The sequence below is a fragment of the Flavobacterium sp. CS20 genome, assembly GCF_018080005.1.
Classification (GTDB): Bacteria; Bacteroidota; Bacteroidia; order Flavobacteriales; family Flavobacteriaceae; genus Psychroflexus.
The window spans coordinates 1,441,789-1,499,459 of the sequence record NZ_CP073015.1; the positions used below are offsets into that span (position 1 = coordinate 1,441,789).

Below are 57,671 nucleotides of genomic sequence, written 5' to 3' on the forward strand. Positions count from 1 at the left end.
AGTACAATAAATTTTTTTCTCAAGACTGAAAAAATCCTAATTTTATCGTTGTATTTTTGAAACCTAAAATCGTATTTCGGAAAATTAAGATTTTGCATTCTTATATATTGTTTAAATTGCAAATTATTATAACTGGCTTTTATGGAAAACGCTGAAGCTTTACTCAAACGTCTTCAACAAAAAAAATACAAACCCATTTATGTGCTTGTAGGTGTTGATGAAACCTATTTTGTAGATTTAATATCTAATTATATCGAGCAAAATGTACTCCCTCAAGAACAAAAAGCCTTTAATCAAACCATTTTGTACGGCAAAGATACGGATATTGAAGAATTAATCAATGTCGCCAAGCGTTATCCTATGATGGCTGACCACCAAGTCATAATAGTCAGAGAAGCTCAACAACTGAAAAATATTGAAAAACTAGAAGCTTATGTCAACAATCCTCAACTCTCAACTATATTAGTTTTGTGTTTTAAGCATAAAAAAGTTGATGGTAGAAAGAAAGTATTCAAAGACATTAAGAAAAAATATGAATTTTACCAAACAGGTAAGATCTATGAAAAACACATCATCAAATGGATGAATAGTAGTCTGAAAAAATCAGATTACAGCATTGAACCCAAAGCTTCTAAAATGTTGTTAGAATTTCTCGGTAACAATATTTCAAATATCAATAAAGAATTAGAAAAACTCAAACAGATACTTCCAAAATCAACAACAATAAAACCCGAGCATATTGAAGATAACGTTGGTATTAGCAAAGATTACAACAACTTTGAATTGATAAATGCTATAGGTATAAAAGATGAGTTTAAGGCTCAAAAAATCGCAAAATACTTTGCCCAAAATCCTAAAAATCATCCGCTCTTGCTAAGCTTAGGTTTGATGTTTAATTACTTTAATAAAATATTGACTTATCATGCTCTGAATAATAAAAGTGAATCAAATGCAACTAGAGCATTAGGAGTTCCACCATATTTTGTGAAAGATTATATCTATGCATCTAAAAATTATAATATGAAAGACACAACGCGAGCCATAGAACTAATAAGAGAAACCGATGCACAAAGCAAAGGAATCAATTCTGCACAAATTAAAGAAGAAGATTTGTTAAGAACTTTGCTCGTCAAAATAATGAGAGCTTAAGCCTCTTTTTGTCTTAGCTTTTAAAGGTCTAATTTCTTTCTTTTTTACCGTTTTTGATCAGCGAGTTGACTGTTAGCTTTTTGACCAGAGATAAATTATAAAACTTTAAATTGACCAAAATTTCAAGAGAAAAAGATTTAAAGCAAGGCAAAAGGTATAAGTGATAATGACGATTTAGAAAACCAAATCAACCAATTGGTTTACCAGCTTTATGATTTAACAAAAGACAAAATTGAAATCATAGAAAATGGATAAATCCACTCACAATCAAATATTCGCAAACCATAACCCACGGTTTAAACCGCGGGCTATGGAAAAGAAAGCAGGTTTTTGGCTTCAAAAACCTATATCATCTTTTTCGCTTTCGGTTGGTACGATATTCCTCAATAGCTTCTTTGGTGGTGAGCCAATTTCTGCCTTCTTTGTAGGCATCAATTTTGCCCTGTCGTGCCAAAAGACTGATGTATTCTTGACCATAAGGCAGGCTTTCTTCCTGAACCAGATTAGAAATTTCGGTGAAGCCCAAATCATTGTCAGGAAGTGAGCCGATATAGATATTCATGGTACGCTCTAAAGCCTGCAACATCAGTAAGCTAAGCTTGTAATACTTGCCCTGATTGGCAGCGTTGAGTGCGGCGTAGTATTTTTGACGATCGTTACTCAAAATAATAGCTGGTGTGAACCCAACTTTGAGCAGGAGCAAATTCATAACCAAACGCACCGTGCGACCATTGCCATCAAAAAAAGGGTGAATCCAAACAAACTTGTGATGAAAAACGGTTGCCAACTCAATATCGTTGAGCTGAAGCGGATTTTCTGTAACGAAGCTAATCAACTCATCGAGCAAATCTGGCACTTTACGTGCATTGGGTGGCACAAAATTGGCTCCAGAAATACGCACACCAGCATTGCGAAGTCTGCCAGCATAATCATCTTCTATACTTCTTAAAACATAGCGATGAATATCTAAGATGTCAGTAGCCTTGAGCTGATAATCTTTACGGACAAGCTTATATAGATACTGAAGTGCTGACTCATGATTTTTGGCTTCAAAATGCTCCCTGAGTGATTTGCCCTTGATGGTAATGCCTTCTTGCAAAATCATTTGGGTTTCACGCAAGGTAAGCGTATTGCCTTCGATATGATTGGAATTGTAAGTCCATTCTATAGCTAAAGCTTCTTTAATTTTTTGCAAAGCAATCTGCGGAAGCGGTCTTGCGTTGTGCAAAAGCGCTTTTTTCTCATAAAGCCTGTCATAGGTGGCTTGTAGCTTGTCTCTATATGATAAATCTATCTTCCACATACCACAAATATACATTTTTATTATCGGTTAATAAAATTTTTAACACTATCCGATATTAAAAAATTGATTTTTGATTTAAAATCCCTTAAACTTCTGCTATACTAATAACTTACAGGGAAGAAATTGAAATCATAGAAAATGGATAAATCCATTCACAATCGAATATTTGCAAACCATAGCCCAAGATTTAAACCGTGGGTTATGGAGAAAATGCACAATCCTAAGCGTTTCAACGGTTTTAAAAAGTTGGATTGGAGCCATTCTATTTATAACAAATCCGAAATCTATAACTTTAAATTCTGACTTTCTGAGGAAACCCTAAGTCAATTCGTTTTTTTACTAAAATTTATTATATCTCTATTTTTTTTAAGTCGAACTCACGTTATTTAACAATTTTGCCATATAAAATCCATCTTGACCTGTTTTATGGGTTAGAATTGATTGATCTTTAATAAGTTTAAAATTCTGACCTGATTCAGAATTCAAAAACGTTTGAATCTGTTGTGTGTTTTCAGACGGCAAAATAGAACAAGTAGCGTAAACTAATATTCCATTAGATTTTAACATCTTGGAATAAGCTTGGAGTAATTCTTGTTGTGTCTTTTGAACCTTGTCGAGAAATTCTGGTTTCAATTTCCATTTTGCATCAGGATTTCTACGCAAAACCCCAAGACCACTACAAGGTGCATCGATTAGAACAGCATCAGCAGAATTGTGCAATTTTTTAATGACCTTATTATTTTCTATATGTCGTGTTTCAATATTAAATGCTTTAGCACGTCTGGCACGTCTTTTCAGTTCAACCAATTTTTTCTTATAAATGTCTAAGGAGATGATTTGACCTTTATTTTGCATAAGAGATGCAATGTGAAGACTTTTGCCACCAGCTCCAGCACAAGCATCGATGACACGCATACCAGGATTTGGATCCAGAAGTTCTGTAACCATTTGAGACGAACTATCTTGCACTTCAAACCAACCTTTTTTGAAAGTATCTGTTTTAAAAACATCAGCTCTTTCTGTAAGTTTAACGGCATCTTTTAAAGCTTTGACAGGTTGAGCATAAATATTTTCGTCTGATAGGCTTTTGATGAGTTGATCTCGGTTTGTAAGCAAACGATTAGCTCTTAAAACAACAGGAGCTGTTTCATTTTGAGCATAAATTTCTTCTTCCCAAAGATTGCCCAGTTCTTTTAAACCTAATTCATCTAACCAATCTGGTATGGAAGCTTTAAATTTTCTAATTTTAGACAGTTCATCAAATCGACCTTTGATGCGTCGCGTTGGCGTATTATGAAACTGTGACCATTGTGGTAATTTAATACCTTTTAGCGTTGCCCAAACAGCAAACATTCTGAATAAATCTTCTTGCTTATATGGTTGATGTGCATCACCTATTTCGGCATAAAGTCTTTGCCATCTTACAATATCATAAACGGTTTCTGCTATAAAACCGCGGTCTCGTGAACCCCAGCGTTTATCGAGTTTTAAGGTCTTGTGTAGTTGTTTATCGGCATATTCACCTTTGTTAAATATCAATTGTAAACAATCTACAACGGCAAACACTAAATTTCTGTGTAATCGCATTCATTTGTTTTAAGCGACAAAAATAGGCAAAAAAGATTTGGCAAATTACTTAGAATGGTATTGTTTAAGCAACTTACGATTAAAGTCATAATTTGCTTTTTTGAGTCGCATTATTTTTTTAGCAGAAATTACAGTCAACAATTCTTTGATATAATCTTCTCTATATTCGAAGCGTTTTAGATTATAATTCCTATAATTTTCTAATAGTGCTTCAGCTTCTTTTTTTGATAAATTATCTATATTTTTTAAATCTTTTTTGATGGGTTGCCATATCTGTTTCTTAAGATTTTCATAGCGTTCGTTGTGCTTGTTGTAAATATAGTAAAAGAGTTTTGCTTCTTTTGAGCTTAAGTCTAAACGCTCAGTAATTAAGGCAATTTTATATGATTTAACATCATCATTTTCATCTGTTTGTGCGGACAAATTGATAGATAGCAATAAGCTTAAAAGTAAAATTAAAGTTCTCATCCTATTGATTTTATCATAAATTAAACACTTAGTAATCCATAAGTTGCTCAATGGAACTATCATCCATATTGTTAATTATTTTTGTGTTTTCTAGGTTTACCTCTGATAAATTAATCTCTAAATTTTCATCTTCAAGATATAAATCATAGTCCATCATTATTTCATCTTCAAGATAATTCATGGCTTCATCGCGATTAATTTTACTAAAATCAAGCTGTTGCTGAGGTTGGGATTTAACGATCAAACCTGTCAATAAAGTGCCTAATAAAACAAGTAATACTGCAGCAACTGCAAGGGTTTTTTGAAATTCGTTTAGGCGAATAAGTTTAAATGATTTTGGTAGCTTGACTTCAAAGCTATCAAAATAACCTTCAGGAACTAAAAAACCAGTTTTGGATTGTTGATTTTCAGCCTTTAAAAAATCGATTTCAAAATCTTCAAAATAAGATTTGGGAACTTCAAATCCACTTTTTTTTGATATGTATTTGCTTGACTTCATCTGTATGTTAGACGACTGATTCTCAAAAAGGTTTAATTTGATTTTAGGTATTGCTCTACTTTTTTTGAAGCATGGTGATAATTAGATTTTAAAGCACTTTCTGAAGTTTGTAATAACTCAGCCATGTCTTGATATTTCATTTCTTCAAAGTATCTGAGTTGAAAAACCTCTTTTTGTTTTTCTGGTAAAGTGCTTATGGCTTTGTGTAGTTTTAACTGAATTTGATCCCCTTCAAAATACACATCGCTTTTTAAATTATCAACAATGTGAGTTTGCAATTCTTCATCGCTAATTTTCAACATCTTAGATCGTTTTTTTAAAAATGTAAGCGATTCATTTTTGGCGATGCGATACATCCAAGAATACAATCGGCTATCGCCTTTAAATTTTTTGATGTTTTTATAAATCTTAATAAAAACGTTTTGTAAAACATCATCGGTATCTTCGTGATTTTTGAGCAAGTAACGGATATGCCAATACAGTTGTTCTTTATACAATTCTACCAATTCTGTAAAAGCAGAATCAGACTGATTTTCAGAACACAATCTTGAAATTAATTCTTTTTCTTCTTCAATATCCATATGTCATTAATCTTGAAAAGATTGCATATCTACCAGTTTTTTATACATTCCTTTTTGAGATAGCAGTTCGGCGTGTTTGCCTTGCTCAACAATTTCTCCATCTTGCATCACAATAATTTGATCTGCACTTTGAATGGTTGATAGTCGGTGGGCAATAACTACAGAAGTGCGGTTTTTCATCATATTTTCAAGAGCTTCTTGCACCAATTGTTCACTTTCAGTATCTAAAGCCGATGTAGCTTCGTCAAGAATCATTATTGGCGGATTTTTGAGCACTGCTCTTGCAATAGACAAACGCTGTTTTTGTCCGCCGCTCAACTTGTTACCACTATCGCCAATATTGGTTTGCAAACCTTTGGGTAATTTTATGACAAAATCAAAAGCATTGGCTACTTTTAAGGCATTTTCAATTTCGGCTTCTGTAGCATCGGGTTTTCCGATTTTTAAGTTTTCTTCAACAGTATCGTTAAACAAAATGGAGTCTTGAGTAACTAAGCCCATTAGGTTTCTCAGAGAATTTTGGCTGATATCTTTGATGTTAATGCCATCAATTTTAATCGCACCTTTTTCGATATCATAAAAACGTGTTATCAAGTTGGCAATGGTCGATTTACCACTACCCGACTGACCAACAAGTGCTAAGGTTTGACCTTTAGGCAACTTGGCTGAAAAGTTTTTGACAACATATTCATCTTCATATTTAAAATATAGATTTTCTATAGAAATTTGGTCATTAAAGTCTGATTTTTGAATGGCATCAGGTTTATCTTTGATATTATTTTCAGTTTCTAAAATTTGTAAAACGCGTTCAGCTACAGCTGTTGCCTTTTTTGACGTTATAAGAAGCTTTTGAAATGCCTTTGGCTGGGGTTAAAATATTGTATGCCAAACCCATAAACGTGATGAAAGTTGAGCCGTCAAGACTTTCGTCCAGCAAAACCATTTTTCCGCCATACCACAACAATACAGCAATCACAGAAATACCTAAAAATTCAGAAGTAGGTGAAGCTAAATTTTGACGATTGAGTAGCCTATTTGAAAAATCATAAAACTTTTGGGTTGAGTCTGAAAATTTTTTAAAAAATATATGTTCGGCGTTAAAGCCTTTTATGATTTTGAGTCCGCCGAGGGTTTCTTCTAAAATGGACAAAAAGTAACCTTGTTCGGTTTGAACCAAGTCTGACTTCCGTTTTAAAGATTTACCAATTAACGAAATTATAATTCCTGATATTGGTATAAAAATAAACACAAAAACGGTCAACTTAACACTCAAAAAAAGCATCGTGATGATAGTGAATATAATAGTTAAAGGCTCACGTACAAGCAATTCTAAAATAGATAAAAACGAGTGTTGAATTTCTAAAACATCACTGGTAATTCTCGCAATAGTATCGCCTTTACGTTTTTCAGAATAGTGAGACAATGGTAATTCTACTGTCTTTTTGTAAAGTGCATTGCGCAAATCTTTGAGCACGCCATTTCTCAAAAATGTGATGAAGTATAAAGCCAAATAGTTGGATATGTTTTTTAAAAAGAATAACACCACCACTAAGGCAATAACCACAAACAAAGACATTGAGGCATCGTCTTGAGCAACGTCTTGAATGTAGTAAGCCATACTGTCTTTAAAATAGTCTTTTAAATTGCTAAGCCCTGTATATTCAGGTTTTTGAGTTAATGCTTTTTGAGTTTCGCCAAACAACACATCCAGCATTGGAATTAAAGCCACAAAAGACAAGGCACTAAAAAGAGCGTAAAAAATATTGGCGATGATATTTCCTACAGCATAAGCCTTGTAAGGTTTAGCAAAGCGAATGATTTTTTTAAAATAATTCATATAATAAAATCAATAAACCTGAGTAGTTTAATTTTCGGCAAAGATACATTTTATTAGGGGATTGAGGTGATAGCTAAATATTGAGACCCTAACCTATGTAAATATCAAGACGTAAATAATTTCAAACTCTGAATAATAAATTCAATAAATTTTTATGATCGTTTTCAATGAAGCCTTATTCCTCCGTAAATTTTTTAATCACCTCTTCACTGACACCCATATTTGAAAATCCACCATCGTTGAATAGGTTTTGTAAAGTTACTCTTTTGGTTAAATCAGAAAATAAAGTGACGGTATAATCTGCACAATCTTGTGCTGTGGCGTTACCGAGTGGTGACATTTTATCAGCATATGCCATAAAACCATCAAAACCTTTTACGCCTTTTCCTGCAGTAGTTGGCGTTGGAGATTGCGAAATAGTGTTGACTCTTACGTTTTTCTTTTTTCCAAAATGATAGCCAAAACTTCTAGCAACAGATTCTAAATAGGCTTTGTTTTCTGCCATATCATTGTAATCTGGAAATACACGATGCGATGCCATATAGGTCAGAGCAACAATGCTTCCCCATTCATTCATCGCATCTTTTTTATATAAAGTTTGCATCACTTTATGAAAAGACATCGCAGACACATCAATTCCTTTGTGTGTCCAATCATAATTTTGGTCGGTGTAATGTTTACCTTTTCTGACGTTGATAGACATGCCAATAGAGTGTAAAACAAAATCAATTTTACCTCCTAAAATCTCTTGAGCTTTGTCTATAAGATGTTCTAAATCTTCTACTTTTGTCGCATCGGCTGGAATAATTTCTGAACCTGTTTTTTCTGCTAAGATGTTAATGCTACCCATTCTCATAGCTATTGGTGCATTAGTCAACACAAATTGACCGCCTTCTTGGTGAACGCGTTCGGCGGTTTTCCAAGCGATAGAATGTTCGTCTAAAGCTCCAAATATGATTCCCTTTTTTCCTTTTAATAAATTATATGACATGATATTGATTTTTGATTTATGATTTATGATTTTAAGAAAATGCTCCTTCTTTTAAATTTATAAAAATCAAATATAAATAAATTATCAATTGAGTAAGCTTTTGGCATGAGCAATTGCTGATGCTGAATTTTCGTCACCACCGAGCATTTGTGATAATTCCTTTATTCTTTCATCTTGATTTAAATTTTTAATATTGGTTTGTGTTTCTGATTTGTCGGTAGTTTTAATTACCTTAAGATGTTGTTTCCCTTTTGAAGCAATTTGAGGTAAATGTGTGATGGATATCACTTGCATATGGCGACTCATATTCAACATAATTTCACCCATTTTAAGGGCTATTTCACCTGACACACCTGTGTCTATTTCATCAAAAATAATACTTGGTAGGTTTTCATAAGTTGCTAAGGTGCTTTTTATAGCGAGCATCATTCGTGACATTTCGCCGCCTGAAGCCACTTTATGCAAAGCTCTGAGCGGCATGCCTTTGTTGGCTGAAAACAACCATTCTATTTCATCTTTTCCGTATTTATGAAACTCTTCTTTTTCTGTTAGCTGTATATTGATTGAAGCATTTTGCATACCGAGTTGAGCTAAAATTTTGAGTAGTTTTTTTTCTAAAATTTGTGCGGATTTTTTTCGGTTTGAAAGCAAGTTTTGAGATAAACTATTCAGCTTTTCTTCTGTTGCTTTTAATCGAGTTTCGGTAGAAGAAATCTCTTGATCAATATTTGAAAACTCTTGTAATTGTTGTTCAAGTTGATTTTTAATTTCTATGAGTTCTTCGTCTGTTTTGACTTGGTGTTTGTGCAAAAGATGATTGATGCTTTGAAGTTGTTTATCAATGCTTTCTAATTTTTCAGGATTGACTTCAACATTTTCTAAGCTTTGCTCTAACTCAGCGACTATATCTTCGGTTTCTATCAATATTGATTGTATTCTCTCTTTTAAGTCTTTATAACTTGAAACCGATTGAGTCAAGGTCTGCAAACGTTGATTAACCTTAGTGAGTTGATCAAATACACCATATTCTTCCTGTTGAATAATAGCTATAGATTCTGATAAATAGTTTTGTATATCTTCAGCGTTTTGTAGCTGATGAAATTCATTTTCTAATTCTTCTAAAAGTCCTTCTCGCAAGCTTGATTTTTCCAATTCATCAAACAAAAACTGATTGTAATCTTGTTTTTTTGTAGCGTCTTGTTTTTCTGTTTTTAATTGTTCTAATTTATTTTTTAAAGCATTAAAAGTGTTTAAAGTGTTTTGATATTGGGCTAAGACATTTTCATTTTTTGCGATTTTATCTAAAACCAAGTATTGATAAGACGTATTAGACAAAGATTGCGATTCGTTTTGACTGTGAATATCAATCAAATATGGTTTTAAATCTTGTAAGATTTTTAAATTTACTGGAGTGTCATTAATAAAAGCTCTGGTTTTGTTTTTGGTTATTTCTCTTCTGATGAGACATAATTCGTCATAATCTAAATCAAATTGATGAAACACTGATTTTAGATTAAATTTTGACAAATCAAATTCGGCTTCTATGATGCATTTTTCATTCGTGTCTCTCAAGCTTTCTTTGTCTGCTCTACTACCAAGCAACAAAGACAATGCTCCCAAAAGTATAGACTTACCTGCACCAGTTTCGCCTGTTATGGTTGTAAAAGAGCCTTCAAAGTTGAGTTGAATATCTTTGATTAAGGCGTAATTTTTTATGTAAAGAGACTTGAGCACTTTTTAAAATTATAAAAATTTAGAAACGTAAAGATAAATATTCAATGTAATTTAGACGAAATAAGTTGAATATTATCAACTTCGTTTTTTAATATTTAATTCGTCTCCATTTATTGTTATGCACTGGTGCTATGCGGTAAAGGTATTCTTTGGTTTGAGCAATATCCATTTTGGGACTACCATTTAAAATTTGCTGAATTTCGCCTGCTTTGGTATCAAAAAATAGTCTTAACAAAACCGAATTTGGTCTGGCATCATTGACAGATTTGAGTAAGGCAATGCTTTCTAAAATATTTTCTTTAGCCTTTCTGGTGTCTTTATGCATTAAATCCAGACCATTTATATGATAATCGTAAAAAGCTTGTCTGAAATCTGCAAAGTTTTGAGATAGAATATCATTATTAAGATTAAACCTTGAAAAACCAACACCTGTAGCTTGCCAGCCAGCTCCAGCATTAGATTGTCTGCATTGACAATTTGTCTTGCAGTTTCGTGATAGCCATTACCACCATTCAATGCAAATGAATCTGCTTCTAAGCCCAATATAGTATAAAGGTAAAAGCTTACCACAGAAGTCAAATTAGACTGAAAATTGTTGACATCGTAAATCAAGGGTTGACTTTCAGTATAGGTGAAATTAAAATCTTCGTCTTTAACGTTGAGTATTGAGGTTTTTATATTTGAGCCAAATACGGGTCTTGAAGCTTGAACTTGAATATTGGCTTGAAAACGGTCAGAGTCGTAATTGTTTACTGTTATAAAAAAGCTACAATCTATTTTTTGCAAGTCTGAATAATTCTCATTAGTAAATGCCGTTTGGTTGATAAATTCTTGAAGTGATTCTTCTAAAATATTAAAGATTCTAAGTCTGGTTTGTCCTGTTTGTCTGGCATCTATAGTAACCGTAGCATTAAATTCTTGAGCATAAGAAATATTTAAGGTTAAAAAAGCAAAAAGTAAAATGAACAGATTACGCATCGGCTTTGTTATTAAATCTTGTATTTAAGATCTCATTAAAAATATCTTTAGCCACTTCAGATTTAGGTTTAACATCAAAACGCTTGATATCGTCTTTTGTTATGATACTTATTTTATTTGTATCATTTTTAAAACCTGCACCTTTATCTTGAAGAGAGTTTAAAACGATAAAATCTAAGTTTTTCTTTTCTAATTTTTGTTTGGCATTTTCAACTTCATCGTTGGTTTCTAAAGCAAAACCAACTAAAAATTGATGCTTTTTTTGTTGACCAAAAGTTTTTAGAATATCAGGATTTTTAACCAAATCAATCCTAAAAGTATCTTCTGTTGTTTTGACTTTTTGATTGTGAAAAGTCTTTGGTTTATAATCTGAAACGGCGGCAGAAGCAATGGCAATATCTACATTATCATAAAACGTCATAGCATTATCAAACATTTCTTGGGCTGTACTAATTTTGATCAACTCTAAGTTTGGATGTGTTAATGTTAAATGTGTTGGTCCCGAAATCAAAATCACTTTTGCACCGAGGTTTAGTGCTGTTTTTGCCATTTCATAACCCATTTTTCCGCTGGAATGGTTTCCTATAAATCTTACAGGATCGATGGGTTCGTAGGTTGGTCCAGCAGTTATCAAAACCTTTTTATTGAAAAGTGGCATTTGTTTTAATAAATGTTGTGAGATAAATTCAACAATGTTTTCAGGTTCAGCCATTCGTACTTTTCCTTCTAAACCACTTGCCAGTTCGCCTGACTCTGGCTCAATAATAATGTGACCAGAATTTGTGAGTTGACTGAGATTTGTTTTGGTTGTATCGTGTTGATACATCTCCAAATCCATTGCAGGTGCAATATAGACTGGACAATTTGCAGATAAATAGGTTGTCATCAAAAGGTTATCAGATTTGCCTATAATCATTTTGGACAACGTATTGGCTGTGGCTGGTGCAATAAGCATAAAATCTGCCCATTCGGCAAGTTTTACGTGGTTGTTCCAGTTTTTTTCGGTATCGGTAAAACTTGATACAACAGGGTTTTTAGATAAGGTTGAAAGCGTTAATGGTGTTACAAATTCTTCAGCTTCAGGTGTCATTATGCATTTAACTTGAGCACCAGCTTTAATAAATAACCTGATCAGGAAAGCTGTTTTGTAAGTCGCTATTCCACCAGTAATGCCTAATAATATATGCTTACCGATTAATGCAGACATCTATAATTCTGTATCGTCTTGTTGAGTATGTCTGAAGTAAATTTTGCCTTTCAACCATTCATCCATAGCGATGGCGTGAGGCTTAGGTAGTCTTTCATAAAATTTAGATACTTCAATCTGTTCTTTATTTTCAAAAACTTCCTCTAGGCTTTCGTTGTGTGTTGCAAATTCTTCTAACTTTTCAACCAACTCTTTTTTTAAATCCATATTGATTTGATTAGAGCGTTTTGCAATAATTGAAATAGCTTCGTAAATATTATTTGTTTTGGCATCGACTTTATTTTTGTCGATTGTGGTTGTGCTGATTTCAGCATCTTGATAATTGAGTTTAGTATTCATAACAAGTTTATTGTTGTTGTGTGTTTTTGGCTTTCAATTCTGTAAGTCTCACTTCGGCATCGTCTGCATATTCTTGAGCTTGTTTGATAAATTCGCCTTCAGGAAAACGAACTTTGTAATCGTCAAAATAGCTTAAAGCTGTTTCTAATCTTTCTTCCATCAAATACTCAAAACTTTTAATAGCCAATAAATAAGCAGATTCAAATTTGTAATAATAGGTTTGTTCTTTAAAAGCAGAGCCAGGATAATTGACTAAATAATTGTCAAAGTCATTTATAGTCGCTTTATATTGGTATGTATGATGATATTGTTTGGCGATTTCGTAAAATTTCTTTTCGAGTTTATATCTAAGTTCTTGTAATTTAGCGTTGGCTTCTACAAAATATTGACCATCAGGATATTCGTTGATATAAATTTGTAATTTATCTATCGCCTTATGGGTATCGGATTGATCTAAGCTATAACGTGGCGACTCGTTGTAATAGCTTTCTGCACTTTTAAACATAGCTTCTTCAACTTTTTGACTTGTTGGAAAAGCTTTTGCAAAACGCTCAAATTTATAGCCAGAAATCAAATAATCACCTACGGAATAATAAGCGTTTGCCGTATTAAATTGAACGATTTCAGCTTGTGGTTTACCTTGCAAACTTGGCAAAACTTGCTCGTATAGTTTAATAGCTTTGGTGAGTTTACTCTTTTTACCATCTTTTAAACCTTGTTCATACAAACGATTTGCTAAATCAAATTTAGGTTTGATTTCTTTTTTCTTTAATACCTTTTGATATTCACTACAAGAGGTCAGTAAAACAAAAGCTGTTAATATGTATATAAATTGTTTCATAAATAATTTGCAAAGCTAAGAATTAAAGCTATAACTAAAAAATAATTAATTTATTACCTCTGTTAAAGTTAACTTACAATTAGTCAAGTTTTTTGATAAAATCTTTCAAACGATTATCCAAATTTTTATCAATATTGACTAAAGGTAATCTTAAATAGTCTTCAGACAAGTTTAGATGCTTCAATACAGATTTAATTCCTGCTGGATTACCTTGTTCAAAAATCATTTCTATAGCAGGTGCAATTTTGTGGTGCAATTTAAACGCCTCTTGACTTTTGCCTTCAAGACCAAGTTTTACCATATCTGAAAACAATTTAGGAAATCCTTGTGCAATGACGGATATCACGCCACTTCCACCACCCAAAACCATAGGCAAGGTTATCATATCATCACCAGAAATCACCAAAAAGTCCTTAGGGGTTTGCTGAATAAACTCATAAGCTTGAACAATATCTCCTGCGGCTTCTTTAATCCCGATAATGTTTTTAAAATTTTTAGCCAATTCAACCACCGTTTCAGGTGCTATGTTAGATGCTGTTCTGCCAGGTACATTATATAAAATGATGGGTTTGGGACTCGCTTTAGCTATGGCTTCAAAATGTGCATAAATACCGTTTTGAGTAGGTTTGTTGTAATATGGCGAAACGGATAATATTGCGTCAAAGTCGGTCAAATCTGTGTTTTTAATTTCATCAACCAAAGCCTGTGTATTATTTGAACCCAAGCCTAACACTAAAGGCAATTGACCTTTGTTAGTCTCTATGATGGTTTTTTTTACAAGTTCTTTTTCTTCTTGATTTAATGTGGCACTTTCTGCCGTGGTTCCCAGAACAACGAAATAATTTATGCCATTTTCAATCTGAAACTGAACCACATCCTCAAGTGCTGATGTATCAACTTTTCCTTGTTCATCAAAAGGCGTAATTAATGCTACTCCTGTTCCTATAAATTTATTGATTTCCATTTACGAGTATTTTGTGATATTTAATAATTTCATCTGCAAACAAATTATAATCTAAAGACTTCAAATTTATACTTAAATTGTAAATATTATCATCATAACATCCAAAAGAAATTTTATAAGCTTGACTTGCTAAGCTAATGGCGTAATGCTTGATTTGAGAAACTGTCTGAGTTGTGTCAATCAATATATCTAAATCACACAAATCTTTATGAAGTGCAGGGTTTTTAATTTTACCAAACAAATCAAAAGTCTTATTGTTTAATGCATAACCATTATCAATCTCAATTTTGTTTCCCAAACTAAAAATAGTAAATTGAGTCTGTTCACCAAATGTGTTTTTGAGTTTTTTAATAAAATTAACCTCTGGAAAATTTGAATTTAAACAAAAAAAACCAACACTACTAACAGTATTGGGATAATGTTTTAAGCCAATAGACTTTTTATTGACCGACACATTGTGTTTTATAAAAAAAGTTTTAATATAATTTGTCATCTGTGCCAAAATTAAAAAAGTATATTCATTAACATTCAATTTTTAAAAAATATATTTTAAAGCCTTGAGACGTTTTTTAAATTATTAAATTCGCAATCAAAATAATCAATTTTAAAAAAAAAACAAAAAAATGACAACACATATTTCCGATAAATACGGAATTGATAAAGCCTTAAAAGAATTAGATATTCAATTAGAAAATCACGGCACGTCGTTTAACCAAGATTTTTATGGTCATGGAGAAATGATAGCATCGTATTCACCTGTTGACGGTCAGCTTATTGGCAAAGTAAGTCAAACTACTGCAGAAGATTATGAAAAGGTCATTCAACAAGCCGAAAAAGGATTTAAAGCCTGGCGACAATGGACAGCACCTCAGCGTGGCGATGTGGTGAGACAATTTAACGACGAACTCAGACGGCTTAAAGCATCGCTTGGAAAATTGGTCTCTTATGAAATGGGAAAATCTTATCAAGAAGGTCTTGGCGAAGTTCAAGAAATGATTGATATCTGTGATTTTGCTGTTGGCTTATCAAGACAACTATACGGGTTTACTATGCATAGCGAAAGACCAGGTCATCGTATGTATGAACAATGGCATCCGCTTGGTGTTGTAGGTATTATTTCTGCGTTCAATTTTCCCGTTGCTGTTTGGTCTTGGAACACCGCTTTAGCTTGGGTTTGTGGAGACGCCAGTATCTGGAAAGGTTCTGAAAAAACACCATTAACTTCTGTAGCTTGCCAAAAAATAGCGACTCGGATTTTTAAAGAAAACAATGTTCCTGATGGGATTTCATCTTTAATTACTGGCGATTATAAAGTCGGTAAACTGATGACAAACGATAAGCGTATTCCGCTTATTTCGGCTACAGGCTCTATAAGAATGGGTAAAATTGTAGCCCAAGATGTAGCTAAACGTCTGGGGAAATCACTTCTGGAACTTGGCGGTAACAATGCCATCATCATCACACCCGATGCTGATATCAAAAATACAGTTATAGGTGCGGTATTTGGTGCTGTTGGTACTTGTGGACAACGCTGCACTTCTACCAGACGACTTATCATTCACGAATCGGTGTACGATGAAGTGAAAAATGCCATTACAGATGCATACAAACAAATCAAAATCGGAAATCCTTTAGATGAAAATAACCATATGGGACCTTTGATTGATAAAGATTCAGTCAATAACTATCTCAATGCACTTAAAACGGTTAAAAAAGAAGGTGGTAATGTTTTGGTAGAAGGCGGTGTTTTAGAAGGTGAAGGTTACGAAAGTGGTTGCTACGTGAAACCAGCAATTGCCGAAGCTGAAAATCATTTTAAAATTGTTCAAGAAGAAACTTTTGCCCCAATCCTCTACCTCATTAAATACAAAGGTGATTTAAGTGAAGCCATTCAAATCCAAAACGACGTTGTTCAAGGCTTATCTTCAGCAATTATGACAAATAACCTTAGAGAAGCCGAACAGTTTTTATCGGCTCAAGGCTCAGATTGTGGTATAGCCAATGTCAATATTGGAACTTCTGGTGCTGAAATTGGCGGTGCATTTGGTGGCGAAAAAGAAACTGGTGGTGGAAGAGAATCTGGCTCAGATGCTTGGAAAGTTTATATGAGAAGACAAACCAACACCATAAACTATACCTCTGAATTACCATTAGCACAAGGCATAAAATTTGACTTATAATTATTTGATATTTAATATTTTAAACATAAATTTAAAATATTTTGTAATGTTAAATTTAAATAGATGTTAATTAAATGTTGTATAAGATTTTTGATATACCCCAAAAATGATTTTACTTTGCATCATATTAAATTTGGTTTTAGCCTCATTTTATTTCAGCCTAGCTGTTATCAAATGACTTAAAAATAACTTATGCAAAAAGTTACCGTCGCCATAACAGCTACGGGTTTTTATGTTCCAGAAGACATTCTTAGCAATAAGGATCTTGAACAAATGGTGGATACTACTGATGAGTGGATAACGACGAGAACTGGCATTAAAGAACGCCGAATTTTAAAAGAAAAAGGTAAAGGCACTTCTTTTCTCGCCATAAAAGCATGTAAAAACCTTATAGATAAAAGTGGCTTAGACCCTAAAGAAATTGACCTACTCATTGTAGCAACCGCCACACCCGATATGCCTGTAGCAACAACCTCTGCTTATGTTGCAAGCAAAATAGGTGCTACAAATGCATTCTCTTACGACTTGCAAGCCGCTTGTTCAAGTTTTTTATTTGGCATGTCAACTGTCGCAAGTTATATTGAATCGGGTCGTTACAAAAAAATTCTTTTAGTTGGAGCTGATAAAATGTCATCAATAATAGATTATGAAGACAGATCAACTTGTATTATATTTGGCGATGGAGCAGGTTGTGTGCTTTTTGAACCTAACTTTGAAGGCTTAGGTTTGCAAGATGAATATCTGAGAACTGATGGTATCGGCAGAAACTATCTCAAAATAGAAGCTGGCGGATCTATACTACCAGCTGATGAAAATACAGTTGCAAACCGTCAGCACTATGTTTTTCAAGATGGACGAACCGTTTTTAAATTTGCAGTTTCAAACATGGCTGATGTCAGTGCAAAAATTATGGAACGCAATAGCTTATCTTCAGATGATATTGATTGGTTAGTTGCTCATCAAGCCAACAAAAGGATCATCGATGCCACTTCAAAGCGGATGAATATAGTTGAAGACAAAGTATTGATGAATATACACCGTTATGGCAATACAACCTCAGCAACACTACCACTGTTATTAACAGATTATGAACATCGACTCAAAAAAGGAGATAATATTATATTTGCCGCTTTTGGCGGTGGATTTTCATGGGGTGCCATCTATTTAAAATGGGTATATAATTCCTAAACCTAAATCTAAACACTATGAATTTAAAGCAAATTCAAAATCTTATCAAGTTTGTCGCTAATTCTGGAGCCAGTGAAGTAAAACTGGAAATGGATGATGTAAAAATTACCATTAGAACTGGATCAAGCGACGATAATAAAGAAACTATTGTTCAGCAAATTCCTGTCGGTGCCGTTCAACATCAAACCGTCGCACCTCAACCCGTGCAACAACAAAGCACTCAACAATCAGAAGAAAGTGCAGAATCTAAGGACACCAAAGAAGATGACAACTTGGTTACTATAAAATCGCCAATCATAGGAACCTTTTATAGAAAACCTTCACCAGACAAACCTGTATTTGTAGAAGTTGGAGATACCATCAAAGAAGGCGATGTGCTCTGTACCATAGAAGCTATGAAGCTTTTCAACGAAATTGAAAGTGAAGTTTCAGGTAAAATTGTAAAAGTGTTGGTTGACGATGCCACACCGGTTGAATTTGATCAACCTTTATTCCTCGTTGATCCATCATAAAAGAATTTTCAGCGACTTGTGATTAATGATTTAAATCTATAAAAAGGTATGTTCAAAAAAATACTAATTGCCAATAGAGGTGAAATCGCCTTGCGTATTATCAGAACTTGTAAGGAAATGGGCATCAAAACCGTTGCAGTATATTCTACTGCAGACAAAGAAAGCTTACACGTAAGATTTGCCGATGAAGCCGTTTGCATTGGTCCAGCCGCAAGTAATGAATCTTATTTAAAGATCCCAAATATTATTTCAGCGACCGAAATCACTAATGCAGATGCAATCCATCCTGGCTACGGATTCTTGTCAGAAAATGCCAACTTTTCTAAAATTTGTAAAGAACACGATATCAAATTCATAGGTGCTTCACCTGAAATGATTTCTAAAATGGGAGACAAAGCCACGGCAAAAGCTACTATGAAAGTCGCTGGCGTGCCTTGTGTTCCTGGATCTGATGGCATTATCAAAGATTTTAAAGATTGCCAAAAAGTTGCTGAAAAAACAGGCTATCCCGTGATGCTTAAAGCTACGGCTGGTGGTGGCGGAAAAGGTATGCGTGCCGTTTGGAAAGAAGATGATTTAGAAAAAGCATGGGAGTCTGCACGCCAAGAATCAAAAGTCGCTTTTGGCAATGACGATATGTATATGGAAAAACTCATCGAAGAACCAAGACATATCGAAATACAAATCGTTGGTGATCAAACAGGCAAAGCTTGTCATCTTTCAGAAAGAGATTGCTCTATACAACGACGACACCAAAAATTGACCGAAGAAACGCCTTCACCTTTTATGACTAAAGCCCTACGTGAAAAAATGGGTAATGCCGCTATTAAAGCTGCTGAATATATTAAATATGAAGGTGCAGGAACCATTGAATTTCTTGTAGATAAACACAAGAATTTCTATTTCATGGAAATGAATACCAGAATTCAAGTTGAACATCCTATTACTGAAGAAGTTGTTGAACATGACTTGATTAAAGAACAAATTAAAGTCGTCGCTGGTATTCCTATCTCGGGTAAAAATTATTTTCCAAGATTACATTCAATAGAATGCAGAATCAACGCCGAAGATCCATATAATAATTTTAGACCTTCACCTGGTAAAATTAATAATCTTCATGCTCCTGGCGGACATGGCGTGAGGCTTGACACACATGTTTATAGTGGTTATGTGATACCGCCAAACTACGACTCTATGGTCGCCAAGCTAATTACTACCGCACAAACTCGTGAAGAAGCTATCAACAAAATGAAAAGAGCACTTGATGAATTTATCGTTGAAGGCGTTAAAACCACTATCCCTTTTCACAGACAATTGATGGATCATCCAGATTATTTAGCAGGAAATTATACCACCAAATTTATGGAAGACTTTGTAATGTCTAAAGAATACGATGACGAAGATGATTGAAAACAAAAACTTTTAGAAAACATTAAACTTTAGACTGCAAATACTTCTTTGGTGTTGTTCCAAATTTTTTCTTAAACGCCGTTATAAAATGACTGGCTGTGCTGTAACCTAAAGTCAAACCTATTTCGTTGACGTTCTTATTTCCTTTTTCTAAAAGCTTTCTGGCATATTCCATTTTATGATCGAGTATGTAGGCATAAACCGTATTTCCGTATATTTCTTTAAAACCTTCCTTGAGCTTTTTAAGACCCAAATCTACTTCAGCTGACAACTCTTGCAAACTCGGTGGGTTGGCCATGTGCTGAATGACAATTTCTTTAGCCATTTTGATCTTTCTCACATTATCTTCATCAATCAAAAAAGGACATTGTTCGATATCAGCGACTTCTGGTTTATTAAAAAACAAGCCTAAAAGTTCGTAAACCTTTGCCTTGAGATAAATATGCTCTACCGATGGGTGCAAATTAAAATTGAGAATCTGACTCAAAACTACCGCCATAGATGCTGAAATTTGGTCTTCAGTATAATATTTTTTATCGCGATTGTCTTCGGTCAAAAAATCAATATAATGCGTTGAAGCACTAAATAGTTCGTGTAGTTTTTTTAGAGAAATAAATGCCGAAACTCCTGACGATTTGGGATAAAGTTTAAGATTTACAGGAAGCTTTTGATTGGGGTTATACAACAGCAAACTCTTATCTTCTTTGACATTTAAATTGTATTGACCATCGTTGAAACCAAACGAAATATTCCCTTTCAAACAAAAATGAAATTGAATAAAACTTTCATCTATGGGATATTCAAATTCAGCATGATCATCAGATGGGTTTTGCAACCTGACTATAATTATATTCGGCTCAATCTCAAAAACAGCTTCTGAACCGATAGCGTTATTTTTTAAATTCATTATGATTAGTTTTATTTATTTTTATTTAGAATTAATCTAAACAAATGCTTGATAAAAGCTTTTAACACTGTAAAAATACAATTTTGAATTGATATTGATCAGTTTTTACAAAAATTAGCATAAAACGATAAAAATAGAACTTATAGCGTTATTTTTAAAAAAACTAATGACTTAATTTTGTGGAGCATTTTATGTTTGATAAATGATAGAATACAAAGTTTCAAAATTTCCACACTTCTGTGTAATTGGGCTCAGCTATGAAAAGGCAGATGCAAAAACCAGAGGATTATTTAGTCTGAACCAAAGTCAAAAATCGGCTTTACTTCAGGAGGCTAAATCTCAAGGCTTAGACAGTATAATGGTGGTATCGACTTGTAACCGAACAGAAATATATGGCTTTGCAGAAAATTTAGAAACTTTTATCAATTTACTTTGCAAATATTCAAATGGAGATAAACCTACATTTCAAAAAGTCGGTTACACATATACTAATGACAAGGCTATAAACCATCTTTATAAAGTTGTCGCAGGTTTAGATAGTCAAATTTTAGGGGATTTTGAAATTATCAGTCAAATCAAATCTTCATTCAATCTTTCAAAAAAGAAACAAATCAGCAATGCTTTTTTAGAACGATTGGTCAACTCACTCGTTCAAACCAGTCGAAAAATAAAAAATCAAACCCAAATTTCTTCTGGCATCACATCTGTTTCTTTTGCTTCCGTGCAATACATTTTAGATACTGTTGATCACATTTCTTCTAAAAACATATTGCTTTTCGGAACTGGCAAAATTGGTAGAAACACCTGCGAAAACTTGGTTAAACATACCCAAAACAAAAACATTACTCTGGTTAACCGAACCAAAAATAAAGCAGAAAAAATCGCAGGAAAATTCAACATCAACGTTAAAGATTTCTCTGAACTTCAAGCTGAAATCAGACAAACCGATGTGCTTATTGTTGCTACAGGTGCACAACAACCTACCATCACTAAGGAATTGATTTATCCTAAAAAAGAATTGCTTATTTTAGATTTGTCTATTCCAAAAAACGTTGCCGATGATGTTGCTGATTTACACAATGTTAGTCTTTTGCATTTAGATTATCTCTCACGAATGACCGACGAAACTTTAGAGCGAAGAAAACAATGCATCCCAAAGGCTAAAGCTATTATTGAAGAGCAGAAAAAAGATTTTTACGAGTGGTTGCACACCAGAAAATTTGCACCAACCCTTCAAGCTATCAAATCTAAATTACAAACCTTAGCCGAAAACGAAATCGACTATCAATCTAAAAAAATTGAAGGTTTTGACACCAAACAAGCCGAAATCTTGCAAGAACGTATGATTCATAAAATTACGCGACAATTTGCCAGCCATCTCCGCTATGCTAACGGCACTACCGAAGAAGGTATCTCTTGGTTAGAAAAAATGTTTGATTTAGAAAAAGAATCTGCTGACTAATACTTCAAAACCACTACTCTATTTCAAATACAAAGCTTTCTGCTTATAGTCAATTACAGCTTTGCCAAGTTTTAAAATATCAGCTCCAATAATGCCATCAACTTCAGTTGCTTTATGATTGAGAAGTGCTTCATTGACGTGACTCAAATCAAAAACCACAATATCGGCATCTGGTTCCTGCCATTCGCCAAGGCGTAATTCATTATTTTCAGACACTTTGGTCAACATGTTGATCGCTCCTGCTCCAGTCGCTTTGACTTCGCTTTCCCGTGCAAAAAGCTTAAAATGTTTAATCCGACTAAAATCTACACAAGAGCTTGACGCTCCAGTATCTAAGATAAATCGACCTTCAACACCATTTATAAAAGCTTTCACTTCAAAATGATCCGTTTCTGTATATCGTAACTTCACACGTCGAAACCCCTTTTTCAGCATAAATTCTCGTAATGATGCCATTTGTTTTTTGTGCAAATATACGTTACAATAAAAATATAAAACCTTAGACTATTGTTTAAATCTCTCTAATTTGGGCGTTCCAATTCCTCTACTGACGCTGTCGGTCAGTATGCGGGATTTCCACTGCAATCCCTAACGCAAAAACACACGTGAGCTGATTGTGGTTGACCATTAATATAACGCCCCTACGGGGTTAGTTTTTTAGTTTTCTGTCAAATAACATATTACTCTTCATAATCTACCTCATTTGTTTTTAAAAACTCTATATACTCTTCCTTAAAGCTCTTTTTTTTGATGATGTTTCTCTTGATTTTTGATATAATTCCTATGATGTATTTATATGATTCATCTTTCCATTCTTTGTGTATGAGATTTTGTCTGTATTTCACCGTAAACACCACGTGAAAATATAATTGTGAATAGGTGTTAGCTATAAACATTAATTTAAATATGTCAATCCTAAAGGAGCTCAACTGTTATTTCGATTTATTCTGTATTATTGGCCTGGAAAATTAGGCTTGCGTTTATTTAAAAAAGCTTGTGTGCCTTCTTTAAAATCTTCAGTGCCAAAAGCTTCACCAAAGGCTTTTATTTCTGCCGCATAACCGTCTTGATTATAAGAAAAACCAGCATTTACAGCCTGAATAGCGACTTTGATAGCTACCATAGAATTTTTACAGATTTTACTTGCTAATTTTTGAGTTTCTTCTAATAAATCTTCGGGTTCAAACACGTGATTGACTAACCCAAGACGATAGGCTTCATCAGCATTTATCATCCCAGCCGTCATAATCATTTCCATAGCTTTGCCTTTGCCGACGAGTTGTGGCAAACGCTGTGTGCCACCGTAACCTGGAATAACACCAAGCGATGTTTCTGGCAAGCCCATTTTAGCATTAGTCGAAGCCGTTCTGAAATGAGAGGCCATCGCTAATTCTAATCCACCACCTAAGGCAAATCCATTGACTGCGACTATAATTGGTTTAGAAAAATTTTCTATAAAATTAAATAACGTGTCTTGTCCATTAGCCGCTAATTCTTGACCTTCTTCAACCGAATAATCAGCAAATTCAGCGATATCAGCACCAGCCACAAAAGCTTTTTCTCCAGTTCCGGTGAGTATCACTACGGCAATTTCATCATCATCTTTAATTTCAGTCAAAGCTTCGTGGAGCTCTTGTATAGTTTCACGGTTTAATGCATTGAGTTTTTTTGGTCGGTTAATCCTTAAAATTGCTATTTTATCTTCGTGATTCAATGTGATGTTTTGGTAACTCATATCTATTTAGTTTTAGGTAATGTAATTATAAATGTTGTAAAGGTATTTAATTTAGATTCAACTTCTATCTTACCCTTATGGGTATTGATGATTTTTTTCACCATACTTAAGCCTAAGCCCATTCCAGCGTTTTTGGTTGTAAACTGTGGTTCAAAAATACGATTGATAATGTCTTGTGAAATACCTACGCCATTATCACTCACTTTGATAATGGCATTGTTTGTTGTTTCTTTGACTTCTATTTTAATTTCTGCATCATAAATATCTTCTGTAGCTTGCATCGCATTTTTTATCAAATTAGTCATAATCCTAATGAGCTGTGTTTTATCGATTTGAACAAAAATGGGGTTTGAAGATGGATTAAAACTGATGTTTTCACCTTTAAAAATATCTAAAGACAATTTTAAAACTTCATTGATTTCGATGATTTGATTTTCATTGGCTGGCATTTTAGCAAAATCTGAAAAGGCTGTTGCAATAGTGCTTAAAGTATCAATTTGATGAATCATAGTATTGGCAAACTCATCAACTTCAGCTTTTGAAATGTTCTTGTTTCTAAACTGATGTTGAAAACTTTGCACGGACAAACGCATAGGTGTGAGCGGATTTTTGATTTCGTGTGCCACTTGTCTGGCCATGAGTTGCCAAGCTTCTTCGCGTTCTGTTTGAGCCAGTTTTTGTGCACTCACTTCCAATTCATCTATCATTTCATTGTATGCCGTGATTAAAGGTCTAAGCTCGCTACCTGCTTTTTTTAAACTTATTTTAGGATTAGGTTTATCAAAACTTGTGGATTTTATTTTTTGACTGATTTGCCTTAAAGACTTAATGATATATTTAGACAAAAACAAAGCCAGCAAAACGGTCGCTATTAAAATTATGAAATTTACGGTGTATAATAAGTTTAAAAATTCTCCAAGCTCTCGTTGTAAAAACTCATCATCTTCAACATAAGCTAAATTTAAAATTCCAATGGGTTTAAAATAATTATCCAACAAATACGAATAAGACGATTTGTAGTTTTGATTGTTTTCTGTAAAATTTTTGACATATTTTTTGCTTGAAGAATTGGCTAAGCTGTCAAGGATTTCATCTTTTATTTTTGTTTCAGTGCTGTCTTTATAAAAACTGGCTTTAGACGATTTGAGAAGGTTGCCTTTTAAATCATAAATGTTAACTGTGGTTTGATGAATATCTTGAATTTCATAAATTTTGTCTTTAAAAATTAAAGGGAGTTTATCCGTTTTGACAGGATATGTAGTGGTTCGTTTTATGTATTCTATATGAGAACGAATGGCATTTTCTTTTCGCTCAAGTTTATCTTGATGTAGTTTTTCGGCTTCATTTTTATAGTGATATGACGTTACAATTACAAGTAAGCTCGCACCAAAATCACCAGAGCAATCATAGACAAAAATATCCGAAGTTGAAGTGAATGCCGAAGTGAAAATTTCATGTTGAGTTTAATCTTTGCCCTTTTTAAGGCGATAGTTTTTATAGGCTTTGATGCCAATCATCAACAGTAAGCCAAGGGCGATTAACCCAAATATACCAAAAACCCAGCCAATACTTGTTTTGAGCACAGCCAAAAATACTACGGCAAACAAAACCACAGTGGCAACTTCATTCCAAATACGCATTTTTGAAGATGACCAGGTTAGTTTGTTTTGTTTCATTTGTATATATAACTGATGGTTTTTTAAATGATAAAGCCATAAAATAATGATAAAAAGCAGTTTGATGTGCATCCAACCCAAAGCTAAAAGTGACGGGTTTAAAACCAATAACCAAACGCCAAAAATCAGTGTAATAACTGCTGATGGTATGTGATCATGTACCACAGACGTTTAGCCATAGATTGTAATTGAGAGCTCAAAATATCTCGCTCTACTTTTGGTTTGTTTTGAGCTTCGATATAGTAAATAAATAACCGCGGAATGTAAAACAAGCCAGCAAACCATGTTACTACAAATATGATATGCAAAGCTTTTATATAAAGATAGGTCATGGTTTATAGTTTCATTTCAGGAATATCACCTTCAATAATTAAATCTCCTTCGGTAGCTGATTTAATTTCCTCTACAGAGACGCCTGGTGCACGTTCCAATAACCTGAAGCTACCATCTACAATATCTAAAACGGCAAGATTTGTTACAATTTTGGTCACACATTTCACACCTGTTATTGGTAATGAACAAGATTTTAGTAATTTAGATTTTCCTGCCTTGTTGGTATGCATCATTGCTACAATAATGTTTTTAGCCGAACCGACTAAATCCATAGCTCCGCCCATGCCTTTGACCATTTTACCTGGAATTTTCCAATTAGCAATATCACCATTTTGAGCCACTTCCATTGCACCAAGAATGGTTAAATCGACATGCTGTCCACGTATCATTCCAAAACTCATCGCCGAATCAAAAAAACAGGCTCCTGGTAGAGCTGTTATGGTTTGTTTACCTGCATTGATCAAATCAGCATCTTCTTGACCTGCGTGTGGAAAAGGTCCCATACCGAGAATACCGTTTTCACTTTGAAATTCTACTTCTATATCGTCTCTTACAAAATTGGCGACTAAAGTCGGGATACCTATACCGAGATTGACGTAGTAACCATTTTGAACTTCCTGTGCGATGCGTTTTGCGATTCCGTTTTTATCTAACATAATTTTCTAATATAATAATTTAAAAATGTATCATTTAAACAATGGATAAACTTTAATAGTTCTGAATAGCTATTTATTTTTGATTGAGTTTTTATTCGTACTAAGTATTTTATATATAATCAACCCCAACTCGTTTACTTTTTCAGTCAGGTTTAATTTGTCATTAGGATATGATTTTGATTTGTTACAAAGTATAAGCCAATATTTGGTTTCTTCTAATTCATTTGTAGCAATTTTTATTTGATGCATAAAATCTATTTTACTTTCAGCATTTTGAGCTTCGCGAACACTAGTACCTATACTTGTGCCTACTTTCAATAATTGTTTAGATATAACATACTTCCTTTTTTCTTCAAGTATTTCGCAATATTCTATGATTAATAAAGCAAATTCAATTGATTTTTCTTTAGCTGTATTTTTCATAGCATAGAGTTTAAAAATTATCAAGTTTTAGAATTGATATATTGTTACATTAAACAAATATTACATTGATTAATTACCTCACCGTTCGTTGTTCAATCCGTTTTTCATAATTTTTCCCTTCAAAAATACGTTGCACAAAAATGCCTGGAATGTGGATAAAGTTGGGGTCGAGTTCGCCTGGTTTAACGAGTTCTTCAACTTCAACGACTGTGATTTTGGCGACTCCACACATATTGGCATTGAAATTTCTAGCTGTGCCTTTAAAAATTAAATTTCCAGCTTCATCGCCTTTCCAAGCTTTAATAAAAGCAAAATCTGCTTTAAAAGCTTTTTCGAGAATGTGAGGTTTGCCATCAAAATCTCTTACTTCTTTACCTTCAGCAACTTCGGTGCCATAGCCTGCTGGCGTATAAAAAGCTGGAATACCGTGTTGTGCAAAGCACGGCAACGCTCTGCTAAAGTGCCTTGAGGAATGAGTTCGACATCTAAATCGCCATTGAGCATTTGGCGTTCAAATTCTGCATTTTCACCTACATAAGAGGAAATCATTTTTTTGATTTGCTTATTTTTTAATAATAAACCTAAACCAAAATCATCAACACCCGCATTATTAGAGATGCAAGTCACCCCTTTTACTTTTCGGTTGACGAGTTCTGAGATGCTATTTTCAGGAATACCACACAAACCAAAGCCACCGAGCATAAAGGTCATATCATCGGAAACACCTTCTAAAGCCTGTTTGACATTTTGAACAACTTTATTAATCATAAGTTTAGTTTTTGGTTGACTAAAATACAAATTTTAAAAGTTGAAAGTTACTAATAGTTCTTCTTTTTTGAAATAAAGTAAACAAAAAAGTGATGTATTGTTTGGTAAATGTTTAAAGTCAATTTATATTTGCACCCGCTTAAGAAAAAACGTTCTAAAAACATTGGAGAGGTGGCAGAGTGGTAATGCAGAGATTGCTAATCTGTCGACGGTCAAACGTCGCCAGGGTTCGAGTCCCTGTCTCTCCGCAAGGCATTTTAATTTGACTTAGCGATATCAATCAAATAAAACCACTCGGGGTGTAGTCTTTCTTCCGAAGCTTCGGAATCAGGATAAACTCCGCTCGGTCATCGCGTCCCGCCCATGCGGGAAGGTCGCAAGAGTTCAGAACAACTCTTTAAAATGTTCAAAAAAAAACACCATTCGGGGTGTAGTCTTTCTTCCGAAGCTTCGGAATCAGGATAAACTCCGCTCGGTCATCGCGTCCCGCCCATGCGGGAAGGTCGCAAGAGTTCAGAACAACTCTTTAAAATGTTCAAAAAAAAACACCATTCGGGGTGTAGCGTAGCCCGGTCATCGCGCCTGCTTTGGGAGCAGGAGGTCGCAGGTTCGAATCCTGCCACCCCGACAGATAGGGTGTCAAAGGGAAATCTTTTGATACATAAACTAATAAAAACCAGTAAAATACATTTTTACTGGTTTTTTTGTGCCCGTTTGGGAGCATATTCAGTACTGCAAGCACTTAAACAATGGGAATATAAAAAGGCATGCAGGCGATACATTACAAAAGGTTGCTATGGTTTTAGGCAACCTATTGAATTTTAATGCATAATGTGAAATCCGGGTTATCAATTACATTTTTAAACGGTTTTCCTATTCAAGCTCATCAATTTGAACAGAGGTTATTTTAAAATCCTCTGGATTTATGGCACCGTTACGTTCATACGGACTTAACGCAATGACATGCTGGCCATTTGAAACAGAACTAAACACATAATTGATAGTGCGATTAGAATTGCTAACGCTTGATACCTGATTGTCAATAGTAATCTTACCTGAACCTCTAACGTCTTTAAGCTCTATTTTAACTCTGTATTGTTTGCCTGCTCTTGCATTGAACACAATAAACCCGCTGTAGGTATAATATTGATTTCGTGAATAAGCATTGCTGGTTTGACCACTAAGTCTTGGGCCAACGGTAAAGGCTTCGGGCGAATAATTGCCGAAAAAACTAAAGCTCAATCCGTTATCGTATGGATTTTTTGGTGTTATATGGTATTTTTTCCTGCTCGGAAGCGTTAAAAGTGCTTTGTCAACCTTTAAAGGTGAGGTACTTTTTGATAAATCCACCTTGGATGATTGCAGTGTTTTCAGGTCGGCTTTCTTAAGCGTTGGTATGTTGTTTTTTATGCTGACCTTAGTTGAAATGTTCGATGGTTTTTCAACCTTAGTTTTCTTGGGTACAAACTGTGCTTGTCCCAAAAACGGGCTTAGAAATAATGCCAATACTAGTATTTTACTCAGTGTTTTCATGATGTTATAGTTTTATGATTGAGAAGGAAAATTTTCCGTGTTTGCTTATATATATTTATTGTGAATATGATGTCAGCACCGTTGTGCCTTGCAATTTACCATTGCCGTTGTAATCTTCACTTTTTACCATGCCTACGCCTTCGGCCAGCCATGTTTTTTGGGTGCTATTGAATTTGACCATCATCATTTTGCCACTGCTCGATTGGGATACAACCACACAATCAAAGGTGCCAGCGGGCGTGGTTATGGTTTCGGTGCCATCCACTTTGCGGTTAGTGATATCCGTAGTCATAGTCATATTTATGCCACCCATGTTCATTTTAATATGAATGTTGGCATCGGGCAGGGTTTGACCTGCCGTAAGCGTATTGGGAAATTCAACATTGGTACCGGTAATTTCGGTTTCAAAGTTGTCGAACTGTTTCATCATATCGGCGTTCATAAGCGATTTAAAGTCCATGGTTACCGTGCCGCCATTACAGCTCATATCAAACGCACTTGACATTACCGGTTTTCCCTTTTTATCAAAAAATTCAGAATTGATGGTTACCGTGATACTGCCTTCGGAATGGGTCACGTTGCTTACGGTGTATTTCATTGTGCCGTCTGCTTTTCCTTTCTTGTTAAACATTTCATATTCTGATACATGGTCTTTGTTAAAGGGGTAGTACTTACTGCAGTTACTTTGCCCCATAACATTTAGAGAAAGCAATAGAGTTAATGTTGTGATGAATGTTTTCATTGTTTTTTATTTTAAAAGTTTAATTTCTACTCTTCGATTTAGGGCACGCCCAGTCTCGGAATTATTATCGGCTACTGGTTCGGTTTCGCCATAGCCTTTGCTACTTAGGTTGGCTGTGTTGGTGTTATGGTCTTTGAGCCATTGCAATACAGCCTGTGCCCTTTTGTCTGATAACTGTAAGTTGTAGGCTTCATCTCCCTGAGAATCAGTATGCCCGCCTATTTCCAACTTTTGTTCGGGGTTACTATTGATGAGTGCCAGCACCTGTCGCAGTGTTGTTTCTGATTCGGGCTTTAAAATGGCTTTATCGGTGTCAAAATAAATTCCATAAAGTTCTATTTTTCCTTTTTCTTCTAACTGTTTTTCCAGGTTTTCTTTTGTTTCAGGTTCTAGTTTTATAGTTACCTTGGCAGTTTCACCTTCAATAAGGTCTTCGGTAGCTTTGTTGTTTTTATATCCAGCTTTGTTTGCCTGAATCACGACTAATCCGCTGGGAACATATTCAGCTTTAAAAGAACCGCCTGTTTGAGTGGTAAGTTCATCACTTCCGGAAACTTTCACCATAGCGCCTTCAATGGGTTCGTTGGTCTTGGCATCTAAAACCAATCCTTCTACCGATGAAGTAGGAATATTTTTAGGATTAACCAGCAGGCGGATAAAATCAATTGCGAAACCATCTCCAGCTATTTCATCAGATCCATCTATAAAGATCTCCAGTTTGCTACTTTCCACATCAGGGATAAACTCAGGAATAATCTGTACGGATAGCAACTTGCCAATAGGACCTGTTTGTTCTACTTCATTTAAAAGATTATTGACGTAAACGGCTTCTTTGCCGTTGAGCCAGAATTTAAACTTTGAACCTAAATTTGGTGCCTGAAAATCATCAATAAATAACTGTAAAAGAGCTGTTTTTACTGAAGTGCCCTTTAAATTGTATGCTAACACCATTTTTTTAGGTTGGTTATCCGGTCGTTTGGTGCTTGATGTATATCCATCTCTTCTTACTTTTTTATAGCCTTCTTCGCCACGATATTTGTAAGCGGAAACTACCATAATCCGGTCTGTTCCCGTAGGATCTGAAGGTTTAGGGTAAAAAGGAAATTTATGTCGCGGGGTACTTTCTCCTGAAAAGGGATCAAAACCTTCTGGCCAGCCAAACCCAAAATTATCGATATCTCCATAACGGTACACTACATCAGCAATTTTGGTGTTATAGGCAGTATGGTAAGGTTCTTTCCACTTATCGGGTATGTTAGGGGAATTGTTAACCTGCTCTTTTAGGGCTTTAGTATCTACATTCATTCCTCTTGATTGCTCTAACAATTTTCCAAGGTCTTCCTTAGAGATTTGCCCATTGCCGGATGCATTACTGATTTTCTCTAATTGTTTTTGCAATTCAATCATTTGGTCTTCAGATATTTGACTATTATTAAGAAATTCTTGTATTTCTTCCATTTCGAGAAAGTTTTCTGTTTCTTTTCCTCCCATATCTTTTGGGGTATTTTGAAAACCTTCCATTCTTTCTTCTATTTCTACGCCCTCTTCTTTTGTCGTCCTTTTATCTGACTTACAGGCCAAAACCAAGACCAAAACCAACAAAACACTTGTTATATATGTGGTGTATTTCATCTTTAATTCTTTTTGCTTAAATCTTCGGTTACTTCTACCAGCCAAGGGGTTTTGTTGTTTATCGATTCCAGTTTTTTGCAGTGGGTTGCCAGCACACAACCTTGGTGCAACATTATGCGATTGTCTTTCAACCAGCCCATTTCACCCAAACCAAAACCGCCTTCAATTTCATACAATTTCCCGTCCTTTACATTATACACCCACGCCTCGCCAAAGTCGCCAAGAGGAGCGGTGAGCAGTACAAATTTTTTGTTGGGGGACAGCTCAGCCGTTTCAAAAATACCGTTGGCGGTCTTGGGCACGACAATGGTATGAAGCGTGCTATCCTGTTTTTTTATCCAAACCTCGCCTTGTGACGAGCCTACCAGCCCAACCGCTACGGCAAGGGCAGATTTATCGATTTTTTTATTTTCAACACAACTGATTATCAATACGATACTAAATATATGAATCAGTGCTTTTTTAATGGTATTTTGGATAGGTATTTTCATTGGATTAATCTGTTCGTTTGTATTTATCCCGCATAAATTCAAAATACACATAGCCAAAGCGGTCGTACCAATCTTCAACACCATATTTGGCCTCACATATATTGAGTTCCATCATGGTTTCGACCAGGTCGTGTAAAAATTCGCCATACTTGTTATCATAGGCCTGTTCTAATTCTGTAACCGATTTTTTAATATTCATACGTTGCGTTTGCCATGCCAGTCCACCAACACCTCCTGGTGTAAAACCAGAAACATTATCACCAAAGGAAATGGCCGCATCAGAAAAGTCTTTAGTGCATTTATATATGGTAGCCAGTTTTTCAAATTGGTAGCGCATATTGTTGAACTTTTTCCGGGCTTCTAGAAAGCAACTGGCACAACCTGCATCTTGTTCTTCCGATAATTCACCATTGTCGTCAAAATATAAGTCGGTACAAATGGAAGGTATGGTAGGACTGCCAACCGGTGGAGTTGAATTGAAGCAATCACCAAACCCATTTTTATAAACATCGATTAATTTTTTTGCGTCTTCCCACGTTTTTCTAATGGTAGATATAGTTTTATCCAATTTTTTTGCAAACTTATCTACAGCTTTTCGTTCGCTTTCCAGTATAGAAAGTTTTGTCATCAAGTTTTGATGTGTCCCTTCTATCCCCGCTTTATATTGTTCAAATTCTTCCATAGTGAGGTATTCGCCACCTCTTGAATTATCCGAAGGCGAACTTTGATTGGTCTGAGCATAGGCACCAAGAGGTATTGTCAGGATAATCATAAAAATTGTCATGGTGTTTTTTCCTTTTTTGACCAAGAGTTTTCCAGCTAACAGGCCAATGACCAATAAGGCCACACCCAAAAGAATATAAAGAATGGTATTTCCTCCGCTATTGCCGTCGCGTCTTTTGTCCGAACCATCGGCAGAGGCATTACCTTTAGATTTCATTTCACTTTTCTTGATTTTCCTAAACGCACTGCCCAAATAAGACTTCTTAGGTGGGCTGGCCAATACGGTAATATTGTAAAGTGAGTTGTTGGGGTTATCTGTTTCTACCTTGATGCCAAAACTGCCCCAGGTACGTATTTTAAAATCAACAACACCATCTTTGGTGGCAAGGGTGTTTTGTTTTTCCTGATTTTCATTCCAGTTGTTTTTGACCAGACTAACCCGCAACGGACTGCCATCTACACTGGTCACCAACACATCGACAAACTCATACATATCGTGTCCGGTAACATAGTGGTACATGGTGGAATCGGTAAGGCGGTTAAAGTACACAATGCCTTTTTCTCCCTCATGCCCTTTTCTGGTATCTTGTAACAATTCCAGTTTAACAGGTTTAATCTTGTCTTTTAGCGTAAAAGGTTGTGCGTAGCTACTTAAAACAATCGCAAAAAGGAAAATTATCAATTGTATGGATTTCAACAGTCTCATACTGGTTATTTTTTGTATGTATCAATGAGGTAATTGGCAATTTTATAAGTGTTTTGTTTCCGTTCTTCTTTTTGGACATCGGTTAGTTTTGGGCTGTTTGGATTAAAGTAGTTGTAACTTATTCTTACAGGGTTGGCGTAGTTTGGGTTGAGCAATAACAAATACCCCTGTGCCGGATGTCGTACTATATATGTATCACCGGATTCACTGAGCTTACTATCCCACATTTCGTCTTTCAAAGAACTCTTTATTTGATCCAATACCACATTTTTTGACCATTTTTCGTTACCCAAATAATAGAATACGGTAAAACCACTCGGATGATCGACAATGTATCGGCAGCTGTTATTAAATATGTCTTGTTCTACTTTACTTTCATTATATCCAAGAGCTTCGGCTATTTGGGCAGTGGTGAGTTTACAGTCTTCACTTTCGGCATAGAGCCGGGTGTAATCACCTTTTTGCTTGAGGTGGATATCATTTTCGGAAGCTTTTACATTTTCGGTTTTAGTTTCCTCGGAAGTGGTTTTCCCGTCCTTTTTATCTGAATTACCGCAGACTGTTGATAAAAATACAGCCAATGCGATAGTTGAAATGTATGCGGTTTTCATAATGTGTTTTTTTAATGGTTATTCCTCAACCTTGTCTATCTTGATTTAGCGGCTCATATTTCATATAATAGCTCTCAGTGCCGGCTATAATGGGGCTTATTTTAATTTCTCTGTTGGATGCTATAAAGTCAAACATCACTTCGTTGTATTGGTGATTTATGTACCATGTATCGTTCATACTGCCCGTTACATTAGTTATTACCTTTTTGTTTCTGTATTCTCCAGGTTTTAACTTAATGACTATCCGATACCTTTTACCCATTTCAGGGTTAAACTTTAAAACCAAATACCGCATTGTAGGATAAAATCCTGGGGCACCATTATCTAAACGCGGGTAATATTTATTTTCAGGATATATACTGATGTAGCGTTGGTTATTTTGATATTCTCCGAAATATTCAACAACCTGCATGTCTTTATCTGAAAATCGTGATGGTGTAATTTCCCAAGATTTATTGACCCTTAGATTCAATACTGCCTCACGGTCTATTTTGGCAGCTGGAAGTTTTGCTATTTTCACAGGTTTTAAATTTTCAAACTCTCTTGTGGCTATTCTTTCGGGAATTGCAATGGTTTTAACTCTTAAATCAGTCTTTGTATTAACAGATTCCTTTATTCTTACATTTTTATTGGGTATTCTTATTTGTGCCACACTTGAAAATGATATGAACAAGGCGAGAACAATTAAAATTTGTTGTGTTTTCATAATTATTATTTTTAAGATGATTGAGTAATTTTAGGACGCTTCGTTATTCTTCTCTGTGCTATGCTTGAATAGCAGAACAACAACAGAAATACAATTTTGATATATGTTTTCATGACTTATGGTTTATAATTGGTTCATTACTTCTTTTGCCAGATGAATAACTTTTTAATTGAAAAATTTTGTTCTTCCTTTTAGTGTTTTTCGAATCGAACCACAACACTATCCTACCATCGGTCGAGTACTTTTAATGATCTATATATAGAATTGATCATATTTGTGGTCAATTGAATGTTTTGTTCCCGCTGATTTATCGTTTCCTTAAGGCTTATTTGTAGCATTTCGCTGTCTTGGTGACAATCTTCCCTTTGGATATTCAGGTTATCGTATTTATTATCGAGCTGATTCAAGCGTGTTTTAAGTTTTTCCTGCCTAAGATTAACATTTGTTTTTTTAATCTTGGCTCTGATGGTTTGCATTTCTTCATTGAGCTCTTTATTCTGTTCTTCGAGTCGTAGGCATTCTGCCAAGTTTTTATCCAGTTCGACAACCAAGCGGTGTAATTTTTTATGGTATGTCGCTTCTTTTACAGACAAACCCTGAGTATCGGGACGCTTTAAAGAGGGTCTCAAGAGGTTTCTCGATTCCTTAAGGGTTGTAATAGTTTTAACTCTTAAATCAGTCTTTGTATTAACAGATTCTTTTGTTCTTACATTTTTATTGGGTATTTTTATTTGTGCCACACTTGAAAATGATATGAACAAGGCGAGAACGATTAAAATTTGTTGAGTTTTCATAATTATTATTTTTTTGTTATTCCTCCTTACGTACCAAGGTTACCACCGCACCGCTCATATCATCATGAATAACCAGCTTGCTCTCGGTATGTTCCAAAATGGTTTGGGTGGTGGTTATTTTGGTGGTGCTTACCTCGTCTTGTGCCTCGGCTTTTACCGTCATAACATTGCCTTCCAACTCGTAGGTACCACCGCTGTCGGTAAGCAAATTACAGTCGTTATCGTAAAATTGGGTGCGATAGCTATTACCTGTGTAGGTAATGTTCGATTTTCTACCACAGTCGTTCAGGCTTTCGAAGCCAGGCACTCCTTCAAGTGATTCATAATACCAAGTGCCTTCAAAATTGTTGGCTTCCGTAGTGGTCTTGTCTTTGTCCATTACTTTTTTGGGAACGCCAAACACAGTTTCGATGGACTCGTCGGTTTTCTCTTCAGCCTTTTGTTCAGCCTTGCGTTCTACAGTGTTTTCCACACCGCGCTCAGCGACTTTTGTGGCTTTTTTGCCCAGTTTTTTAAGAAATTGGGCTTCGGTTTGCTGTACTGGTGCTATTAATGCGAACGCCAGTATAAGTCCTGTTAAAATTTGATGTGTTTTCATTTCACATGATTTTATTGATACTTATTGTTAACTGAAGACTACCCATCGCCAGGGTTTTTGTCCAAAACCATCTCTGATGTTTCATCGTTAACTATAGAATAATAATCTGCCGTCATTTTGGTTTCGGTAATCGATTTGATAATGATTTCGTAGGGATAGTCGTTGTCCAGTATCCTAAATTTTGTGTCGCTTAACCACTCGATGTTGTTGGTCTCAGTAAATCCGGTCAAGCATTCTCCACTGGTGTCATCGGTATAAAACCAAACTTCAGTGATGATGTCTCCGTCAAATTCATAGTAGGTTGTTTTATAACAATCGTCCATGAATTCATTTTCAAGATAATCCAGATACCACCTACCGGTTTCGGTAACCAGTTCTTATGTAATCCAGATACCACCTACCGGTGGTTTGGGTTCGTTGTCATCGTCATTGCTACAATGCAAAAACGTGGGTTCTGGTTTGGGTTCGCGATACATAAAATGCTTAAAAATCGTCATTGCTACAACCAAAAACGAACAACGCGATACATAAAATGCTTAAAAATTCAATACTTTTTGTTTTCATGTTCTCCCATAAAGTTCTACCGCCTCTTCGTAGGTTGTAGCTTTTTCGTTAGACATTTTAGTCGCGGTATTGGCTGGTATCAAGATATAGCGTAAGACTATATTACTTGAAGTCTCAAAAACCGAAACATCATTTGCATTAAAGGAAATTCTTATTACCTCTTCATATAATGGATCTCCGGGAACATTATAATAATTAAAATCTACTTCCCAAGTTGAATATGTAAAAGGGAGCTGAAGTACATAGGTATCCGGTATCACTCCCTCCACTTAATGTTACTAAAGTTTTTAGGTAGATTAGCATCACTCCACCAGTTCCTTCCATATATTCCGAAAGATCAACTTCAGGAATATCCTCATTACCGAGAACCATTCTACCCCAAGTGGGCGGGGTGGACGTACTCATTTGATCAAACTCCACTGGAAACCAATCGGAGGCTATTACATTAGCATTTCCATCTTCGCCGTCTTGCCCGGCGGGGCCTTGTTCACCTTGTGGCACTTGTACACCATCCATCCCATCTTCCGCAGAACAAGCAGAAAAAGTAATGACGATTACGCTCATCAAAAGGAAAAGGGCGGTTTTAACTGAGTTATTGATAATTGTTTTCATTTTCTTGTGAATAAATTTTTTTAATAATACTGTTATTCATTGATAGTTAAGGTGTATTCATGGTTGATGTTTAAATATGTTTGGCATTGGGAATACGGTTTATATTCCCCTTACAATACTTATATTTTTAACGCCCTGCCTTCTATTTTCCCAAAGCTGGCAAGTTGTAAACAACCTCTTGAAAATATTCCAAATAGTATTTGAAATAATACTTTTTAGCATATTAAAAGTTTTTTTATACTTGCAATATGAAATGTTTTCTTGAAACACCTTTGTAAATAAGCGTCATTTTATTTGAGAAGCAGACGTTTACATAGCAAAAGCAATACGTTCAAAATGGTATAGGGCAAGGGGCTTATTTTGCAGATAATGATTGAAAGGCATTTACCCAAACGGCTTTTTCTATGGCTGTTAGTTTAAGGAAGACATGTTGTTCGGGATCGAATTTTGAGGGTGGCAATCCAAAATAATCCTTAAAATCTTTGGAATAATGTGCACTGTCATAAAAATAAAGTGATGCCGAAGTTGACTTGTAGTAGAGACTTTCATCTGTGAGAGAAGAAAATATGAAATTGTAACGGATAATCTTTATGTACAGCGAAGGTTGGATGCCTATCATTTCTTTAAACTTCTTTTGAAAATAGCGTTTGCTCACGTTTAGTTTAAGGACAAGTTCATCGATTTTTATTTCCCCTCGGTTTTTTATTATGAAATCTATGGTCGCATCAATAAAGTTGAAATGCGGTTTCGCCTTATTGAATTGCTCCATAAAAATGGAGTTTAGTAATTGGATGTTGTCTTCTGTTGTATTCTGTATTAAAAGGTGCTGTCTGGATTGGCTAAGTCGGTCTTGAAATAAGTGTTTGGGGTTTGCTCCAGTGTTTATTATTTTGGAAACATTTATTTTGAACAGGTGGTACAAAGCCGTAGGTCTAAGGCAGGCGACCACCACTTTTAAACAATCGTCGGAAGAGCACATATAATAAGGAATGGTGGTTTGGGCATTTACATAGTATTTTTCAGTATCATAAATGTAAGGTCCCATTTGCACTTGCATTCTCCCTTCTATTTGAAACCCCATAAAGCTACAGCCTGTAGGAAGGCTTAAATGTTTAATAGCGTCATCCCTATGCCTCTTCTCCCAGTTCAATTCAAAATAAAACAGGATAAATTTTTTAGGCTAGGATGTGACTCAAATTTTCTAAACATTTAAATCCAAATTTTTCTTGCTATAAGCAAAGGTACAAAATTATTTAGGTTAGTATATCAGGGTGTTTTGTATGCAAAATAGTTGTTTAAGGTTTAAATAGGATATCCTTATACTTATATAAACCACTAAATTTCAATAAAATAAGTCAAAATAATAAATAAGTAAAATTAGCCTATCATTTTCCTTGGGATGAATGTGTTAAAATTTATTCCTATTACTTCCCTGAGATGGAATGAACGGTCATTACCTGCGAGACCGTATGGCAGTAAAACCTATAACTTACAGACAAGAAATTGAAATCATAGAAAACGGATAAATCCATTCACAATCGAATATTTGCAAACCATAGCCCAAGATTTAAACCATGGACTATGGAAAAAGCATAATCCTATGCGTTTCAACGGTTTTAAATAGTTGGATTAGAGCCATTCTATTTATAACAAATCCGAAATCTATAACTTTAAATTCTGACTTCCTGAGGAAACTCTATCTAATACCAAATGTTATTTTTAGCGATAATATTCTTTCAAATAGTATAAAACATAATCACTCCCAAAAAAAAAAGCCAACAACTTTTAGATTATTGGCTTTTTATTGTTCATTAAAAGTAAAAAATAATTAATTTTAAAATCAATTATTATGAGTTATTCAAATATAGATAGCAATATATCATCGTATTTTTTTCAAAATAATTTGCACAATTTTCTTATACAAATATTTTTGACTTAGCATAGCCACAAACTCAGCAAACAAATTGGTAGGCTTCAATGCGAGTTTGATATATTTAAAATCTATTTCTGCACGTTGTTTGTGGATGTCAGCTTGCAATCTTAAAATTTTAAGATGCTTATCAATTTCTTGTATAGAATTATAATTCCTCAAAATCTATAAATTTTAAATGTCTTCAAATATTTGATTATAAATCTTTAAAACAGATTTTTCAATTAAAGACTTTCCAAATATTAGAATTAGAAACAAAACGATTAAATATACGCCAGCTATTATAAGAAAACCAACATAATAATAACCAAACAATTCACCTAAAAACAAGCCAAGACCTACAGAAAGAAAAGCGAAAATAAGCAATATAATACCTGCATTAATTATAGAGCTCATCAATAAAGACGTAGCTTTAATTAGCTTTTTATAAGCATCAAGTTTATAGTAAGCTATTTCACTTTCAATATAAGTTTTGGCATCATCAGAAAGGTTACTGAGATGATGTCCAATCTTTTTATCAGACATTTTAAGCTTTTAGATTGTCTAGTTCTTTAACCAAGTCGGCGTTTTTTTTTCTCAATTCTTCCAACTCAGATTCCATTTTAGATAAGATATCATCAGCTTGGGTGTTAGCAGATTTAAAAAGTTTGTTGATTCTTTTTTCAAATTTACTTTTTGCAGAATCAGCAAACTCAGAGATTTGAGATGATAACTCATCGTATTCTTCACTCAACTTATCTTTAGCTTTGCCAGCTTCTTCTTTGAGTTGATGTCTGGTTTCTTTCCCACTTCGCGGTGCATATAAAATTCCAAATCCAGCACCTAAAGTCGCTCCAGTTAATAATGCCACTATTGTATTTCCTGTGTTGTTTGACATAATAAATATTTTTTTAGTTCAATTCAAAAATAATAAATATAATTCTGTTATGCTGTTAATATGAGGTTAACTTATCTATAATTTTTTAAAAAAATTTGGAATTAAAAAATATGATTGTTAGATTTAAAACAATTTTAATCATAAAACATGAATTATCAATAGATATTAATTAAATTTGTACTTCAAAAATATATATATATATGCATTCTATTTATGTTGTTTTTATAATGGGAGCTTGGCAATGGGTAGTGATTGGTATTGCTATTTTGCTTCTATTTGGAGGTAAAAAAATTCCTGAACTAATGAGAGGACTTGGAAGCGGTATCAAAGAATTTAAAGATGCTTCTAAAGAAGATGAAGAAACAAAAGATAAGAATAAATCTTTGAAATAATACTTTTATTCTTGATCAGTCATAAAGTTTTCTCCTAATTTTTTGATACCAAATTAAAGTTTTATGAACTACGATATTGTGATTGTTGGTGGAGGACCAATTGGTTTGGCTTGTGGTTTGGAGGCTAAAAAACGAAATCTTTCTTATGTGATTATCGAAAAAGGTGCTTTAGTCAATTCGCTATATCACTATCCTGCTAATATGACCTTTTTTTCATCATCTGAAAAATTAGAAATTGACGGTATCCCATTTATCAGCAAAAATGCTAAACCAACTAAACAAGAAGCTTTAGAATATTACAGACGTGTAGCCACATCAAATGATTTGAACATCAATTTGTTTGAAAAAGTTGAAAAGGTAAATAAATCCAAAAACCTGTTTAAAGTAAAAACTTCAAAGGCAACATATCAGACTAAAAATATTATTGTCGCTACAGGGTTTTATGATATACCAAATACATTAAATGTGCCTGGTGAAAATTTAGAGAAAGTGTTTCACTATTATAACGATCCGCATTATTTTGTCAATCAAGATGTTGTTGTGGTTGGTGCAAGCAATTCTGCCGTAGATGCTGCTTTAGAAATTTATAGAAAAGGCGGTCGCGTAACGATGATTGTCAGAGGAAATGACATAGGTGAACGCGTTAAATATTGGGTGCGACCTGATATTAAAAACCGAATTGATGAAGGCAGTATTAAGGCTTATTTTAATGCCGAAATTACTAGAATCAAAAAGGATGCTGTTGAATTTAAAGATGAAAATGATGAGATTCAACAGATTAAAAACGATTTTGTTTTAGCCTTGACTGGCTATAAACCCAATTTTGAATTTTTAGAAAAATTAGGCGTAAAACTTGCTGATGACCAAACCAAAATACCCGAATACAACAAACAAACTATGGAAACCAACGTCAAAGGATTGTACTTGGCTGGTGTGATTTGTGGCGGTATGGAAACCCACAAATGGTTTATTGAAAATTCGCGTATTCATGCTAAGATGATTGTGGAAGATATCTGCTAATAATAGCACAGTATTTCTTCAAAAATTTAAAAACTTTGACTGATAACTTAAGCCTAAGCATGATAATTTTTTATATGCTTAACTTGTATTGAATGTATTTGCTTTTATTTTTATCTTATTTTTAACGTGAGTTCGATTTATTGAAATCTGTAAATCAAATGATTATATCTTTTTGTTAGCAAATTTTGTCATTTCGAACGAAGAATGAGGAGAAATCTCATCCTACTGAGATGTCTCATCACTCATGCTTCGCTCTATCGACATGACAAATGATTAAATATCTATATTTTATATGAATATATTTTATTGGAATTTATATCGAACTCACGTTATTTTACCATTCTTATTAATTTTTAGTATTATATTCATAATTATCCGTATTTAGTAGAAATATTAATAAATTTGAAACACGTAAAAAATGCATTTGCTATGAGAAAATATTTCAACCTTATATTAAGCATATTTTTCATCATTGCGGCTATAGCTATTGAACCTATTTTTACATTTTTGTCAGACTTAATTAATTACAAGTTCACCTTTATTATTCAACAGAAGTCCAACTTTATAGTAATAGGCATAACATTACTTTCCGTATCCCTCATCAAATTGGGTAAGGCAAAACTTTTAAATCGCTATGATATTGAAGCTGAAGACAATCTACATTCTAGGAAGCTTTATACTCAGGTTAATATTTTGGAAAAAGTAATTGTAACACTAATTATAATAGTTGCTATTGACCTGATATTATTATCATTTGATGGCATAAGAAAAATAGGGATAGGCTTATTTGCATCGGCTGGAGTTGCTGGTATTATTATTGGTCTTTCAGCTCAAAAAGTATTTGGAGCTTTACTTGCAGGCATCCAGATAGCGATTACTCAACCTTTCAGGATTGATGATGCTGTACTTGTAGAAAACGAATGGGGCTGGATAGAAGAAATTAATTTAACCTACATTGTAGTCAGAATTTGGGACAAACGCCGATTGGTTTTGCCTTCGACTTATTTTTTAGAAAAGCCTTTTCAAAACTGGACTCGCACAAGTGGTGATATCATTGGAACCGTGTTTTTATATACTGATTACACCATCCCTTTTGAATCATTGAGGGAAGAATTAACAAGAGTGCTCAACACCACTGATTTGTGGGACAAAAAAGTGAATGTTCTACAAGTTACTGACAGTAAAGAACATACAGTAGAATCACGAATTTTAGTCAGTGCTAAAAACTCGCCTACATGTTGGGATCTCAGAGTTTATGTCAGGGAAAAGATGATAGAATTCATTCAAAAAAACTATCCTGAAAGCTTACCAAAAGCAAGACTCATGGTCAAATCTGATAAAAAATTGGTAAATTCATAAGCTTGATATTAACATAAGCTCCTATAAATTGGAATGAGTATTAAATCAGACGCAACAAAAGATGAAAAATCATCGCCTTTCTACAAAAACAATAAAAAGTTTTGTAAAAATGTTGAAGGGTTTGTTCTAGATAAAGGAGGTAATGTTCATGGATATTATAATGCCTGGTCTTATCATATTATTGCTGAGGTTTTTACTCCTCAAAAATGGAGATTAGCTTATAAAAAATCAACGTTTTCTTCTAATCATATCTTGCTCAATTCAAAATCTCAAAACATTAGAAATACAATAACTTGGGAGACTATGACTCGATTTAAAAAAAATGAATATTTTATAATAAAGAAAAGGAATATTCTTAACAATTTATCGTTTAATATCAAAAAACAACCTGAATTTAATTTACCCAGTAAATATTATTTTAAAGGAAACATTAAAGATTTTAAAATTGTAGATAACATAATTCATATTTTAGACAAAGCTTTTATTAACTATGAAATTGAAACAGTACATTTGAAAAACAAAATACTAATCATAAAAATTACTAGTAAAAACACTTTGCTAAATCTGTTTAAAAAACTATTATATTTAAATATTTGATTCTTAAAATCAATTGATTAGGATATTTAAAAAATTTAGGACGTTAACTTTTAAGCTTAATTTTATACATTTGCTACATATAAATTATTATAATGAGATATTTTTTTACACTTTTAATAGTTCTAATTTGCTTTCAATCGCAAGCACAACAAAAAAATGATATTGTAAAATCATTTGATTCTGTTGTCAACTCTGGTGGCAATTATCAAGAATACAAGGTTATTAAACGTGCTAAATTAAATGCATTCAAAGACAACTTAGCCTCAACCAGAGATAGTTTGGTTTCTAAAATTAGCATATTACAAGAACATATTAAAGAAATTGAAAAAAATTCAAAAAGCCTTAACTCTCAAAATCAAGCTTTAAAAAGTGAACTTTCTCAAATAAAAAATGCTAAAGATCAGATAAGTTTTCTCGGTATTGATATGTCAAAATCAAATTATTTAATAATGGTTTGGGTGATAATATTTATATTAATTCTAATTTTGATTTTGATTTATATTAAATATAGAAACAGAAATATTATTACACTTGAGCTCAAAGAAAATCTCAGAAACATCAATAAAGAATTTGAAGATTACAAGCATCGTGCCATTGAGAAACAACAAAAACTTGGTCGAGAGCTTTTAGACGCTCAAAAAAAAGCACAAACTAAAAACAATAAAAGCTAATGAGAATTGACATCATCAGCGTTGTTCCTGACATTCTTAAAAGTCCTTTTGAAGCTTCAATTCTTAAAAGAGCCATTGAAAAAAAACGAGTTGAAGTTCATTTTCATAACTTAAGAGATTACAGTAAAAATAAATATAAGCAAGTTGACGATTACCAATACGGTGGCGGTGCTGGTATGGTTTTAATGCCCGAACCCATAGACAAATGCATAAGTAAACTCAAAGCTGAAAGAACTTATGATGAAATCATCTATCTAACCCCAGACGGCAAAACCTTAAATCAAAAAATGGCTAACAGCTTATCTTTAAAGCAAAATTTAATCTTACTCTGTGGTCATTACAAAGGCATTGACCAAAGGGTGAGAGAAATGCATATCACCAAAGAAATTTCAATAGGCGACTATGTTTTATCGGGCGCTGAAATTGTCGCTATAGTTTTGTCAGATGCCATTATTAGGCTTATTCCTGGTGTTTTAAATGATGAAACTTCTGCCTTAACAGATTCGTTTCAAGACAATCTTTTAGCACCACCCATTTATACAAGACCTGCCGAATACAAAGGAAAAAAAGTTCCTGAAGTGTTGATGAGCGGGCATTTTAAAAAGATTGATGAATGGAGAGAAACTCAAGCCCTGAAAACCACCAAACAAAAACGACCAGATCTCATTGATTAAAAAAATATAAATATGAAGAATATACTTGTTTTATTAGTTTGCTTATTTGGATTTAATGTTTTCTCTCAAAGTTGGTTAGATGGAAAATGTAAAGATTTAGATCAAGCCATAACCTCATCTGAATTTAATGCATCTAATGAACGAAACGTTTTGAGTATTATCATTAATCAAGCTGGAGAAATAGCTGTTAATGGCGAAGTGAAACCCAACTTAAGAGAAATTGCTTTTAAAGAATTGGTATTAGATTTTGTTACTAATCCTAAACAAAACAAAAGTAAAGCGAGCAATCCAGATAAGGTTTACATTCAACTCGCAAGTTTCAATAAAAACTCAGATCAGCTACAAGTTTTAAAATCTTATATCCAAGAAGTCTATATTTATCTTTGGGATAAATATGCAGATGAAAAATATAATTCGAGCTATATTGAATTAAACTGCAGAAAAAGATCAAAAGTGTTTGAAACTTATCCGTTAAGAATTATAGGAGAAATTAATAACAAAGAAAGATCAAACAATCGTCCAAAAGGTCTTGGTGTTCCTCCTTTTGCAGGCGATGTTAAAGACAACTAACGCTTTAAAGTAAAATGCCCCGTTAAATTACGACCGTCGTCTAAAACAATTTTATACCAATAATCTTGAGACGGCATAGGTTTATTGTTGTAAAAACCATCCCAAGATTTATCAAGCCCTCTGAATGATTTCAGTAGTTTGCCATAGCGATCAAAAATATAGACAAAAGCTAAAGCTTGTTTGTTATTAAAAGTGCCTTTAAATCCCCATACATCATTAATACCATCATTGTTTGGAGTAAAAAATGGCATAATTCCAATAACGCCAAAAGTTTTTGGCTGAATGCCACAACCCTTGTTATCTCTAACAAACATATCGTGAATACCTGGTAAAACATTTTCAAAAACATTACTCTCTTGGTATGGTCCATCAGGATTGTCTAAGGCATATTCATAATCTCCAAGGCTATTTTCAGAAACCAAAACTTCAACGGTATTGTTGTCTCTATTAAACTCTTCTATTTCTAAGCTATAAGTCGCCAAGCCAGAAGAAATAACTTCAATAGTTCTAAAATTTGTGCAACCTGTTTCAATGGCAGTTATTTCTAATTCGTAAACTCCAGCTTCATTCACTGCAATTTCAGACGTGGTTTCATTTGTTGATGTCCATAAATATTCAAAGTCATTAAGTTGATTAGCAGAAATTCCAGAGGTTAAAATAATAGGATTTGGAAAGTCTTCTACACAATAAACCAAAATTTCATCTTCAGCAACCTGAGGTAAAGCAACAACTTCTAAGCTTAGAATACCTAAATCTTTACAAGGTGTTCCGTTTTCTATACTAAAAAACACATCTTGCTGAAAAGGATTTTCAATTGTAAAATTTGAAGGATTATTGATGGGGTTAATTTCATTTAAGGCATCATTTTCTGTCATATAAAATGCATCAGCAACTAAATTTTCTTGAGTTTCAATAGATGTTAAATCAAAAGTTTGAATACCATTTTGGCTATCATCACACTGCTTTAACGTGAAATTTTCAGTAGTAAAATCTTGAATATCCAAAGTCAATTCTGTAACAGAAGAACATCCCGAAATAATATTCTCAACTCTAACACCGAGTATTTGAGGCGTTTCTGTATTCGTATAATTCTCAGGGGTTTGAATCGGGTTAATATTGTTTTGAGCATCGCTAACAGATTCATAATAAGTAAATTCAAAATCACTCAAGGCAGATTGATTAGTGATGAATTGAAGATTAGCTTGAGTCAAGTCAAATTCAGCAGAATTGGTGTGTAAATTTTGTGCACATTCGGTTAGTTGAGCAAAATTTGTTTCTGGAAAAGGAAAATATGTAACATTAGCTACTCCAATTCTACCGCAAGTTCCATCATTCAAATCCACATCCAAAGTGTAGGTTTCTTGAAATGGCAAGTCAACATTTGGAGGTTGAGAAATATTTAAAGTTGGAGTTGTTTCTCCAGTAATAATTTCACCATTTAACTTCCATAAATAAACAGCATTAGGGATATCATCATAACTTAATGTAAAACTTTCACCATCACACAAGTCTAATTGTTGAGTATTGGTACCAACAATATCAATTTTAGATGAAAGCAAAGATTGGATAAAAGGTGGTAATCCAAAATTAGTTTGATTGCCTAAGCTAATGGCACCGTTTGCAAAACTCTCGGTGTAATCAGCTTGATTTCCAGCTAATTCAGGATTGTTAATCACAGACAAAAAGCTTTGCCCAACCATACTTCTATATATTTTTCCATTAGGTGCCAATTGAATAGCACCAGCAAGATTACCAGAAACGCCATTAAAAGTAAAGAGAGAGTTGGGAATATCTAAAGCTTCTAAATCCCATTGCAAAAGAGTTGGAGCATTAAATTGAGTTACAGAAGCATAGGCTTTTGTCCCTTCTGGAGAAAATTCAACACTGTATGCATTCACATTGTTAACCAATTCCAAAGGATTTGAAACCACACCAAGAGTGGAATCAAAATCAAATAAATACACATTTCCTGTTCCTTGGTCAACTTCATTTACAGGGTCAAAATCCATAGTTTGATTGGCTGTGATAAGTTTATCTCCATTGGGTGAAGCTTTTAAATAACCTATTGCCGCTCGTCGGTAACTGTCCGTAGATACAAAAGGTCCAACTTGAGAAGTTACAGGTGTTTCGTTTAATCCATTTTCGTCTATAAAAAATGCATAAAACGTATCTTTAAAATGGGTTATGACCCAAATAGAATTACAATTTTCTCCACGAACCGCAGTAATTTTTTCTGAACATTTATATTTGACATCTTCAGAATTGTTAGGGTCATAGGTGACGAGTTCAATATTTTTTTGATTAGGAACAACGTTTCCTAAACCGCCATTTAGCGACATATCAACAACTGAATAAGCAAAGCCATTATTAAATCCATCATCAGCTTGTGGAACAGATTGGTTGGTGTCAGTATAAGTTGTTCGTGGTGAACCATCAGGGTTTGCTGGTCCTTGATTGGGATATGCAAAGGCATTTTCGTGATGAGGTTCATCAACAGTAAACACAAAATACAAATCTTCGTTGGTTGGATGTGGCACAATCAAACCACTTGATGTACTTGATGGATCACCATTTAACCCAGTTCCGCCAAAATAATTAGCATTAGACATAATTTGATGATTGGCATTCCAAATGGTTTGTCCATCGGTGTAAAATAACAAATCGCCATTAGCTTTTGAAATAGACGAACAACCTTCATTGGTACTCAACGCACCATCGTTTAAAACCGTTGGTGGTGAAGTATTAAAACTTAGGCCAGCATTATTACCAAAATACCAGTTATTAGCTTCACCCTGAGAAAAAGCTAAAATTGGGGAAAGTATAAATAGAAATAATAAAAAATATCTTTGCTTTTTTTTCATAATCATAGACTAGCAAAGATATAAGATTTATTTACAAATCTCTTTTCTTCAGCAATCTATACGAACCAAAAACGCATAAAAATGTCCAAGCTAAAACCGTGATTACACTAACAATACTCACACTATAATCTTGCATAATTTCAGTATTCAGTTGCTTAGTCGCAGAATTGATAATATCTAATCTTGTAATCGGTTCAGGAATAAGATTCCACATGGCGTTCAATGGTGTATAATCGCTAATAAAATCAAAGCTTGTTTTGCTTACAATCGCACTAAATATGCCTTCAAAAATCCATAATACAAATAAAAAACCTAAAGCAAAGGCCGAACGCTTGATAAGCAAACCTAGAAATAAACACAAAGAGAAAAATCCAAGTAATTTGACAAAATAACCTCCAATATATTCTAAACCCGAAAAGATAATATGAAACTCATCATAATCTGAAAATATCAAACCTAAAACTAAAGTTACGATGAATAAAAGCACAGTTGAGCACAAGGCATACAAAACGGATACATAAAACTTAGATAAAATAAATTCTTTTTTACTTAATCCGTCTATCAAGTTTTGTTTGAGCGTTCTGTTGGTATATTCACTAGACATCATAGAAACGATCACAATGGCTAATATAATTTTGAGAAAAGCCACAAAAAAACTCATAAAATGCCAAGTGTAAGGAAAATTATAAATGCCTTGATCTGCCAATCTAAAATTAATCGATCCAAAGCGGAATTTAATGGTTGATAATAATGCCGCTGAAAGAAACAAACTAAAATAAAGAATAGTCATAATTTTAGCTGAACGGCTATGTCTGAGTTTAAAAAGCTCTATATTGATAAGTCGTAGCATAAGATTTTAATTTGTAAGTTTTAAAAATTGTTCTTCAAGACTTTCTTTGCGTTTGACGAGATGTGTCAGCACAAATCCTTTTTCAAAACACAATTTATTGAACTCGCCCGCTGAAAAATCTTTATTCAAAAATATCCTGATTTGGTTGTGTTCTATTTTATCAAATTTATCAATAAAATCAAGACTTTCTAAGAATTTTGCAAACTCGCCGAGCGTTTCAACAGAAGTTTCAATATAGCCAAAAGACGCATTCATCTCGTCAACTCGACCAGCGTATAGTTTTTTGCCTTGTCTTATAACAACAACGTGGGTGCAAATTTTTTCAACTTCGTCTAAAAGATGTGAAGCTAAAAGAATTGTTGTGCCGTCTCCAGCAATTTTTTTGATAATTTCTCTGATTTGATGAATCCCTTTGGGGTCAAGACCATTGGTCGGTTCATCAAGAATTAATATTTCAGGATTGTTGAGCAAGGCCGAAGCAATGGCGAGACGTTGTTTCATACCCAAAGAGTAGGTTCTAAAATGGTCGTGTTTCCTGTCGAGAAGATCAACCGTTTGTAACACATTTTCGATATTGCTTTCTTCTATTTCTTTAATTTTACACACCAATTTCAAGTTGTCTAAAGCCGACATATTGGGATAAAAGTTGGGGCTTTCAATAATGGCACCTACTTTTTTTAAAGCCTCGTGCGTATCCATTGTGTCTGAAAACCACTCAAACGATCCTGAAGTAACATTGATTACGTTGAGCACCATTCCAAGTGTAGTTGATTTTCCACTTCCATTAGGGCCGAGAATACCGTAAACATTTCCTTTTTCGATGGTAAAGCTTAAATCGGAAACCGCAGTGGATTTGCCAAATCTTTTCGTGAGGTTTTTGAGTTCGAGTATTGTTTCTGGCATAGATTGGTTTTAGTTATACGACGGGTTTACTAAGGATTTGTTACAGTAATGTTTTAGAAATAGTAAAGATTGCGTTGTATGCACTCGTTGTAAACGAGAGATATTTATGGGCTTATGCTGAAATCACAAACAAAAAAGCCCTTAAAAATCAAAGGCTTAACATTAAAAAAGTGACCTCGGCAGGATTCAAACCTGCAACCTTCTGAGCCGTAATCAGATGCGCTATTCAGTTGCGCCACGAGTACTTTTGAGTTGGTTCTAAATTCGGTTTGCAAATATATTTTATTTATAGCTTTCCACAAAATTTAGGCAAATTTAAATCGAATTCATTTTAAATAGTTTTGCATCTTCATCAAATCTAATTAAATCTCGTGGAAATAATTGATGAAGTAACCCACTGTCAATCAAAGATTGGGGAGAATCTTGAACCACTTTTTTATCTTTAATTAAAACAATCGAGTCACAAAGTTGTAAAGCCAAATTTATTTCATGTGTTGCAAAAACTACAGACTTTTGATGGTCTTGACTTATTGTTTTAAGCAAATTCAATATCAAAGCTTTATGATACATATCAAGATGTGACGTTGGTTCATCGAGAATAATTAGCGGAGTGTTTTGAGCTATCGCTCTTGCTATCAAAGCCTTTTGGAGTTGCCCATCACTTAAAGACATGCATGATCTATCTTTTATAGCGTATAAACCAACTTGTTTTAATGATTTTATGATGTGGCTCTTGTCTTCAATTTTATGCAAGCCTAACCAATTGGTGTAAGGCTGTCTTCCTAATGCCACAAAGTCTAAAACACTTAAATGTTGTGGTAAAGGTTCTTTAGTCAAAACAACACTGATTTGTTTGGCTATTTCATTGTTACTAAGATTATTAAAATCTTTTCCATTGAGCAATATTTTTCCTTCACAAATAGGTAGAAGCTTAGACAAGCTTTTGATCAATGTTGATTTGCCAGACCCATTTACACCAATTACAGCAGTTAAATTTGAATCTTTAATCTCAATATTAATAGATTGTGCCACTTCTAATTTTGGTTTCTGGTAGCCTATGCTAATATTTTGAGTTTCTAATCGCATAACTAAAAATTAAGTTGTCTGGAACGCATAATTAACCAAATCACAATAGGTGCACCAAACAAAGATGTAACAGCATTGATAGGTATTGTGTTGTCTAAGCCTGGCGACTGAGAAATACTATCACATATCAGCATAACCATGGCTCCACCAATTGAAACAGCTGGTAGCATTATAAGGTGTTTATTTGTCTTAAAAACAAGTCTAATTAAATGAGGTATAGCTAAACCCACAAAAGCAATTGGACCTGCAAATGCAGTGATGCTACCTGTTAAAAGACAAGTGGTTATTACAGTTGCATAACGCAAGCTTCTAATATTGACGCCTAAGCTTTTAGCATAAGACTCACCGATCAACAACGCATCTAAAGGCTTGACTAAAAACAAACAAAGCAATAAGCCTATCAACCAAAAAACACTCAAAATACTGACTTCCACCCAAGACAAATCGCCAAGACTTCCCAATGACCAAAACACAAATTGTTGTAACTCATCAGATGTGCTAAAATAGGATAATACATTCACCACAGCTCCTGTTAGACTAGCAAACATTAAACCTATAATCAAAAGTGCCATGCTGTCTTTAATTTTTGCAGAAGTTAGTAAAATGGCTATCATCACCAATACGCTTCCCAGACTTGATGCTAAAATAAGTGCAGTTTTACTGAACCAAACAGACCCACTAAATCCTATGCCAAATAAACCGCTACCCATTATGAGCAAAGCCACACCAAGTCCTGCTCCACTACTTAAACCTAAAACATATGGACCAGCAAGTGGATTTCTAAAAAATGTCTGCATGAGCAATCCGCTAATACCTAAGCCAGAACCAATAACAATAGCAGTAATAGCCTTAGGCAAACGATAATTTAAAACGATATAAGTCCAAGTTTCATTTGAACTCTGACCAGTAAAAACAGCTTTAAAAATGTCGTTTAAAGGAATAGCTACAGAGCCTAAACTGATATTTACTAAGCATAAAAATATCAGTATCAACAAAAAGCCTAAAATAATTCTAGGAATTTTTTTCACGGATTTAAAGGTTTAAAAAAATGGGTGTCATATTCAGGCAATAGTTGTGGGTGAAAAATCTTTATCAAATCTTTTAAAACCCAATCAGGTCTGTTTGGTGCAAGCTCATAATACAAAACACCACCAGTCTGTCCTTTCTGTTTGGCAAATGTATAGATATTTTGATTTTTAAAAGCTTTAAATTTTTTGTAATGCGGTTGACTATCAAGCATTTGTTTGTATGAGATGTATTGTGCTGGAGCAATCCAAAAATCTGCATTTTGAGATTGATTTAATACGCTTTCAAAAGCTAAAGATAAACTTCCACTACCTTTTGTGTCTGAATATAAATATTTGGCATTGGCATCTTTAATAATCTGAGCTTGCCAACTTTCACCAGCTGGAAGATACCATTGGTCTTTCCATAAGGCTCCAGATATTACACTTGGTTGTGTATGAACTCTTTGAGCGAGAGTTTTGGCATTGTTGTATTCTCGTTTTATCTCTTTAAAAATATGATTCGCTTTTTCGTATTTATCAAAAAGTAATCCAAAAAACTTAATCCATTCGGCTTTGCCTAAAGGATGTTGCTCTACCCAATCGGCATTGTATAAAACGGGAATACCAAATTTTTTAAGGCTAGACAAGGTCTTGTTTTCACCTTTCACAGCAAAACTTACAATGGCTTCGGGTTTTAGATTTATTAGTAATTCGGTGTTCAAACTTTGATTTTGACCTACATCTTTAATTTTGCCTTTGTCGATCAATTGACGTGCAGATGCTGAAGATACATAATCGGTGTCAGCAAAACCAACTAAACTATTTAACACCCCTAAATTCTCTAAAGAAGGAATGTGAGTTGTTGATGTAACAACCAAACTTTTTATTGGAATTTCTAACAATACATCATAATCAATATTTTCAGGACTATTATGCCCGCGTTTGTGAAGCAAGTATGTATAATCTTTAGTCGCTTCTGACCATGCTTGAGTAACTTTTAAGATATAATAATCCTTATGACTTTCTACTTCAAATGCCTTGGCATATTCTATTTTAACTTTATCTGTGGTTTGTTCTTTTTGAACTTGAGTTGTTTCTTTTTTGTTATGGCAAGACATTATTGTTAAGGCAATCAGAATATTTATTATTAATTTCATAACCTAATATCAATTAAATTTTAGCAAATTAAATTTTTTATTCAAATATCTAATAATGATTTGTGTTGTGAAGACAAAAGTAGAATTATTAATATTAACGTGGTTTCACATTAAACTGAAATTGTGGTGAAAGTATATGATTTATAAAGAAACCTAACAATTTGTAGTTTAAAAATTTAGACTGTCAGATTTTTCAAAAAAGACCTCACATCTTCTACTTTATTGAGATAATATTTGGCATTGGTTTTTTTTAGACCTACTTTTATGGTATGTGCTGTTTCGGGTAAATCTTCAAACATATATTCATCCGTCCAATCGTCGCCAATTGCAATAATGCTATCAAATTTTTTCTCATCCAAAATATGTAAAACCGCTTGACCTTTATTGGCTTTACTGCTTTTTATTTCCAAAACTTTATTGCCGTGCATAATGGTTAAATCAGTATTTGAAATCAAACTTGTCAAAACGGTATTGATTTCAACAACGCGTTTTTCAGCCATTTCTAAGTCAGAATTTCGATAATGCCAGGCAAGTGAAAAAGATTTTTTTTCTAAGCTTGACCGTGGTGTTCTATCGACAAAAGTTTCAAGTATAGGGATTACATCGGCCATCCAATCATTTTTAAGAATTTCTAATGCATTCCATTCATTATTATTTCTATAAAAAACGCCGTGATCTGATATCAAGCGATAATTGGTATGAGCAAACCATTTGCCTAAGGTTTCCTTATCTCGACCACTAATGATGCAGATTTCTATCTTTGGATTTTTGTCTATGCTTTCTAACAATCTAAACAATTCTTTATCAGGCTTAGCTTCTTCTGGTTTTTGAGTAAAATTTACTAAAGTTCCATCGTAATCTAAAAGCAAAAGTGTGTTTTTAGATTGTTTTACGTCTTTGATTATTTTTGATTGCTTTGATTCTGTGAGTTTGTCTGCTTTGATATATTGACTTACATTTTGTAAGGATTCTAAATCATTCATAAATTCTTCTGCCCATTTTTCAACACTGTAACGCGAAATTCGTTTTTGAAGACTAGTCATGCGTTCTCTTTGTTCTTCAATTGGCATTTCTAATGCTTTTTTTAGCGTGTCTGCTATTTCTTCAAAATTAAAAGGATTGATGAGTAAAGCTTCACTCATTTCTATAGATGCACCAGCCATTTCACTTAATACCAAAACCCCATCTTTTCGGGTTCGTGTGGCTACATATTCCTTAGCCACTAGATTCATACCATCTCGAATCAAAGTGATTAAAGCTACATCTGAAGAGGTGTAGAGATCAATCAAGTTTTCAAAAGGCATACTTCTAAAAAAATACCAAATAGGTGTCCAACTTACTGTTGAAAACTGACCATTGATCCGACCGACCAACTCATCGGTTTCTCTTTTTAATTTCTGATATTGTGGAACTTGAGATCGCGATGGCACAGCTAACATGATCAAACGAATTTTTTCTCTGTATTGCGGATATTTTTTAAGAAAATATTCAAAAGACCGTATCCGATTTGGAATTCCCTTGGTATAATCTAATCGGTCTATAGATAAGACCATTTTTGTAGATTTACTTTGACTTAAATGCTCATCAAGTCGTCTTTGAATTTCTGTTTTTTGACGTTTATTTTGTTCTTGATTGTCTAAAGTCGCTTTTTCAAATTTTTTGTAGTCAATTCCCATAGGAAACGAATCGACTTTAATGATTCTATTATTATGTGTGATTTTGTTAAACTTGACTTCCTTATTAGCAATTCTTTTCACTGAACTCAAAAAGTGTCGCTCATAATCATAGGTATGAAACCCGATCAAATCTGCACCAAGCATACCTTCTAATAGTTCGCCACGCTTAGGAAAAGTTCTAAAAATTTCGTAAGACGGAAACGGAATATGCAGAAAAAATCCAATTGATACATCAGGTTTTTCGGCTTTAATAAGTTGTGGCAATAACAACAATTGGTAATCATGTATCCAAACTTTATCGCCATCTTCAATTTGATTTAAAACCACTTTGGCAAATTTTTCATTGACGCGTTTATAACTTTCCCAAGCATGTTTGTCGTATTCGGTGTATTCTAAAAAGTAATGAAACAAAGACCACAAGGTGCGATTGCTAAATCCATAATAATAGTTTTGGATATCATCTTCGGTAAGATTAACACCAACACATTGCTCTTTTTTAACAGCTATATCAACCTGTTTCTGTATGTTTTCATCTATTGCTTCATCGGTTAGACCAGTCCAACCAACCCATACGCCGTTGCTATCGCGATGAACTGATTTCATTCCTGTTGCTAATCCACCAACGCTTGGGATGACTTTTATACTACTATCGGTGAGTTTAACTTGAAGTGGTAAGCGATTTGAAACAATTATTGTTTTATTCATGGGAACACTTTGTTTTATCGATAAATTTTCTATTAATTTAGCAAAACAATTTTATATAGCTCACAAAATCTAATTATTTTTTTATGAACAATCTTGATTATGGCATTATAGGCAATTGTCGCTCAGTCGCTTTGATTTCAAAAACTGCATCAGTAGATTGGTGTTGTTTACCTGAATTTGACTCTGCTTCAGTTTTCGCAAAACTTCTCGACAAAGACAAAGGTGGACATTTTGGATTTTTAAATTCCGATGAATATGAAATTAATCAGTATTACATCAAGAATACCTGTGTGCTAAAAACACAATTTAAAAATGACGATGCTGGGTTTGAAGTTTTAGATTTTTTACCACGATACCAAAAGGCTAATCAGGAATATCATGCACCGCCAGAATTTATAAGGTATATCAGAATTTTGTACGGTCAACCCAAGGTTGTAATAGATTTTCAACCCCGATTAGAATATGCCAAAGGCGAAACCTTGATTTTTGATAAAAAAGATTTTATTGTGGGACTGATCAAAGATGAAGAGCATTTTGACTCGTTGTTTTTATACACAAATTTAGACCACAAAAAAATCATCAATGCTGAGCCAATCATACTAACGGATAATGTCTTTTGTGTATTGAGTTATAACGAAAAAATTGATCTTCCTAACCTTGACAGTGTAACTTTAGAATATGAAAAAACTAAAGTGTATTGGTTAGATTGGTGTCAAAAAACCCTGCATTTTAATCATTTTAAAAATGAAGTTTTAAGAAGTGCCTTAACGCTAAAATTATTGAGCTACGACAAAAGTGGTGCCATTTTAGCAAAGACCACCACGTCGCTTCCTGAGACCATCGGTGAAGTGCGAAATTGGGATTACAGGTTTTGTTGGATAAGAGATGCGTCTATGGTTGTGAAGGTGATATCTCAATTAGGTCATCAGCGTATGGCAAAACGCTATTTACAGTTTGTGATAGATTTGATTCCTGATAAAAATGAAAAACTTCAAATTATGTATGGTATCAACAAAGAAAAAAAACTGACCGAACATATTTTAGATCACTTATCTGGTTACGAAAATTCAAAACCCGTTAGAACTGGAAATGCCGCTTACCAACAAAAGCAAAATGATATTTATGGTATTTTGATGGATGTGATTTATCAAGAACTGCTTAAATTCAATTGTGATGTAGAAAACAAAGAAGAACTCTGGGCAATTACAAAAGGTATAGCTTGGGTTGTTAAACAACACTCGAAAGAACCCGATAAAGGTATTTGGGAATTTAGACAAGGCGATAGACATTTTACATTTTCAAAAGTCTTGTGCTGGGTTGCCATTGATAGAGCTATAAAAGTATCAAAAATGCTCGGTAAAAATTCAAAACTTTACCAATGGGAAAAATTAGAACAAGACATTAAAGCCGATATTCTTAAACAATCATGGAATGAAAACGCTCAAGCCTTTACCCAATCTTATGATTCAGAAGATTTAGATGCTTCGGTTTTGCTTATGGAAACTTATGGATTTATCGATGCTAAACACCCTAAGTTTATTAAAACTGTGGAAGCCATCGGTCAAAAATTAACCTATGATGGTCTGCTTTATCGCTATAAAAACAAAGATGATTTTGGTATTCCCAAATCCTCTTTCACGATTTGCACTTTTTGGTATATCAATAGTTTAAATAAAATTGGCAAAACTCAAGAAGCTTTAAAACAATTTAAAACTTTACTCAGCTACTCCAATCATCTCGGCTTATTTAGTGAAGATATTGATTTCAAAACCAAGCGTTTGCTCGGTAATTTTCCACAAGCTTATTCTCACTTGGCATTGATTGAAACGGCGATGAATTTTGAGAAAGTTTTGAATTAAGAATATTTAAGCCACGAATGCACGAATGGCTACAATA

At 34.0% G+C, this 57,671-nt stretch carries 56 protein-coding genes, 2 tRNA genes and 4 pseudogenes (1 of these 62 running past the window's edge); 16 read left to right on the forward strand and 46 right to left on the reverse strand.

The genetic code is table 11. The features are described from left to right. Positions 1 to 98: the start of a type I restriction enzyme HsdR N-terminal domain-containing protein gene (locus tag IGB25_RS06765; protein ID WP_211066720.1), read on the reverse strand. Its footprint begins 346 nt before the window's first position; the window shows 98 of its 444 coding nt (coding positions 1-98); the start codon lies at positions 96 to 98; its stop codon lies beyond the left edge, outside the window. Between the two features lie 43 nt (positions 99 to 141). Here IGB25_RS06765 and holA point away from each other — a divergent pair, with 43 nt between their 5' ends. Then, positions 142 to 1,149 carry a DNA polymerase III subunit delta gene (gene holA, locus IGB25_RS06770; protein ID WP_211066721.1) on the forward strand — a complete coding sequence of 336 codons (1,008 nt, stop codon included), beginning with the start codon at positions 142 to 144 and terminating at the stop codon, positions 1,147 to 1,149. A 349-nt stretch (positions 1,150 to 1,498) separates the two neighbouring features. On the opposite strand, the gene IGB25_RS06775 is transcribed toward holA, so the two are convergent. The 14 genes and pseudogenes from IGB25_RS06775 to IGB25_RS06840 all read right to left on the reverse strand — a co-directional run bounded on the left by IGB25_RS06775 (position 1,499) and on the right by IGB25_RS06840 (position 14,971). Then, positions 1,499 to 2,452, reverse strand: coding sequence for a Fic family protein (locus tag IGB25_RS06775; protein WP_211066722.1), 954 nt, complete (start codon positions 2,450 to 2,452; stop codon positions 1,499 to 1,501). Positions 2,453 to 2,818: 366 nt separating this feature from the next. Continuing rightward, on the reverse strand, positions 2,819 to 4,039 hold the full coding sequence (locus IGB25_RS06780) for an RsmB/NOP family class I SAM-dependent RNA methyltransferase (RefSeq protein WP_211066723.1): 1,221 nt from the start codon (positions 4,037 to 4,039) through the stop codon (positions 2,819 to 2,821). 45 nt (positions 4,040 to 4,084) lie between these two features. Beyond that, entirely contained in the window at positions 4,085 to 4,507 is a 423-nt protein-coding gene (locus IGB25_RS06785; protein WP_247653661.1) for a hypothetical protein, read from the reverse strand. A gap of 28 nt (positions 4,508 to 4,535) precedes the next feature. Beyond that, positions 4,536 to 5,006, reverse strand: coding sequence for a hypothetical protein (locus tag IGB25_RS06790; RefSeq protein WP_211066724.1), 471 nt, complete (start codon positions 5,004 to 5,006; stop codon positions 4,536 to 4,538). A 32-nt stretch (positions 5,007 to 5,038) separates the two neighbouring features. Beyond that, the gene (locus IGB25_RS06795; RefSeq protein ID WP_211066725.1) at positions 5,039 to 5,587 is read right to left on the reverse strand and encodes an RNA polymerase sigma factor; all 549 of its coding nucleotides are present in this window, start codon (positions 5,585 to 5,587) and stop codon (positions 5,039 to 5,041) included. Between the two features lie 6 nt (positions 5,588 to 5,593). Next, positions 5,594 to 7,424: pseudogene (locus IGB25_RS06800) on the reverse strand (ABC transporter ATP-binding protein). Between the two features lie 175 nt (positions 7,425 to 7,599). Then, complete coding sequence (locus IGB25_RS06805) at positions 7,600 to 8,415, reverse strand: enoyl-ACP reductase (protein ID WP_211066726.1); 816 nt, start codon at positions 8,413 to 8,415, stop codon at positions 7,600 to 7,602. Between the two features lie 84 nt (positions 8,416 to 8,499). Beyond that, entirely contained in the window at positions 8,500 to 10,149 is a 1,650-nt protein-coding gene (recN, locus tag IGB25_RS06810; protein WP_211066727.1) for a DNA repair protein RecN, read from the reverse strand. A gap of 88 nt (positions 10,150 to 10,237) precedes the next feature. Next, positions 10,238 to 11,127, reverse strand: a pseudogene (locus IGB25_RS06815) (DUF4835 family protein). Continuing rightward, complete coding sequence (gene coaBC, locus IGB25_RS06820) at positions 11,120 to 12,334, reverse strand: bifunctional phosphopantothenoylcysteine decarboxylase/phosphopantothenate--cysteine ligase CoaBC (RefSeq protein ID WP_211066728.1); 1,215 nt, start codon at positions 12,332 to 12,334, stop codon at positions 11,120 to 11,122. Before coaBC ends, IGB25_RS06815 begins: the two are co-directional and overlap by 8 nt. Further along, complete coding sequence (locus IGB25_RS06825; RefSeq protein ID WP_211066729.1) at positions 12,335 to 12,673, reverse strand: DNA-directed RNA polymerase subunit omega; 339 nt, start codon at positions 12,671 to 12,673, stop codon at positions 12,335 to 12,337. A gap of 7 nt (positions 12,674 to 12,680) precedes the next feature. After that, entirely contained in the window at positions 12,681 to 13,514 is an 834-nt protein-coding gene (locus tag IGB25_RS06830) for an outer membrane protein assembly factor BamD (RefSeq protein WP_211066730.1), read from the reverse strand. A gap of 79 nt (positions 13,515 to 13,593) precedes the next feature. Continuing rightward, the gene (gene dapA, locus IGB25_RS06835; RefSeq protein WP_211066872.1) at positions 13,594 to 14,472 is read right to left on the reverse strand and encodes a 4-hydroxy-tetrahydrodipicolinate synthase; all 879 of its coding nucleotides are present in this window, start codon (positions 14,470 to 14,472) and stop codon (positions 13,594 to 13,596) included. Next, on the reverse strand, positions 14,465 to 14,971 hold the full coding sequence (locus tag IGB25_RS06840; protein WP_211066731.1) for a hypothetical protein: 507 nt from the start codon (positions 14,969 to 14,971) through the stop codon (positions 14,465 to 14,467). The genes dapA and IGB25_RS06840 overlap by 8 nt, the downstream gene beginning before the upstream one ends. A gap of 130 nt (positions 14,972 to 15,101) precedes the next feature. On the opposite strand from IGB25_RS06840, the gene IGB25_RS06845 reads away from it, so the two are divergent. The 4 genes from IGB25_RS06845 (at position 15,102) to accC (ending at position 19,768) form a co-directional block, all read left to right on the forward strand. Beyond that, complete coding sequence (locus tag IGB25_RS06845; RefSeq protein WP_211066732.1) at positions 15,102 to 16,658, forward strand: aldehyde dehydrogenase family protein; 1,557 nt, start codon at positions 15,102 to 15,104, stop codon at positions 16,656 to 16,658. A 192-nt stretch (positions 16,659 to 16,850) separates the two neighbouring features. Beyond that, complete coding sequence (locus tag IGB25_RS06850) at positions 16,851 to 17,846, forward strand: beta-ketoacyl-ACP synthase III (protein ID WP_211066733.1); 996 nt, start codon at positions 16,851 to 16,853, stop codon at positions 17,844 to 17,846. 17 nt (positions 17,847 to 17,863) lie between these two features. Continuing rightward, positions 17,864 to 18,358, forward strand: coding sequence for an acetyl-CoA carboxylase biotin carboxyl carrier protein (accB, locus tag IGB25_RS06855; protein ID WP_211066734.1), 495 nt, complete (start codon positions 17,864 to 17,866; stop codon positions 18,356 to 18,358). A 48-nt stretch (positions 18,359 to 18,406) separates the two neighbouring features. Beyond that, positions 18,407 to 19,768, forward strand: a complete 1,362-nt coding sequence (accC, locus tag IGB25_RS06860) for an acetyl-CoA carboxylase biotin carboxylase subunit (protein WP_211066735.1) — start codon at positions 18,407 to 18,409, stop codon at positions 19,766 to 19,768. Positions 19,769 to 19,790: 22 nt separating this feature from the next. Here the strand turns inward: accC and IGB25_RS06865 are convergent, their stop codons facing one another. Continuing rightward, positions 19,791 to 20,675: an AraC family transcriptional regulator gene (locus IGB25_RS06865; protein ID WP_211066736.1), complete on the reverse strand. Its 885-nt coding sequence runs from the start codon at positions 20,673 to 20,675 to the stop codon at positions 19,791 to 19,793. A gap of 202 nt (positions 20,676 to 20,877) precedes the next feature. Here IGB25_RS06865 and hemA point away from each other — a divergent pair, with 202 nt between their 5' ends. Further along, positions 20,878 to 22,137: a glutamyl-tRNA reductase gene (hemA, locus tag IGB25_RS06870; RefSeq protein ID WP_211066737.1), complete on the forward strand. Its 1,260-nt coding sequence runs from the start codon at positions 20,878 to 20,880 to the stop codon at positions 22,135 to 22,137. Between the two features lie 18 nt (positions 22,138 to 22,155). Here hemA and IGB25_RS06875 read toward each other — a convergent pair whose 3' ends face one another. From IGB25_RS06875 to IGB25_RS06910, 8 genes and pseudogenes are all read right to left on the reverse strand, one after another. Beyond that, complete coding sequence (locus IGB25_RS06875; RefSeq protein WP_211066738.1) at positions 22,156 to 22,593, reverse strand: retropepsin-like aspartic protease; 438 nt, start codon at positions 22,591 to 22,593, stop codon at positions 22,156 to 22,158. 224 nt (positions 22,594 to 22,817) lie between these two features. After that, positions 22,818 to 23,033 carry a transposase gene (locus IGB25_RS06880; RefSeq protein WP_371815960.1) on the reverse strand — a complete coding sequence of 72 codons (216 nt, stop codon included), beginning with the start codon at positions 23,031 to 23,033 and terminating at the stop codon, positions 22,818 to 22,820. 56 nt (positions 23,034 to 23,089) lie between these two features. Further along, complete coding sequence (locus tag IGB25_RS06885; RefSeq protein ID WP_211066739.1) at positions 23,090 to 23,872, reverse strand: enoyl-CoA hydratase/isomerase family protein; 783 nt, start codon at positions 23,870 to 23,872, stop codon at positions 23,090 to 23,092. Between the two features lie 2 nt (positions 23,873 to 23,874). Beyond that, a complete protein-coding gene (locus IGB25_RS06890; protein WP_371815961.1) occupies positions 23,875 to 24,867 on the reverse strand; it encodes a PAS domain-containing sensor histidine kinase in 993 nt (330 codons plus the stop codon). 636 nt (positions 24,868 to 25,503) lie between these two features. Then, a pseudogene (locus tag IGB25_RS06895) lies at positions 25,504 to 25,880 on the reverse strand (CopD family protein); the annotation flags it as partial. 3 nt (positions 25,881 to 25,883) lie between these two features. Next, positions 25,884 to 26,537, reverse strand: coding sequence for a CoA transferase subunit B (locus IGB25_RS06900; RefSeq protein ID WP_211066740.1), 654 nt, complete (start codon positions 26,535 to 26,537; stop codon positions 25,884 to 25,886). Positions 26,538 to 26,606: 69 nt separating this feature from the next. After that, positions 26,607 to 26,960, reverse strand: coding sequence for a four helix bundle protein (locus tag IGB25_RS06905; RefSeq protein WP_211066741.1), 354 nt, complete (start codon positions 26,958 to 26,960; stop codon positions 26,607 to 26,609). A 73-nt stretch (positions 26,961 to 27,033) separates the two neighbouring features. After that, positions 27,034 to 27,728 (reverse strand): annotated as a pseudogene (locus IGB25_RS06910) (CoA transferase subunit A). A gap of 165 nt (positions 27,729 to 27,893) precedes the next feature. Between IGB25_RS06910 and IGB25_RS06915 the strand changes: the two are divergent. Next, positions 27,894 to 27,976: transfer RNA gene (locus IGB25_RS06915), tRNA-Ser, on the forward strand. A 305-nt stretch (positions 27,977 to 28,281) separates the two neighbouring features. Beyond that, a tRNA-Pro gene (locus IGB25_RS06920) sits at positions 28,282 to 28,356 on the forward strand. A 245-nt stretch (positions 28,357 to 28,601) separates the two neighbouring features. Here IGB25_RS06920 and IGB25_RS06925 read toward each other — a convergent pair. From IGB25_RS06925 to IGB25_RS06995, 15 genes are all read right to left on the reverse strand, one after another. Then, entirely contained in the window at positions 28,602 to 29,261 is a 660-nt protein-coding gene (locus tag IGB25_RS06925; protein WP_211066742.1) for a hypothetical protein, read from the reverse strand. A 55-nt stretch (positions 29,262 to 29,316) separates the two neighbouring features. Then, the gene (locus tag IGB25_RS06930) at positions 29,317 to 30,003 is read right to left on the reverse strand and encodes a DUF3108 domain-containing protein (RefSeq protein WP_247653664.1); all 687 of its coding nucleotides are present in this window, start codon (positions 30,001 to 30,003) and stop codon (positions 29,317 to 29,319) included. A gap of 6 nt (positions 30,004 to 30,009) precedes the next feature. Beyond that, positions 30,010 to 31,635, reverse strand: a complete 1,626-nt coding sequence (locus IGB25_RS06935; RefSeq protein WP_211066743.1) for an OmpA family protein — start codon at positions 31,633 to 31,635, stop codon at positions 30,010 to 30,012. A 2-nt stretch (positions 31,636 to 31,637) separates the two neighbouring features. Then, positions 31,638 to 32,126: a hypothetical protein gene (locus tag IGB25_RS06940; RefSeq protein ID WP_211066744.1), complete on the reverse strand. Its 489-nt coding sequence runs from the start codon at positions 32,124 to 32,126 to the stop codon at positions 31,638 to 31,640. A 4-nt stretch (positions 32,127 to 32,130) separates the two neighbouring features. After that, the gene (locus IGB25_RS06945; protein ID WP_211066745.1) at positions 32,131 to 33,555 is read right to left on the reverse strand and encodes a hypothetical protein; all 1,425 of its coding nucleotides are present in this window, start codon (positions 33,553 to 33,555) and stop codon (positions 32,131 to 32,133) included. A 5-nt stretch (positions 33,556 to 33,560) separates the two neighbouring features. Further along, positions 33,561 to 34,166 (reverse strand): hypothetical protein, encoded by a 606-nt coding sequence (locus IGB25_RS06950; RefSeq protein WP_211066746.1) that lies wholly within the window; start codon positions 34,164 to 34,166, stop codon positions 33,561 to 33,563. Positions 34,167 to 34,191: 25 nt separating this feature from the next. Further along, complete coding sequence (locus IGB25_RS06955) at positions 34,192 to 34,872, reverse strand: hypothetical protein (RefSeq protein ID WP_211066747.1); 681 nt, start codon at positions 34,870 to 34,872, stop codon at positions 34,192 to 34,194. Positions 34,873 to 35,096: 224 nt separating this feature from the next. Beyond that, entirely contained in the window at positions 35,097 to 35,666 is a 570-nt protein-coding gene (locus tag IGB25_RS06960) for a hypothetical protein (protein WP_211066748.1), read from the reverse strand. 16 nt (positions 35,667 to 35,682) lie between these two features. Then, positions 35,683 to 36,264: a lipocalin family protein gene (locus tag IGB25_RS06965; RefSeq protein WP_211066749.1), complete on the reverse strand. Its 582-nt coding sequence runs from the start codon at positions 36,262 to 36,264 to the stop codon at positions 35,683 to 35,685. A gap of 38 nt (positions 36,265 to 36,302) precedes the next feature. Continuing rightward, positions 36,303 to 36,587 carry a hypothetical protein gene (locus tag IGB25_RS06970; RefSeq protein ID WP_211066750.1) on the reverse strand — a complete coding sequence of 95 codons (285 nt, stop codon included), beginning with the start codon at positions 36,585 to 36,587 and terminating at the stop codon, positions 36,303 to 36,305. 436 nt (positions 36,588 to 37,023) lie between these two features. Then, positions 37,024 to 37,440 (reverse strand): hypothetical protein, encoded by a 417-nt coding sequence (locus IGB25_RS06975; RefSeq protein ID WP_211066751.1) that lies wholly within the window; start codon positions 37,438 to 37,440, stop codon positions 37,024 to 37,026. 355 nt (positions 37,441 to 37,795) lie between these two features. Next, positions 37,796 to 38,521: a helix-turn-helix domain-containing protein gene (locus IGB25_RS06980; RefSeq protein WP_211066752.1), complete on the reverse strand. Its 726-nt coding sequence runs from the start codon at positions 38,519 to 38,521 to the stop codon at positions 37,796 to 37,798. 798 nt (positions 38,522 to 39,319) lie between these two features. Next, on the reverse strand, positions 39,320 to 39,532 hold the full coding sequence (locus tag IGB25_RS06985) for a hypothetical protein (RefSeq protein WP_211066753.1): 213 nt from the start codon (positions 39,530 to 39,532) through the stop codon (positions 39,320 to 39,322). Positions 39,533 to 39,544: 12 nt separating this feature from the next. Further along, positions 39,545 to 39,895, reverse strand: coding sequence for a phage holin family protein (locus IGB25_RS06990; protein ID WP_211066754.1), 351 nt, complete (start codon positions 39,893 to 39,895; stop codon positions 39,545 to 39,547). A 1-nt stretch (position 39,896) separates the two neighbouring features. Beyond that, a complete protein-coding gene (locus tag IGB25_RS06995) occupies positions 39,897 to 40,247 on the reverse strand; it encodes a YtxH domain-containing protein (protein WP_211066755.1) in 351 nt (116 codons plus the stop codon). Between the two features lie 200 nt (positions 40,248 to 40,447). On the opposite strand from IGB25_RS06995, the gene IGB25_RS07000 reads away from it, so the two are divergent. The 7 genes from IGB25_RS07000 (at position 40,448) to IGB25_RS07030 (ending at position 45,530) form a co-directional block, all read left to right on the forward strand. Beyond that, positions 40,448 to 40,639, forward strand: coding sequence for a twin-arginine translocase TatA/TatE family subunit (locus tag IGB25_RS07000; RefSeq protein WP_211066756.1), 192 nt, complete (start codon positions 40,448 to 40,450; stop codon positions 40,637 to 40,639). A 63-nt stretch (positions 40,640 to 40,702) separates the two neighbouring features. Continuing rightward, positions 40,703 to 41,659 (forward strand): YpdA family putative bacillithiol disulfide reductase, encoded by a 957-nt coding sequence (locus IGB25_RS07005; protein WP_211066757.1) that lies wholly within the window; start codon positions 40,703 to 40,705, stop codon positions 41,657 to 41,659. A 429-nt stretch (positions 41,660 to 42,088) separates the two neighbouring features. Further along, complete coding sequence (locus tag IGB25_RS07010) at positions 42,089 to 43,018, forward strand: mechanosensitive ion channel family protein (RefSeq protein ID WP_211066758.1); 930 nt, start codon at positions 42,089 to 42,091, stop codon at positions 43,016 to 43,018. A gap of 33 nt (positions 43,019 to 43,051) precedes the next feature. Continuing rightward, positions 43,052 to 43,615, forward strand: coding sequence for a hypothetical protein (locus tag IGB25_RS07015; RefSeq protein ID WP_211066759.1), 564 nt, complete (start codon positions 43,052 to 43,054; stop codon positions 43,613 to 43,615). 92 nt (positions 43,616 to 43,707) lie between these two features. After that, positions 43,708 to 44,286 (forward strand): hypothetical protein, encoded by a 579-nt coding sequence (locus IGB25_RS07020; RefSeq protein WP_211066760.1) that lies wholly within the window; start codon positions 43,708 to 43,710, stop codon positions 44,284 to 44,286. After that, entirely contained in the window at positions 44,286 to 44,960 is a 675-nt protein-coding gene (trmD, locus tag IGB25_RS07025) for a tRNA (guanosine(37)-N1)-methyltransferase TrmD (protein WP_211066761.1), read from the forward strand. The genes IGB25_RS07020 and trmD overlap by 1 nt, the downstream gene beginning before the upstream one ends. A gap of 12 nt (positions 44,961 to 44,972) precedes the next feature. Next, positions 44,973 to 45,530, forward strand: coding sequence for a hypothetical protein (locus tag IGB25_RS07030; RefSeq protein WP_211066762.1), 558 nt, complete (start codon positions 44,973 to 44,975; stop codon positions 45,528 to 45,530). On the opposite strand, the gene IGB25_RS07035 is transcribed toward IGB25_RS07030, so the two are convergent. The 7 genes from IGB25_RS07035 to IGB25_RS07065 all read right to left on the reverse strand — a co-directional run bounded on the left by IGB25_RS07035 (position 45,527) and on the right by IGB25_RS07065 (position 55,775). After that, positions 45,527 to 48,391, reverse strand: coding sequence for a T9SS type B sorting domain-containing protein (locus IGB25_RS07035; RefSeq protein WP_211066763.1), 2,865 nt, complete (start codon positions 48,389 to 48,391; stop codon positions 45,527 to 45,529). The genes IGB25_RS07030 and IGB25_RS07035 overlap by 4 nt on opposite strands. 31 nt (positions 48,392 to 48,422) lie before the next feature. Next, complete coding sequence (locus tag IGB25_RS07040; protein WP_211066764.1) at positions 48,423 to 49,241, reverse strand: ABC transporter permease; 819 nt, start codon at positions 49,239 to 49,241, stop codon at positions 48,423 to 48,425. Positions 49,242 to 49,247: 6 nt separating this feature from the next. Continuing rightward, positions 49,248 to 50,144 carry an ABC transporter ATP-binding protein gene (locus tag IGB25_RS07045; RefSeq protein WP_211066765.1) on the reverse strand — a complete coding sequence of 299 codons (897 nt, stop codon included), beginning with the start codon at positions 50,142 to 50,144 and terminating at the stop codon, positions 49,248 to 49,250. A gap of 315 nt (positions 50,145 to 50,459) precedes the next feature. After that, complete coding sequence (locus IGB25_RS07050; protein ID WP_211066766.1) at positions 50,460 to 51,230, reverse strand: ABC transporter ATP-binding protein; 771 nt, start codon at positions 51,228 to 51,230, stop codon at positions 50,460 to 50,462. A 2-nt stretch (positions 51,231 to 51,232) separates the two neighbouring features. Beyond that, complete coding sequence (locus tag IGB25_RS07055) at positions 51,233 to 52,258, reverse strand: iron ABC transporter permease (RefSeq protein ID WP_211066767.1); 1,026 nt, start codon at positions 52,256 to 52,258, stop codon at positions 51,233 to 51,235. Continuing rightward, positions 52,255 to 53,394 (reverse strand): ABC transporter substrate-binding protein, encoded by a 1,140-nt coding sequence (locus tag IGB25_RS07060; RefSeq protein ID WP_211066768.1) that lies wholly within the window; start codon positions 53,392 to 53,394, stop codon positions 52,255 to 52,257. The genes IGB25_RS07055 and IGB25_RS07060 overlap by 4 nt, the downstream gene beginning before the upstream one ends. A 176-nt stretch (positions 53,395 to 53,570) precedes the next feature. Next, positions 53,571 to 55,775, reverse strand: coding sequence for a bifunctional alpha,alpha-trehalose-phosphate synthase (UDP-forming)/trehalose-phosphatase (locus IGB25_RS07065; RefSeq protein WP_211066769.1), 2,205 nt, complete (start codon positions 55,773 to 55,775; stop codon positions 53,571 to 53,573). An 83-nt stretch (positions 55,776 to 55,858) separates the two neighbouring features. On the opposite strand from IGB25_RS07065, the gene IGB25_RS07070 reads away from it, so the two are divergent. Beyond that, positions 55,859 to 57,634 carry a glycoside hydrolase family 15 protein gene (locus IGB25_RS07070; protein ID WP_211066770.1) on the forward strand — a complete coding sequence of 592 codons (1,776 nt, stop codon included), beginning with the start codon at positions 55,859 to 55,861 and terminating at the stop codon, positions 57,632 to 57,634. The last annotated feature ends 37 nt before the right edge of the window (positions 57,635 to 57,671 follow it).

Bases quoted from the DNA above. Each gene is read 5' to 3' on its own strand.
- holA (WP_211066721.1), top strand. From the start codon at position 142: ATGGAAAACGCTGAAGCTTTACTCAAACGTCTTCAACAAAAAAAATAC.
- IGB25_RS06775 (WP_211066722.1), bottom strand. From the start codon at position 2,452: ATGTGGAAGATAGATTTATCATATAGAGACAAGCTACAAGCCACCTAT.
- IGB25_RS06780 (WP_211066723.1), bottom strand. From the start codon at position 4,039: ATGCGATTACACAGAAATTTAGTGTTTGCCGTTGTAGATTGTTTACAA.
- IGB25_RS06785 (WP_247653661.1), bottom strand. From the start codon at position 4,507: ATGAGAACTTTAATTTTACTTTTAAGCTTATTGCTATCTATCAATTTG.
- IGB25_RS06790 (WP_211066724.1), bottom strand. From the start codon at position 5,006: ATGAAGTCAAGCAAATACATATCAAAAAAAAGTGGATTTGAAGTTCCC.
- IGB25_RS06795 (WP_211066725.1), bottom strand. From the start codon at position 5,587: ATGGATATTGAAGAAGAAAAAGAATTAATTTCAAGATTGTGTTCTGAA.
- IGB25_RS06805 (WP_211066726.1), bottom strand. From the start codon at position 8,415: ATGTCATATAATTTATTAAAAGGAAAAAAGGGAATCATATTTGGAGCT.
- coaBC (WP_211066728.1), bottom strand. From the start codon at position 12,334: ATGTCTGCATTAATCGGTAAGCATATATTATTAGGCATTACTGGTGGA.
- IGB25_RS06825 (WP_211066729.1), bottom strand. From the start codon at position 12,673: ATGAATACTAAACTCAATTATCAAGATGCTGAAATCAGCACAACCACA.
- IGB25_RS06830 (WP_211066730.1), bottom strand. From the start codon at position 13,514: ATGAAACAATTTATATACATATTAACAGCTTTTGTTTTACTGACCTCT.
- IGB25_RS06840 (WP_211066731.1), bottom strand. From the start codon at position 14,971: ATGACAAATTATATTAAAACTTTTTTTATAAAACACAATGTGTCGGTC.
- IGB25_RS06845 (WP_211066732.1), top strand. From the start codon at position 15,102: ATGACAACACATATTTCCGATAAATACGGAATTGATAAAGCCTTAAAA.
- IGB25_RS06850 (WP_211066733.1), top strand. From the start codon at position 16,851: ATGCAAAAAGTTACCGTCGCCATAACAGCTACGGGTTTTTATGTTCCA.
- accB (WP_211066734.1), top strand. From the start codon at position 17,864: ATGAATTTAAAGCAAATTCAAAATCTTATCAAGTTTGTCGCTAATTCT.
- accC (WP_211066735.1), top strand. From the start codon at position 18,407: ATGTTCAAAAAAATACTAATTGCCAATAGAGGTGAAATCGCCTTGCGT.
- IGB25_RS06865 (WP_211066736.1), bottom strand. From the start codon at position 20,675: ATGAATTTAAAAAATAACGCTATCGGTTCAGAAGCTGTTTTTGAGATT.
- hemA (WP_211066737.1), top strand. From the start codon at position 20,878: ATGATAGAATACAAAGTTTCAAAATTTCCACACTTCTGTGTAATTGGG.
- IGB25_RS06875 (WP_211066738.1), bottom strand. From the start codon at position 22,593: ATGGCATCATTACGAGAATTTATGCTGAAAAAGGGGTTTCGACGTGTG.
- IGB25_RS06880 (WP_371815960.1), bottom strand. From the start codon at position 23,033: ATGTTTATAGCTAACACCTATTCACAATTATATTTTCACGTGGTGTTT.
- IGB25_RS06885 (WP_211066739.1), bottom strand. From the start codon at position 23,872: ATGAGTTACCAAAACATCACATTGAATCACGAAGATAAAATAGCAATT.
- IGB25_RS06900 (WP_211066740.1), bottom strand. From the start codon at position 26,537: ATGTTAGATAAAAACGGAATCGCAAAACGCATCGCACAGGAAGTTCAA.
- IGB25_RS06905 (WP_211066741.1), bottom strand. From the start codon at position 26,960: ATGAAAAATACAGCTAAAGAAAAATCAATTGAATTTGCTTTATTAATC.
- IGB25_RS06925 (WP_211066742.1), bottom strand. From the start codon at position 29,261: ATGAAAACACTGAGTAAAATACTAGTATTGGCATTATTTCTAAGCCCG.
- IGB25_RS06930 (WP_247653664.1), bottom strand. From the start codon at position 30,003: ATGAAAACATTCATCACAACATTAACTCTATTGCTTTCTCTAAATGTT.
- IGB25_RS06935 (WP_211066743.1), bottom strand. From the start codon at position 31,635: ATGAAATACACCACATATATAACAAGTGTTTTGTTGGTTTTGGTCTTG.
- IGB25_RS06940 (WP_211066744.1), bottom strand. From the start codon at position 32,126: ATGAAAATACCTATCCAAAATACCATTAAAAAAGCACTGATTCATATA.
- IGB25_RS06945 (WP_211066745.1), bottom strand. From the start codon at position 33,555: ATGAGACTGTTGAAATCCATACAATTGATAATTTTCCTTTTTGCGATT.
- IGB25_RS06950 (WP_211066746.1), bottom strand. From the start codon at position 34,166: ATGAAAACCGCATACATTTCAACTATCGCATTGGCTGTATTTTTATCA.
- IGB25_RS06955 (WP_211066747.1), bottom strand. From the start codon at position 34,872: ATGAAAACACAACAAATTTTAATTGTTCTCGCCTTGTTCATATCATTT.
- IGB25_RS06960 (WP_211066748.1), bottom strand. From the start codon at position 35,666: ATGAAAACTCAACAAATTTTAATCGTTCTCGCCTTGTTCATATCATTT.
- IGB25_RS06965 (WP_211066749.1), bottom strand. From the start codon at position 36,264: ATGAAAACACATCAAATTTTAACAGGACTTATACTGGCGTTCGCATTA.
- IGB25_RS06970 (WP_211066750.1), bottom strand. From the start codon at position 36,587: ATGGACGATTGTTATAAAACAACCTACTATGAATTTGACGGAGACATC.
- IGB25_RS06975 (WP_211066751.1), bottom strand. From the start codon at position 37,440: ATGAAAACAATTATCAATAACTCAGTTAAAACCGCCCTTTTCCTTTTG.
- IGB25_RS06980 (WP_211066752.1), bottom strand. From the start codon at position 38,521: ATGGGGTTTCAAATAGAAGGGAGAATGCAAGTGCAAATGGGACCTTAC.
- IGB25_RS06990 (WP_211066754.1), bottom strand. From the start codon at position 39,895: ATGTCTGATAAAAAGATTGGACATCATCTCAGTAACCTTTCTGATGAT.
- IGB25_RS06995 (WP_211066755.1), bottom strand. From the start codon at position 40,247: ATGTCAAACAACACAGGAAATACAATAGTGGCATTATTAACTGGAGCG.
- IGB25_RS07000 (WP_211066756.1), top strand. From the start codon at position 40,448: ATGCATTCTATTTATGTTGTTTTTATAATGGGAGCTTGGCAATGGGTA.
- IGB25_RS07005 (WP_211066757.1), top strand. From the start codon at position 40,703: ATGAACTACGATATTGTGATTGTTGGTGGAGGACCAATTGGTTTGGCT.
- IGB25_RS07010 (WP_211066758.1), top strand. From the start codon at position 42,089: ATGAGAAAATATTTCAACCTTATATTAAGCATATTTTTCATCATTGCG.
- IGB25_RS07015 (WP_211066759.1), top strand. From the start codon at position 43,052: ATGAGTATTAAATCAGACGCAACAAAAGATGAAAAATCATCGCCTTTC.
- IGB25_RS07020 (WP_211066760.1), top strand. From the start codon at position 43,708: ATGAGATATTTTTTTACACTTTTAATAGTTCTAATTTGCTTTCAATCG.
- trmD (WP_211066761.1), top strand. From the start codon at position 44,286: ATGAGAATTGACATCATCAGCGTTGTTCCTGACATTCTTAAAAGTCCT.
- IGB25_RS07030 (WP_211066762.1), top strand. From the start codon at position 44,973: ATGAAGAATATACTTGTTTTATTAGTTTGCTTATTTGGATTTAATGTT.
- IGB25_RS07035 (WP_211066763.1), bottom strand. From the start codon at position 48,391: ATGAAAAAAAAGCAAAGATATTTTTTATTATTTCTATTTATACTTTCC.
- IGB25_RS07040 (WP_211066764.1), bottom strand. From the start codon at position 49,241: ATGCTACGACTTATCAATATAGAGCTTTTTAAACTCAGACATAGCCGT.
- IGB25_RS07045 (WP_211066765.1), bottom strand. From the start codon at position 50,144: ATGCCAGAAACAATACTCGAACTCAAAAACCTCACGAAAAGATTTGGC.
- IGB25_RS07050 (WP_211066766.1), bottom strand. From the start codon at position 51,230: ATGCGATTAGAAACTCAAAATATTAGCATAGGCTACCAGAAACCAAAA.
- IGB25_RS07060 (WP_211066768.1), bottom strand. From the start codon at position 53,394: ATGAAATTAATAATAAATATTCTGATTGCCTTAACAATAATGTCTTGC.
- IGB25_RS07065 (WP_211066769.1), bottom strand. From the start codon at position 55,775: ATGAATAAAACAATAATTGTTTCAAATCGCTTACCACTTCAAGTTAAA.
- IGB25_RS07070 (WP_211066770.1), top strand. From the start codon at position 55,859: ATGAACAATCTTGATTATGGCATTATAGGCAATTGTCGCTCAGTCGCT.